Genomic DNA, 57,671 nt, shown 5'->3' with positions numbered 1-57,671 from the left:
GGTGGATACTAAATTTCATAGTCTGATATTTAATGCGACAGGCAATGACTTTTATTTACCCTTCGGGCATATATTAACCACCATGTTTGTTAACTTTATTGTCCACTCATCGGAAGAGGGCTGTACCTGTATTAATGAACACCGCAGAATATATGAAGTGATTATGGCGGGTAATGGAGAAAAAGCGAGAAGTGCATCTGCTGAGTATCTTCAAGAGTCAAAATATCAATTAACACCGGCCAGTTAATATTTTTACCGCCCTGGAAACAGCACGCCGTAAAGCGATAGCTGCCGATGAGTATCTCTTACTCAGCCAAGTACACTTTCATCTAAAATCCCATGCTCAATCAATTGTTTTAACACGCCTTTACTTTGCGTTCTAAATGTATCTCGTAATAAACGCACCGCTGGTGTGATGGACTGCCTGCTTGGACAGATCAGCCACAATTCAGTCGCTTTAGGTTTAAATTCAGGCATGACATTAACGAGTTTTCCTGATAATAAATCTGCAGACATATCAAGGCAGGATTTTACCGCCACTCCCTGCCCGGCAACACACCAGCGCCTTACCAGCTCGGCATCATTAGCAATACGGTTGCTGCTCATTTTGATTTTATAGTCTTTATCTTTATCCGAAAACCGCCAGACATCATGGACGATATCGTGGAGCTGATAAAAAAGTCCGTTATGTGCTGCTAAGTCGTCAGGGTGTACAGGTGTACCGTGTTTCTCTAAATATTCAGGTGACGCACATAATACGCCGGGAACGTTACATATCTTAAACCCATAAACACCTGCATCCGTCGGTGAGCCGTAACGTAACGCAATATCAACAGAGTCGCGGTAAAAATCGACATTACTATCACTAATATTGACTCTTAAACTGACATTAGGATGAGCTTCCATAAAATCATCCAGCCAGGGAATCACTCTGTTTCTTCCCAGGTCTGATGACAGCGAAATACGCAGTTCACCATCAATGATATCCAGGTCATCTTTCATATTTTTCTGCGCATGATCTAACATCAATAATGCCTGCTCACATTGAGGGATGTAGCGCTCTCCTGCACTGGACAGGCGAAGCTGCCGTGTTGTACGGATAAATAACTCGAAGCCTAATGATTTTTCTACACGTTTAACAGCCGCACTGGCTGTTGCTGTTCGCATATCTAAACTTTCAGCTGCGGCCGTAATACTGCGAAATTCAGCCACTTTCAGGATAACCTGCAGGTCTTCTAATAGCATATTGTCTAATTTCTTTTGATAAAGTTTCAAACATTATACTGTTCAAAGGCACCTAATCAACCTCTACTATTAACACCAGTAAATAATTAACTGGAGATAACGATGACACACCCGATTATTACAGACTTACAAAACCGCTATACAGCCAAAAGATATGATCCGTCAAAACGTATATCGGAGCAGGATTTACAGGTGATTTATGAAGCAATGCGCTTGTCAGCTTCTTCAATCAATTCGCAGCCATGGAAGTTTATCGTGATTGAAAGTGAGCAGGCAAAGCAGCGCCTGCATGATACTTTTGCGAATAAATTCCAGTTTAACCAGCCTCATGCTAAAGCCGCTTCGCATATTATTTTGTTTGCGCATAACCCGGAATATAAGCGCGAAGATTATGCTAAAGTAATTGACAGTGATATCGCAGCGCAGCGTACGAAATCACAAGATCGTGAACAGGCGTTCGGCGCTTTTGCTTTTGCGGATTTAAATACCGATAAAACGGGCAGTAATGCCGCCTGGACCAAAGCACAAACCTATTTAGCGCTGGGCAATACATTACATGTGTTAGCGCGCCTTGGTATAGATTCAACGACCATGGAAGGTATAGACAGTGCACTGATCAGTGAGACTTTTGCTGATGAGTTAGGCGGTTATATTTGTGATGTTGCACTGGCGATCGGTTACCATGACAGCGTCGAAGATTATAATGCGCAGCTTCCTAAATCACGTTTAGCCGCCGGGCAGGTGATGCAGGTTTTATAATATCAGCCGGGATCTTACTCAATTAAAACCGCCTGCACTGGAGATTATTCCGTTCAGGCCTTATGCTGGAGAAATCAATCATGTTACTTGATACACCGCTTTGCGATTTTGGCTGGAAAGCCCCGGAATTCACATTAAAAAATGCTGATGGTGAAAGTTTTACCATGAGTGAGCAGTTAGGAGATAAAGGTTTATTAATCATGTTTATCTGCAATCACTGCCCCTATGTGCAGCGTATTGCACAGCGCTTAGCGAAAGATACGCAGCTGTTAACGGCTGAAGGTATTAATGTACTGGCCGTTATGTCCAACGATTATCTGCTTGTTGAGCAGGATTCCCCTGAAAACATGAAGATATTTGCTAAACAATACGGTTTTACCTTCCCTTATCTTGTTGATCAGGAACAAACGGTCGGCAGGCTGTACAATGCGGTCTGCACCCCTGATTTCTTTGGTTTTAACAATAGAGGAGAGCTGCAGTATCGCGGCCGCTTAGATAATATCAATATGGGCGGCGCTGATAACCGGGTTCCTGAATTAGTTAATGCAATGCGCCGGATTGCAGCAACTGGAAATGGGCCGGAAATACAAAATGCAAGTATGGGCTGCTCCATTAAATGGCGCTAAAATGATGCTGTATTGTCGTCGCCGTCATATATCTTGATTATTTTTAATTCATTGCGGGTTAAAAGCAGAGTTAATTGATGGGGAGCAATTTTGTTGTGTGGCACCAACCACAAATCCATATCAGTTTAATCGGCAGCAGAAATGAGCATCAAGTTTTATTACAAACTAGGGGCTGTTTATCTTTAAAAACTGCTTCTGTTAAGCCTGAAAGTTTCTTAATCAAGGCGTGATAATGAGCTGCACAGAATGACCACATCCATCTTGCTGAGCAAAACAGCAGCCAGCAGGGCTGCCCCTCGCGTGAATCAAATAATAAACACGTTAGAGATAAAAGTACCGCTCCAAAAGCCGCTAATATTAAACTTTTTGTTCAATAAGCTGTTAAACTGCGTTCAGAAACAGGTTTTAATACAACTAAATACAATATGATGCTTGAGCATCAGGCAGATGGATAAAAAATGATAATCGTAGAATACCTCAGCAAAAGCTATAACCGTTTTTTACAAGATATGTCTCAGCATACAACTCATCCGAGACGTTTCCTGATCACATTTAACGGTGCTTCTCCTAGTGACCTTAGTGCGGCAACCGATGATATTAGAGGTTACAGCAGTAAAACGGTGCAGTTATCGAGCGCTATTGCAGATAAAGAATCACAAACTCATATTGCAGAGCTGTTCAGCAAAGCTCGAAACAGTAGAGATATAATACAATTTACGGAAGCAGATCTGTTATTCGAGAAAAAAACTGCAGTGCGGAATCCTCATGGACAAGAAAGCAGTTTTGATATCAATAATTTATTTAAGAACATAGCTAAGCACAACGGTATCGTTATTTTAGCGACTGAAAAAGCGCAGACATTAACGGCCTCTATGTCATCAAAAGTAGATGTGGTTATCCGTTTTCCAAGCGCTTAAAAAAGCAATATTAGATATCGGCCGGTTTACCTTGCTACGATTTTTGTTTCAGATAAGCGTTTGCCGTTAACCTGCTCAGATAGATAAGAGAATCGAATATGGCAAATACAATATTGATTGTGGAAGATGAAATCAAACTGGCTAATCTGCTAAGCGATTACTTCAAATTGACTGAGTATGATCCGCACATGATCCATCATGGAGACGAGGTTATCACCTGGATAAAGAGACATCAGCCTAAAGCTGTATTACTCGATATTATGCTTCCGGGTAAAGACGGTATTGAACTATGCAAAGAGATTCGTCAGTTTTCTGATGTGCCGATTCTGATGGTTACCGCAAAGGTTGATGAAATTGACCGGCTGCTGGGGTTAGAGCTGGGGGCTGATGATTATATCTGCAAACCTTTTAGTCCCAGAGAAGTGGTTGCCAGAGTCAAAGCCGTTTTAAGAAGGTCACAGCCTTCAGTAAACGGTAAAACTGTTATTGTTCTTGATGAACAGCGCTTTACTGCCAGTTATCTGAGTAAAGAAGTCTCATTAACGTCAGTAGAATTTCAGTTACTAAAACCTCTGGCCGGCAGACCGGGATGTATATTTACGCGTGAGCAGTTAATGCATAATATGTATTCTGATCATCGAGTTGTTAATAATAGAACCATTGACAGTCATATAAAGAAATTACGTCGAAAGCTGACTGAGATAAGTCAGGGCGAAGATTTGATTCAGTCAGTTTACGGTGCTGGGTATCGACTGGTTCTAGAGTGATGCTAAGCGGATCACAGCATTAGCATCTGCTGTATCAGCTGCAGGTTTTGTTATGGTTGTTCTGATAAGGTGAATAATTTGAATAAATCGCCGGACATTATTTCGCTGTAAAATATTGAGGTATGTGTCTGATCATAGCCCTTGATTTTAAATGCACTGTTTTGAGCCTGCCTGCGTAGCTGGCTGTGTAAAGAGATGACGCCGTCGCTGCTTTCCCTGCTGAATTTTTTACCGGTTTTAAAAGTAAACAGTAAATTATACTGCAGGTTAACCGTTAACGGCTGGTTAAATAGATCAGCCAGGAATTGACTGTCCGGGCTCATATCAATCCACGACGGCATAACTACCGGCGAATATGTTACGCCGGACTGTGCGCCGTGATGACCAAGCCATGGGGTTGAAATCGTCGTGAAGCTGCTCAAATAACTACAGTCTTCTTTTGCTGAGCATTCGTTAATATAAGCCTTCGAAATTAAACCTCCCATGCTGTGTGCAACAATATGCAGTTGTGTAAATCGATATTGATAATGCAGTGATTTCATTAGTGCAGAAAGTCCGCTGGCGGTATTCTGCAGGCGGTAAGCGGTAGGGTAGCTGTATACCCATGCCTGGTATTTTGAGGTATCTAATTTGTTGATCAGAGGTTTAAATCTAAGCGGTCCGTCGCCCATACCGTGAACAAATAAAACAGGTATTTTATCAGGATCGTATTTCTGCAGCATATGGACACCAAAACCGCCGTTTTTTAAAAAGGTAAACGGCTCCCACATCCCTGTTCTCCCATGTTCAATTGTGAACAGGGGGCTGTCTATTGAAGTCACTGTACCAACGTTGATATGCAGACCAAATATTTGCGTAAATTTTGAAAAATGCACGCCGACCAGGAAGTCGGGAACGGGGCCGTTCTCCTGCCCTGAATAGCTTAGTTTCATTGTTGATTGAGACTGCGTATGCTTTTCGGTTAAAGAAGCCGGCTGGATTTTTACTAATGAGAAGGGTTCCGTTTTCTGATAAATAAAATCCTGATTCAGGTCAGCAAAAGCAAAAAATGCATGCAGATTATCACCGGAGTTAAATTCAATTCGGCTTTGCTGATCAATAAAGCGGTAGGTACCAATATTCTGCTCAGCTTTGTCCTGCAGGCTTATTAAGATAACAGGAGATCGTGATGATTGAGCTACGGCTTCATCGAAGGAGATAGTAATCGAATAACTGCGTGCTATCTTGTTAATTGAATCTAAATCGTTCTGTAATTTAAACATATCAGTACACGAAAACTGTAAAACTGCTGATAAGACAACTGCTGTTAAATGTAATTTTGGCATTTTCATATGTAAAAACTTCTGCAGTTAAGCGACTGAATTAATAGTAATAAAATAGTACTATTTATTTTAAAGATAAAGATTTCAGCGTCTGTTTTTATGGCCTGATAACAGGCTGAAGAATTATTTCACTTTTAACTTCTACATTTGAGAACTATATTTTGCCGGCTTTTTATATTTTATTATTTTCATTACTGCTGTTAATGACTGTCTCTATTATCTATAACACCATAAAATTAGGTATATCACCCATGCCTAGTTCAAACACCGCGTTTAAAGCCGTAATTCAGCTGATCGATGAAAGCGGCACTGGTACAGTGGTTGATCTGGGCAGCGGCTGGGGCAATCTGGTTATTCGTTTGGCACGCAGATATCCGCAAAGACAAATAATCGGTTATGAGCTGTCTTTATTACCCTGGTTAACAACGAAAATAATCGGCAAGTGCCTGCGGTTGAAAAACCTAACCTTGTATAAACAGGATTTTTACAAAGCAGATCTTTATAATGCTTCGCTATTAATCTGTTATTTAGATCCGCTGGCTATGCTAAAAATCAAAAACAAGTTAGCGGCCCAGCCTGGGAATATTAACTTTCTGATCAGTAATAATTTTGCGCTTCCAGCATGGCAGCCGGAGAAAGTGATCCGGTTGAATGACTTTTACAAGTCACCTGTGTTTTTATATAGGGTCAGCAGAGTCCCTCAAAAAACGGCGGTTTGAACAAATGAACTGTATTCCACAACCGCTGTTATATTTCACTTGTAAGCAGTGCTTTTAAAATTTTTAACTCTTCCCGTAACAGCCGCTGTTTTCTATTTATTGTCTGTATCGTCTAAAAAGCTTTGAAGTACATCTGCTTTGTGAAAAGTTAATTTGACTAGCAGGGTTAGTTTTTTGTCCTGTACAAAGCTAATACACTGCTGAGACTGGTTATTTTGTGCATTTATCCTAATCTAAAATTTAAAGGAATGGATTGAGTTAACTGCGGCAAAGCAGGTGAAGATAACTCAATAAAAGGATGCAGCTCAAAAGAAGGTAATCTATGAAAATACGTACAAAATTTCAGCTTGCTCTTGTCGCAAGTGTCTTATTTCCAGTGCTGATTTTATCCGGGCTCGTTATTAAGAGTATTCGTGATAATGCGGTTTTATCTTTTCAGCATTCAAGCTCTTCAGAGATTACCCATGTTGATACTGCGTTTACGCTTTATCTGAACGGCCTTGCTGAAGACGCCAGGTTCTTAGCGAATGTGATGCAGATACGCCAGCTGGATAAATCGGTAACCAGCTATGTTGGTCTGTCTTCACAAGATATGACGCCGCTGCAGAACTCTCCTGTTGAAGCGACTGCATTTGAAATGATGGCGGCCTTTGGTGAAGCCCGGCCGGATCTTGCTTACGTTTATCTGGGCATGGATCATGGTGGTTATATTCAATGGCCGACAAGTAAAAGTGCGGATCATTATGATCCTCGTGTGCGTCCCTGGTATACCAGCTCAATTAATTCAACTACGCCTGTTCGTGTACCCGCTTATGCTGATTCAGTAACGGGAACGCCGCTGCTTGATTACCTGCAGCGGTTTGAAGGGCAGGACGGCTCATTTGGTACTGTAGGTGTAGATGTTACATTATCAAAACTGACCGAAATGGTAAAAAATGTTACTTTTGCCGAATCGGGTTATGTCATTCTGATAGAGGATAGCGGTAATGTTTTAGCAGATCCGCGCAATCCGGATCACAATTTTAAACAGCTTAATTCACTCGGCGGCGCTTATGCTGATCTGGCAGATATGTCTCAGGGATTACATCCTGTTGAACTGGACGGCAGCGAGTGGTTTGCGAATGTTTATGTCTCACCGGCTTTAGGCTGGAAATTCATCGGCCTGGTGAATACCGATGAGGTCTATGCACAGGCAAACAGCATGACGACTAAGATGCTGTTTATCAGCGCTATATTACTGATTATATTTATCGCTGCCGGATTCTGGCTGTCGGGGATGATTACTAAACCTATGAGTGCAATCACGGAAGGGCTGCAGGATATTGCATCGGGTGAAGGGGATTTAACCCGCCGGCTTGATATTAGAACTAAAGATGAATCTGGTGAAATGGCCAGCGCATTTAATACTTTTATCAGTAATATTTATCAGATTGTCAGCAAAGTGACCGTTACCAGTAAGGAGATGAACAGTATTTCAACCCAGGCAAGAAATGCCTCAGCGGAAGTGGATGTTGTTTCTCATAATCAGCTTGCCTCAATTGATCAGGTTACCACTGCGTTTCATGAAATGGTCGCAACAGCTAATGAAGTAGCATTAAACTGTACCGAAGCAGCTTCCGCTGCAGATAACGGCGACCAGCAGGTTGATCAGGGCAGGGAGCTGATTCAAGGAACGGTTGATGCGGTAGCATCGCTGGAAAATATTCTTGCAGAATCCAATGATGCAATGGCCGAACTTGCAGAAGAATCTAATAATATCACGGTTATTTTAGATACAATCCGCGGTATTGCCGAGCAGACTAATCTGCTTGCTTTAAATGCTGCTATTGAGGCCGCCAGAGCCGGAGAACAGGGAAGGGGGTTTGCTGTTGTTGCTGATGAAGTGAGAACCCTTGCTGGTCGTACTGCTGAGTCTACGCAGGAGATAGATCAGCGTTTAAGCAGTTTACGTCAGCGTACCGAGGTGGTGGCAAGCAAATTATCAAGCAGCATGGTGCATTCAAAACAAACCGCTGAGCATACGGCATCCACGGAGTCTATTTTTGAGTCTATTCAGCTGTCGGTTAAAACAATTCGCGATATGACTACTCAGATTGCTACCTCAGCAGAGGAGCAGCATCTTGTTGCTGAAGAGATAAACCGTAATGTGGTAGAAATTCAAACAGGTGCTAATGAAGCTAATGCTGCTTCTTCTGAAGCTGGAAAACATGCACAGTCACTTGAAGAGTTATCTGATCAGCTGACCGCACATGTCAGCCAGTTTAAAACCGAATAGTAATAAAAAAACACAGGGCAGGCGCTATTGAAAAATGGCGCCTGTTTTTTTATATGTTGAATTTATTCCTCTTTGAAATGTTCTCCGCCAGCAGCAGATAAACTGTTCAACCATTATTTATTGCTCGGCAGTTGTTTTTCATAATCTTTAAGCTGTTTATGTAATTTTAATATAGTGCGGATTAATTCAGATTTTTCCTGGGCGGCCAGCTCTTTTACATCATAATTTTTAGCCGTTTCGTCTTCAACTTCTTTTCTGGTTTCTTCCTGCCGCTCAATCTCTTTCTGCTCGGCCTTTAACTGCTTCGCTTGTGCGCGTTTAATTTCGTCTGATTGATAAGTGCCGAATATCAGATCTTCCAGTGTGCTGTTGATAGTACGGTTTTTAGCCAGTTTTTTGAGTTGAGTGCCGGCTTTAATATCCAGATTAAAGGTATATAGTTTTTTACCGTTGTCGCTGTCTCGTGATTTTTTACTACGCCAGGCTCGAAACAAACGAGATCTTAATTCACGACCATCTGCTGATTTATCAAGCAGCTCACATAATTCATTAAAGCGCAGTAAATTGAGGTTATGTATATCTATGCCTATACCGCTGCTTATTTGATTGAGCAGGGGAGTTTTCTGAGCCAGGTAACTTTTTAACCACTCAATATTACTTTTATTCCATTTAAATTCTTTAGGTATATAACTTGCGGAAGAGGGCATAACATATCCATAAAATAGGGGTATTTATCGGAAATACTTTTATAGCAAACTAGGTGCTCTTAGCGCAACAGGTTATTAATCATCCATTACAGTTTGTGAGACTTGTCGGCATCCGGATATACCACTGTGTCATGCCGCTAAATGTTGCCGCTATGTAATGCTGCTTAGTGATATTAAGTTGGAGTGAATACTGTCTGTTGCGTGCGGAAAGTCATTGCAGCTAAGTGGTGCTGCTTAATCATATATATATCGTATCTATCTGAATTTAGAGTGTTTAACTTGTTATTTTCTCTGTGATGAGTCTGTGGATTATGACTTTTTATGGTATTTTACAGTGTAGGCAGGAGATTATATTCATTTATTGTTATTGAGGTGAATATAGGTGTAAAAAATCAAGTGCTGATATTAGTTTCGATAGTATATTTGAGAAATATATTCATGTCTATTCGCTTTGCTGATGCAGATTATTCTTAAACTGCATGGACAGTTTAAGAATAAAACGCTGTGTTCGTTTATGCCGTTAACTCTCTATTACCTGTTATAAGTGAGATTGTCTAAAGCGTTCTTTTCTGCGTTTTCATTGAATAGAATCAAATTCAAAAAATAATTTTCCTGTAAAACGCTAATATTATATATAGATATTCATGGACGGCAGTATGTGTAATAAAAGCAGTGCTATAAATAAAGTACGAGGGTTTACCCTTATTGAACTAGTGGTTGTTATTGTCATTCTCGGCATATTAGCAGCAACAGCACTGCCTAAGTTTTTTTCTATGAGTGAGGATGCTGAAGCAGCAGTTGTAAAATCAACCGGCGGCGCTTTTTCCGCTGCTATTAATCTTGCTAATATGAAATGGATCTCGACAGGTGGTTCTGGACCTGTAGATAATTTACAGGTGTACGGCAGCGGTACTGCCGGACAGTTAGATATTAATCAGTGGGGCTGGCCGGCTCAGAGCTGGCCTCCTTTTGAAGTTAGTCCAAGACTGGATAATACCGAGGATTGTATTTCAGTATGGATCACCGTTTTAGAGGAAGGCCCGACAGTATCTTTGTCTTCTGATGAAGCGGACTCTGATTATTTAGTTACTTATATCCATCCGGATCAATGCCGTTTTTTCTACAATCCGTTAGCTTCATTGTCTATATATTACGATTCACGCGACGGCCGCGTTATTACGGACTCTGATCCTGATTAGGAAAAAATAACCAGATTTACAATTGGTTTAATGTAAACGTTTACCTGTTGTCGTGTGAGTGGTTTGATGTAAACGTTTACCTGTCTGAATAAAGTTGAGATATATTAATAATCTTCTTTAACACTGCATCTGACTGATTAAGATTATCAGTTTCATTCTAACTGGTTGTATTTCAGTGTGTTTATTTCCTTGTTTTATAATGTTCTTTCAATCTGATTAATTCTAATTAATATTTGTTGTAACCTGCCGGCTGCTAAAAATATAACCGTCTGCTCATCTTTTTGCTGCTTTGAAATTACGTGTGACTTCAAACAATTTGTGTTTTTTGCGGTGTTTTTGCTAAGAAGATCAACTTAACAGAATAATATCGCTGTACAGCTCTTCATCTTTTTTATTCATATGCTTAAATCTGCGCCGGGATGATAATTACAATTAAAAGGAAAGCAGATGAAATACGCATTTTCAAAAATATCACTGGCACTGTCACTGGCATTAACTTTAAGTGCCTGCAACAGCAGTGACAGTACGGATTCAACCGCTGTAACGCCAAATCCAGCGCCTGGCTCCGGTGGAAACGATATCACCGCAGATGTTGAGCTGTCTAACGATAAATATAACTGTTATCAGGGGCAAGAATCGGTTTCTAAAACCTGCGGACTAGTAACCTATCAGATAATGGTGGAGTCATTTATTGATGGTGACAGTAATATTGGTTACGGTACAGGTTATGGTACCAGCCACCATGAAGGTGATCTGCAGGGGGTAATCGACTCGCTTGATTATATCAAGAGCTTAGGTGTCAATGCGATCTGGTTGACACCGATTTTTCAGTCCACGGCTAAACCGGGGCAGACAGAGTGGGTGGACCGCCTGGATGCAACGGGTTATTTCACTAGTGATTATTTTAAAATAGACAGTAATTTCGGTGATCTGGCTAAAGCAAAAGAGATGGTTGAGGCCGCTCATGCTAAAGGTCTCTATGTCTTTTTTGACGGTGTTTTTGGTCACCATAAAGGTAATGTAGCAGCTTCACCAAATGGGTTAACTCCCACAAACGGCACACCTCAGGGCGATGGTTTTGAAGCGAGTTATCCGTCTGATTTAGCTTTTTATAAAGAGGTGGCTGCATACTGGATCAATGAATTGAAAATTGACGGCTGGCGTTTAGATCAGGCCTATCAGGTGCCGACAGCTCAGTGGATTGAGTTACGTAAAACAGTTGAAGCTGCATCTTCGGCTGTGACCTACAAAAATGCCGCCGGTGAAACGGTTAATCCGCTGGGTTATATGGTTGGAGAAATCTGGAAAGGCCAGGGCGAAATAGCAGAAAAAGCTTACGGCACTACGGCCAGCCCGGCATTAACTTCTGCTTTTGATTTCCCAATGCGCTATAAAGTAGTGCAGACCTTTGCGGTAGAAGAAAGCGGTAACGGCGGCCGTCCTGCTTCTAATCTAAACAGCGGTTTTATGACTCATCTTGCTTATCCTGCGCATGCTATGCCTAACCTTATGCTCGGCAATCATGATCTGGTCCGCTTTGGTGATCTGCTGCAGCGAGGAAAAATCAGCTCACCAAGTGAGGGGGAATACTGGGCTCGTCATAAAGCTGCTTTCAGCTTTATGACGGCTTACTCTGGTCCTATCACTCTTTATTATGGTGAAGAGATAGGTGATGAAGTTCAGGGCTTTGCTGATAAGATAGAGAGCTGCTCTGGAGATTCCGGGCTTTGTGATGACCATGTTGCCCGCAGCAGCGCTAAAATTGAAGGTGTAAATGTTACCTTAAATGCGGAGCAGGCTGATCTGAAAAGTTATGTCAGCTCATTAATGGCAGTGCGCAGTGCCAATCCTGCACTATATAATGGTTCACGTACTCATATTTTATCGAGTGATAATATTTATATTGACCGCAAAGATACAGCTGATAATCACGTACTTTATGCGGTTAATGTCAGTTCGAATACGGTGACAGTTGAATTTAAAGGAACTGAGATCGGCAGTGACGGGGCATTAACCAATCTGCTTTCCAAGGAAAGCCATGCGATTGCCGGTGATGTTTATTCACTAACATTAGCGCCTTTTGAGTCAATGTTTCTCAATATTGAATCTCCTACTGCAGGGGGGCCGCAGGTGGCAGACACCGGATCTCTTGTCGGCAGCGGTTTTATGGCAGCCTGTGATAACCCGGATTCAAGTGAAGCCGATCCGCTAAGTAAAGCAATGTATATTCGCGGCAGTTATGCCGGCGGAGGAAATTTTGCTGAAACGCCGGCTTCTCGTCAGTTCAGTTACAAGGGGCAGAATACCTACCAGGTAGTGGTCAATGAATCTGCAGTGACCTCTTACAGTTTTAAATTTGCAGCTGGTGACTGGTCAACAGAGTTTGCTGTTGCCGACAGCGCTGATGTTATTATTGCTCAGGAGCAGGCTGCCGCAGTGGCTGCTGGAGCCGGAACCGAGTCCTCAATTGTTATTCCAGAGGCAGGAAGTTATGTGTTTAGCTTCAGTGTAACCGGTGCAGGAGATCCGGATAAGATGATGGTCAGTAAATGTGCTGAGTAATAAGCTGCTCTAGGATAATGCTTGTCTCTATCTTTGCCTGAAAATAGAGATAGAGACAAGTTTGTTTAATAAGGGATTAGCTTTCTTGTTTCACTTCGATTTTCGGTACCAGTAAAATCAGCAGCGAAGCGCAGATAATGGATGCTAATACGTCAGAAGGCCAGTGCATGCCGAGCCAGATACGGCTTAATGCAACACCGGTTCCCCAGCTGATAAGCAGTGCCGCCGGCAGATATCTTCTACGCCGTAATAAAAAACCTCCCCAGAATAAAATACACACAGCAGCAAAAATAGTATGGCCGGACGGCAGTGAGTAATTGGTTTCACCATGCCAGTTTTGTACCCGCCACGGGCTGAATTTTTCTTCTGCCTGTTTAATAACCTGCTCTTTCTGCTTTGTTGTTAAGCTGTAGAACTGCTCAGCTGATACTACCAGTTCAACTTTAGCCAGCTCCTGTGTATAGGGGCGCGGCACTTCGGTAATATGTTTTAAGCCGCTTTTAAGCATAAAGCTCAATATTAAAAGTATCCCGAACTGAATGCAGACAATTAAACCTTGTTTTAAATTAACTTTGGCGATAAATACCAGAGAGCAGAGCATAATAGTTGTGATGAGAAAAAAGGGATTGCTCGCTGTAGCGGTCAACAGTGTCAGGGACTGTCCAAATAATGGAGACAGGGGAGCCTGAATATCCGGAGAAGGTAGCAGAACCAGTAATAAAGCGAGGCAGGCTGCAAATAGTGCACTGCATAGAAGCTCCATTTTTTTACTGCGAATATTAAATGTGAATGTCATTAATAAAACCTGATAGCTGTAAAGAGTATTATGAAGGCTGATTTTACATGGCGAAAATCAGCCTTCCAGTCATAACTACATCATTTACATTTACTGCTTGCCAGTCGCTGATTGAAAGCCGTGTTTCTGCCAGATCTGTTCAATTTCACCAGATTTTTTCAGTTCCTGCAGAGTGCTGTTGAAGGATTTATTTAACTGGAAATTACCCGGTGTTTTCTTTGACCATAAAATATGAATTGTCTGCTGTGAAATGATAATGGGCAGGGTGGTCAGTTTTGTTCTATCGCCTGGAAATTGCTCATCTAATATGGCCTGCCCGACCAGTTTATCCGCCGCAACATAATCTACCCGACGTGCAATCAAACGTTCAAAGCAGTGCTTTAAAGTATTTGATTTGATCTTAGATATTAAACTGCTGCTGGTAAATTCGTCACTGTAAAAATATCCGTTGATAACGCAGACGCTGTGTCCGTTAATTGCGCTTAGATCAGATGCTTGTTTATAGTTCTCCGGATAGCTGAATAAAACCACACGGCTGCTGGCAACTGCATCAGAGTGCCAGAAGAAAACTGATCTTTCATTATTGAAATAAGCCCCTAATACCGCGTCATAGTGGCCTTGCTTGGAATGCTCCAGGGCACGCTTCCAGGGAACAAATGTTACTTTTGCCTGATAGCCTAATTTATTCAGTACCCGGCGGCTTATTTCAGTGACAGGCCCTTGATTATACATGTTAGCGCCATAATAGGGGGGCCACTGATCAGTGACCATTTCAATGCTTTTGTCAGCATCCGCATAGCAGAAGCTACTGAATAAGATAAAAAACAAGATATAAGTTAGTTTCATAGATTTATCTCAACGTCTTGATTTTATTTACACATTATAGAGCGTAAGTATTTATTTTGTATAAAACAATAGATTAAATTGATACAAAGAAGAGTTACCTCACTGCCGGCTAGTCAATCATAACTTCTTAGTGATTGATTTAGGAAAGTTTTGTGCTCCATTAGAGGAAATGTACTCATAATAACGACCCGAAATTATTCCATTCAACTTAGAGTAATTGTTCGGTTTAATAACACTTATCAATAATTTTATAAATGCTAATATTAGCTTCTTTTTTTGTAGATAGAAGCCGCTTATGCCTGCAGGTCTGTGTTTATTTATTGCAACTTTATTATGGGGCAGTTCATTTGCCGCATTAAAGTATGCTGTTAATTTTTATGATCCGACTTTTGTCATTTTTTTACGCATGTTAACCACTTTAGTAATTTGTTTATGTTTGTGGCCCTGGGTAAAGCGTTTTAAATATCAGCAGGGGGACTGGAAATATTTGCTGAGCATGTCACTGGCAGAGCCGTGTTTATATTTTCTATTTGAGGGTTATGCACTACAAAATACTTCTGCCTCTCAGGCGGGCATTTTAGTCTCATGCCTGCCGATTATTATCGCACTGCTTGCCTTCTTGATGCTTAAAGAACATATTTCTAAAGCGATTATTATCGGTTTTAGCTTGTGTATAGGCGGCAGTATCCTGTTAACCCATGTTTCTCCAAGCTCTGAGCATGCACCTGATCCTGTATTAGGTAATTTTCTGGAGTTTCTGGCGATGGTTTGTGCCGCATATTATTCTGTTAGTGTAAAGTACCTTGCTGCCCGTTATGCTCCATTGTCACTGATTGCTTTACAGGGGCTCAGCGGTACACTGTTTTTTGGACCCTTTGTACTTTTTACTGGTATTCCTCAAGTCCATGATACTAATGCGCTGCTCAATATTTTATATCTGGGCACCTTCGTAACATTAGGTGCCTATGGCATGTATAACTATGCCTTGAGTAAAGTGTCCGTCTTAACGGCCGCCGCTTTTTCAAATTTAGTGCCGGTTTTTGCTTTGCTGTTATCTTCTCTTTTACTGGGGGAAATACTGAATATTGATCAGTGGATAAGCATTGCTGTTGTATTTACGGGTGTACTGGTGAGTCAAAAACATAAGCCGCAGAGTGCTGAATATGTTCAGGAAAAGAGTGATACTCAGCAGAATATTTGAGCGAGCCGCAGATAATCAGTAAAACAGCTGTTAATTCATATTTTTACAGGTACTCTGATTAGCGGTTCAGCAGTATTGAGCAGATATTTATCTAGACTGCTGTTATATACATTTTTCTTTCAAGCTTTATTTAAGCCGCTTACTTCGATCAGGAGAGTAAATAATGAAAACTAATGAGCAGGTAAAAAGAAGTCGTCGTCTACGTAAAAAATTATATGTAGATGAATATTCGGTGCTAGGGTTTGAGTTTCATTTAGATTTGAAAATATTGATGAAAGTAGTTTTGATGCATTTTTTGACGGTATCTGCAGTTTTACTGAGTCGAGAAATCTCATTATGGGAGGGGCTGGCGGTACTGATACCTTTACTATTTATATCAGTTCATTTGATCGTTACGGCTCTGCAACCGAAGAAGACCGCAGCGCTTTTCAGGCATGGTTGAAAAACAACACATTTATTGTTGACGCCAAAGTCGATGATTTATCAGATGCCTATTACGGGATTTAAAACAACTTCTAACGAGAGCTGATTAAACAGCACAGTTATTGTTGATGCCAAAGTCGATGATTTATCAGACGCCTATTACGGGATTTAAAACAACTTCTAACGAGAGCTGATTAAACAGCACATTTATTGTTGATGCCAAAGTCGATGATTTATCAGGTGTCTATTACGGTATTTAAGCCTCCTGTATGACGCGCGATAATAGCTCTGCTGTTATCGCGTTTGCCGCCTGCTGAGCTCCTGTCAGAACTATAAATATATTTATTTGTTTGCCTGCCCATGTTCATTTCGTACACCATTTGACTATACTTTTAATACAGTCACTGCATATATTATTTTTATCTGAGATGTTTAGTTAACATGTTGTCTGCTGTGAGGTTTATATGAAATACAGAGGGCCGGTTGTAGCTGGGAGCTTTTATCCGGCTGCACCTGAACAGTTAAAAACAGAGCTGCATACATTTATTTCTGTGTCACCGGAGCCGAACATTAACCCGCATGCGCTTATTGTGCCGCACGCCGGTTACTGTTATTCGGGGGCGGTTGCTGGAGAAGCCTATGCTTACCTTAATGCCGCAGCTGAGATTAAACGCGTTATAGTACTGGGCCCCAGTCACCGGGTTCCCTTACAGGGCTGTGCAGTTTCAAATTATGATGTGTTCAGCACGCCGCTGGGTAAAATAGATGTCGCCAGCGACTGCTACAAGAAACTGTTGAAATCTGCTTTGGTAAGCTTTTGTGATTCGGCACATCTCTTTGAACACTCTCTGGAGGTACAGCTCCCGTTTTTACAGACCTGTCTGCAGGATTTTACCATAGTACCGATTGTTGTCGGTCAGTGTCAGCCGCAGCTGGTCAGTGAGCTGTTAAGCGTTTTACAGGCAGATGATCCGTCTACTGTGGTGATTGTCAGTACGGATCTCAGTCATTATCACAGTTACCAGCAGGCACAGATTTTAGACAGTCAAAGCATAGATAAAATTTTAAATTATGAAGCAAATCTGCATGGGCAGGATGCCTGCGGCTGTTATGCTGTTAATGGTTTATTAGATTATGCAGCTAAACAGGGCTGGAAAATTAAATTAACTGCTCAGGCTAATTCAGGTGATACTTTAGGAAATAAACAGCAGGTGGTGGGATATGCCAGTTTTATCCTCTATTGATTTATAAGCAGCAGATGCGGGTTATGCCGGTTTCATTCTCTATTAATTTAAGCCGGTAAAGAATAAGTTCAGGTGGCACTTTAGGAAACAAACAGCAGGTGGTGGGATATGCCAGTTTCATTCTCTATTAATTTTACTACAGCAGAACAAAACGAATTAGTAAATCTGGTAAAACAGGTTCTTGAGACTACCACCAGAGAACATACTCTGGTGCTTCCCGAACCGCCTGTATCGGCTGCTCTTCTGACACGTCGAGCCTGTTTTGTGACCTTGTATATCAATAAGCAGCTGCGGGGCTGCATCGGTACATACGGTGTCGAAAAGCCGCTGTGGCTTAATGTTTGTGAGTACAGTTATTACAGTGCCTGTCAGGATCGGCGCTTTGTGCCTGTGCAGAGCAATGAACTGCCGTATTTATCTTTTGAAATTTCTGTTCTATCGGAACTGGAACCGCTCAAAAACAGTGGTGAGCAGGCTTTATTAAAAGAGCTGAAAGTTGGGAGTGACGGACTGTTATTAAAAGAGGAAGGGGGGCGAAGCGCGATATTTCTGCCGACTGTATGGCATTCTTTACCAACTCCTATTACTTTCGTGCAGGCATTAAAACAGAAAGGGGGCTGGCATAGAAATTACTGGAGTGAGGATCTGAAACTGTATCGCTTTTCTACATTTGTTATTGAAGGCTGAGGTTTTTACCGCGGTCTGAATAAAACCGGGGAAAAAATCCCCCGGTTTTACTGTGTTATCTGGCTTTTCTTTTCTTTGCTTTAGCACGGCGAATTGCTGCCGGGCTATTAGCTTCTTTTCTGCGGGCGAGCATCTGATTGCGCTCCTGAGTTGCTTTATAGCGGCTTTTCTTAAGTGGTTTTGTCTCTGAATCATTATACTGCGAAGATGACTGCGCATCGAATTCGTAACCCGGGTAAACAATACGTTCAAACTTTCGTCCAATCAGCTCTTCGATATTATCTAAGAACTGCTCATCTTTCGGGCTGACTAATGAAACCGCCATACCATTTTTTCCTGCTCGACCGGTACGCCCAATACGGTGGACATAATCTTCGGCTAGAAACGGCAGATGGAAATTTACCACATAGGGCAGATCCGGAATATCTAACCCGCGGGCCGCTACGTCGGTTGCCACTAATACTCTTACGCTGCCATCGACAAATTTTTCAATTGCTTTGTTACGTGCGCCCTGAGCTTTATCACCATGACATAAAGCGGTTTTAATTCCATCTAACTGCAGTTCTTTAGCCAGCAGATTAGCGCTCTCTTTAGTACCGGCAAAGACCAGGACCTGTTTCCAGTTTTTCACCCCGATCAGCTCCGACAGCAGTTCACGTTTACGCTGTTCGGATACCCAGTAGACCTGCTGCTTCACTTTACCCGATGTAGAGTTTTGTGGTGAGATCTCTAGAGTTTTTGGTGTAGTCAGCAGCTTGTTAGCCAGGGTTTTCACTTTGTTAGAGAAAGTAGCGGAGAACATCAGTGTCTGATGTTTCTGTTTGATAACTTCCATTAACCTTTCAATGTCCTGAAGAAAACCCATATCCAGCATGCGGTCGGCTTCATCTAATACCAGGTATTTCACATGGGAAAGATCCACGTTTCTTAGTGTCAGATGTTCAATAAGACGGCCTGGAGTTGCAACTAACAGATCTACACCGTTTTTCAGCATTTTAGTCTGTGCCGGCATATTTGTACCGCCGCTGACTACGCCGCTGGTCAGGGGTAAAAATTCGCTGTAGTCTTTAATGTTTTTAGCGACCTGCAGGGCAAGTTCACGAGTCGGGGTTAATATCAGCGCTTTAATCGTTGTATTGTTAGCCGGCTTGGCACTGCTGTTTTTTGCTAATATATCTAAGATCGGCAGCGTAAAAGCGGCTGTTTTACCTGTGCCTGTCTGTGCGCTTGCCAGCAGATCGGTACCCGTACGGATAAGTGGGATCGCCTGCTGCTGTATAGGAGTCAGATTTTTATAACCACAAGCTTTTACAGCTTTTAATAACTCAGAAGATAAACCTATTGCATCAACACTCATTTACATCACCACTCTATTACACATACAAAATTCAATTATTGGCGCGAGTATAACAGCTCTGGCTTATTGGGCATTAATAAAATGCATGCTGTTATCAAGTTGCTGTTTAAACGTTTATTTATTATACTTTATCTGAATGATAATCATTATTGGCGGGCGTATGTCAGCAAAGAAAAAAATTAAATACAGCAGTAAAAAAGAGCAGAAAAAATCGTCTCTGTATCTGGTCACATCTACGGAATTCAAGACCGCAGTTCAATCAAAAGCTGTGCAGTCTGTTATCTGCAGCACAGAATTTGCTTCACGCCCCATTAAATCAACACCTTGTAAAAACTGTCCGGCTTTAAACTCGGGATTATGCAAGTGTGCCCTGAAAAAATTAAAAAAACGTAAACTGTCTTATCAGTAAACAAGGTAATGCTGATTTATTAAAAGCAGATCACGAAAATACTTTACTACAGACACAACAGCTCAGCGCTGTGTTATTTTACCAGTATTCATAAAAACTCACTCTCTATGTTGATATTGTCTTTTTCGCTTCGCTAGAGCAGGTTTATTAATTTGCCTTCAACTCTCCTTTAACCGGTACCTTATATGGAATTAATCTTTTCACTACTGCAGCAGCTTAGTGTGTATTTAGTGATTGCGTATTTATTAAGTAAAACGCCTTTATTTATGCCCTTAACCACAGTTTCCGGTCATTTTTCGCAGCGTTTAGCCTGTTATGTGGTGTTTAGCCTGTTTTGTGTGCTGGGTACTTATTTTGGTTTAGCTATTGAGAATGCCATCGCTAATACACGGGCAATCGGTGCGGTAATGGGCGGTCTGCTTGGAGGGCCTGTGGTTGGTTTTGCCGTCGGGCTGACCGGCGGCATCCATCGTTATACCATGGGAGGTTTTACTGATACAGCCTGCGCAATATCAACCACTGCCGAAGGGTTATTAGGCGGCTTAATCCACAGTTATTATGTCCGGCGCGGGCTGGTGGACAAAATATTTAAACCGAGTGTTGCTTTTGTGGTTCTTCTGGCTGCAGAAGTGATGCAGATGACGATTATACTGCTGGTTGCGCAGCCCTTTGAGCAGGCGCTGCACCTGGTTAAAGCAATCGCTTTACCTATGATTATCGCCAACAGCATAGGTGCTGCTTTATTTATGAGTATTATCCAGGATCGAAAGGCGATTTATGAAAAGTACTCTGCAGCCTTTTCCAGCAAAGCATTAAAAATTGCCGAACGTTCCGTCGGCATTTTAAGCAGCGGTTTCAATCAGCAGAGCACTAAAAAAATAGCGCAGATAATTTATGAAGAAACGGGAGTGGGGGCGGTTTCCATTACCGACAGAGAAAAAATTATGGCGTTTATTGGTATCGGTGACGACCATCATCTGCCTGGAACGCCTATCTCATCTGAGTGCACCAGACAGGCGATTCAAAATCGTGAATTAATTTACGCTGACGGTTACGAAGTTGCCTACCAGTGTTCACTGCATGAGAAATGTAAATTAGGCTCTGCGCTGGTTATACCGCTAGTCGGCGGGGAAGATGAAGTATTAGGCACTATTAAGCTTTATGAGCCGAAACAGAAGCTGTTCTCAACGCTTAACCGTCATTTAGGAGAAGGGCTGGCAAAGCTGCTGTCCAATCAGATTTTAACCGGCCGCTATATTGAGCAGCAGACATTACTGACACAAGCAGAGCTGCGTCTTCTGCAGGCTCAGGTAAACCCGCATTTTTTATTTAATTCCCTTAACACAATCAGTGCCGTGATCAGGCGCGATCCGGATAAAGCACGACAGCTGATTCAGCATCTTTCACAATTTTTCCGCAGAAATTTAAAGCATAATATTGAATCCGTGACGATTGAAGAAGAGCTGGCGCATATCACTGCATACCTTGAAGTTGAGCTGGCACGTTTTTCTGACCGCTTAGAAGTTGAATTTCAGGTGGATCCCGAGCTGCATAACGTTGTTGTCCCCACCTTTACTCTGCAGCCGCTGGTTGAAAATGCAGTTAAACACGGCACATCAACCTTATTAGAAAACGGCAGAATTCAGGTGAAAGGCTCTATTGTTAGAAACAGTGCTCAGCCCCTGGTGGAACTGCTGGTTATCGATAATGCCGGTAACTATACTGTAAAAGAAAATGAAACAGGTTTAGGCCTGCAGATTGTTGATAAACGTTTAAAAAATGCTTTCGGGCAGTCATACGGGCTGCAGATGTCCTGCGAAAAAGGAGTTTCCTGTACAGCGCAGATTACTTTTCCACTGCTGGAAATAAAAGGAGTTAACAAAAAAAATGCTTAAAGCGATTGTGATAGATGATGAACTGTATGCCAGAGAAGAGTTAATCGAATTATTAAAAGAAACAGCTGAAGTTGAGATTATTGCTTCCTGCAGTAATGCAGTTGAAGGGCTGCAGAAGGTAAACAGTTTAAAACCCGATGTCATATTTCTGGATATTCAGATGCCGCAGATAACCGGTTTAGAGATGCTCAGCATGCTGGATCCGGAGACTATGCCGCACGTTGTTTTTGTTACAGCCTATGATGAATATGCTTTACAGGCATTTGAAGATAATGCTTTTGATTATATATTGAAACCGGTTGAACCCGGCCGTTTAAGTAAAACTGTGAAGCGCTTAAAATCGAGTATCGCAAAACGAGATTACAGTGGTCTGCTGCAGGAGCAGTTAGAGTTAATTCCCTGTGCCGGTTATAACCGTTTTATATTAGTCAAACCCGATGAGATTGAAATGGCATTTTCAGATCAGTCCGGCGTTCATGTTATCACTAATATGCAGTCCAGCACTGAACAGACAGCGGGCTGCTCCCTTAGTTTAAAAGTGCTGGAGGAAAAAACCTGCCTGATCCGCTGCCACCGCCAGTATTTAATTAATCCCACCGCAATCCGTGAAATCAAATTATTAGAAAATTCACTGGCTGAAATCATTACCTGTAATGGTTCAACAGCGCCGGTCAGCCGCCGTTACCTAAAAGCTTTAAAAGACCGCTTTTCATTAAGTTAACTTTTCGGCCGATTCTGCAAAACCACTTAAAAATGCTGTTGACCGTTTAAATCTGAATATGACCGCTTAACTATATATGCCGTGTATCTGTTTATCTATCCGGTAGAGTGCTAGTTATGACAGACGGATTTGGACGGTTTTACAAATTATCAGTCGTTTTGTTATAGCTGTTCAGTAATATTAATAACATCGATATTAGTGAATAGTTTTAACTAAGCGTCTCTAATTTAAACTCTCTAGCTGCTGTTATTGTTATCAACTTAAACAGAGAGAGAATAATATGCTTTGGTTCCTATTTTGTATTGCAGCGCTGCTCGGCGGATATTTTATCTACGGGGCGTTTATCGAAAAAGTGTTCGGCATTAATAAGGCACGTAAAACACCTGCTTATAGTAAGCAGGATGGTGTCGATTATGTACCTATGTCGACTAAAAGAGTTTATCTGGTACAACTGCTGAATATCGCTGGTGTTGGTCCGATATTCGGGCCGATTATGGGGGCTTTATACGGCCCGGCCGCTATGTTGTGGATTGTGCTTGGCTGTATATTTGCCGGCGCAGTTCACGATTATTTCTCCGGTATGTTGTCGATTCGTAACGGCGGTGCCTCCGTACCGGCTATTACCGGCAAATATCTGGGGAAAAATGCCAAACATTTCATGAATATATTTGCTTTAATTCTACTGTTATTAGTCGGTGTGGTTTTTGTATCGGCACCAGCCGGTATGTTAACTAATCTGGTTAATCAGCAGACAGATCTGGCAATGCCGCTGCTTACTATGGTCATTATCATTTTCTCATATTATGTAATCGCAACGATTGTTCCTATCGATAAAATTATCGGACGCTTGTATCCGTTTTTCGGTGCACTGTTAATCTTTATGTCAGTAGGATTAGTTGTAGCGCTTGGTTTCTCCGGCGATCATACCTTATTAGGTGACTATGAGATGAGCCAGATGTTCACCAATATGAACCCCAATGACCTGCCGTTATGGCCGGCACTGTTTATCACTATTGCCTGCGGTGCTATTTCAGGATTCCATGCGACCCAGTCACCATTGATGGCACGCTGTCTAGAAAATGAAAGTAACGGACGTTTTGTGTTTTACGGTGCCATGATCGGCGAAGGTATTATTGCTTTAATCTGGTGTGCACTGGCACTGTCTTTCTTCGGCTCAGTTGGTGCGTTATCTGAAGCGGTCAGTAATGGCGGTCCCGGCAGTGTGGTATATGACACCTCGATTGGTCTGCTAGGTGTATTCGGCGGTATCGTTGCATTTTTAGGTGTGGTTATCTTACCGATAACCTCTGGTGATACAGCTTTCCGTTCTAGCCGTTTAATCCTTGCTGAATACTTCAATCTGGAGCAGAAATCTGTTCGTAACCGTTTATTGATGGCATTACCTCTGTTTGTTATCGGCGCAATTTTGACACAGGTTGATTTCGGCATTATCTGGCGTTATTTTGGTTTTGCTAACCAGACGACAGCTGTAATGATGCTATGGACAGCTTCTGCTTATCTGCTGCGTCATAATAAATTCCATTGGGTAGCAACTGCTCCGGCAATGTTTATGACTACGGTAATTATTACCTTTATCCTTAATAACAGCACATTAGGCTTTGGTTTAGCGATGAGTGCATCAACGGTAACGGGTATTTTAGCAATGCTGATGATTACAGCTTATGTGATAAAACGTTCTAAAGGCAGACATATTGAAGATGAAAGCGTTGACAGCGCGACTGAAAATCTTAAAAATAAAGCGCAGTTAGAATCAATTTAATAATTCTGAACAATATTATATAATTATGACGGTTATTCAGAAATGAATAGCCGTTTTTTTTGAGAAAAATTCAAGAACTGACTTACACTGTTATAGTGTAAAACTTACCGAGAGTAGCTATGATTAAATATATTAATGCGGTTCAAGCCAATGAGTTAATAACTTCTACTAATACCTGTATTGTTAATATAGTTGCTGAATGGTGTTCTGACTGTACACAGCAAGCTGATAATTTCCCTTTATTTGCACAGACTTTTAGCGATAAGGGTATTTCTGTCTATCAAGTTAATGTCCAGAAAGTAAAAAATGAATTCCTGTCCGATGCTCATCAAGAATTAACAACTCTTTTGGGCGGCCCTGGTTATCCGCGTACTGTATTGATTAAAAGAGGAAAGATAATTGATGCAGATAATGTGGAAGTGTTAACTGATGAAGCTTTAGAAAAACTGGCCGCAAAATTTGAACTGGCGATATTAAGCTGATTAAAAAATGAACCCGTAGAGTTAGTAATTTAGCCGCTATTGTACGATAATTACAGTGTACAGGTTTATTTTGAGGAACAGCAAATGGACATTTCAGGAACATCAAGTGCCGCTAGTCAGCAGATAGTACCGCAGCGAAGTGTGCACAATGAATCAACCCTGCAGCGTCAGGAAACAGAAACTCAGAAGCAGACGCAGAGCGTTGATAAAGTAACAACTGAGCAGCCGGTGCAGCAGACTAAAAAACTCAGTGAAGATGTGGTAAATGCAAGGGTTTCTGAGCATCAGGCATTAGCATCCGGGAAACAGGTAACAGCGGATGAAGCTGTCGGCAGTCTGGTAGATGTACGTGTGTAATTAGCTGGTTTTTATGAATATTTCAACCTCTTCACCAGCAGTGCATACTGCCGCATTTTCACCAGTGCAGAGCAGACCTTCGGTTGAGGTTTCAGCCTCGCCTGCAGTACAGGTCAGCGCGCCTCAAGTTGATATTTCTGTCTCGCCTGGAATTAACAGTGCTGATAATATCAGCGAGAACCCAACCTATCAAAGACCAGTCAGCCTTGTCCCTGAACAGGAAAATCCAGCACAGGGCGGGCAGGTCGCGGATGCACAAGAAAAGCAGTCTGAAGACGATCCGCAGGCTGTACAAGGCACTGATAAAAACGCAGGTGAGCCCGAACAGAACCAGGAAAATGAGCAGTATAGTGAAGCAGAGTTGAAGCAGATCAGCAGTCTGCAGGTACTTGATGCGGAAGTAATTGCCCATGAAAGAGCACATGCTTCGGTCGGCGGACAGTATGCCGGCACTCCCCATTATGATTATCAAACCGGGCCTGACGGTGTCAAATATGCGGTGTCCGGAGAGGTATCCATTGATACATCAAGAGTTCCCAATGATCCTCAGGCAACTCTGCGCAAAGCCCAGCAGATAAAAGCCGCCGCATTAGCACCCGCTGAACCTTCCAGTCAGGATCGTCGTGTTGCCGCCAAGGCAGGCCAGATGGCGTCCGATGCCCGCAGTGATATTCAGCAGGAACTGCGCGGAGATGAAAGTAGTACAAATTCAGCCGCGCGCTATGAATCACATGTACCTGAACATTTTACCGGTGAGCAGCATCTTGCAGAAGAAACTAATACACCACAGTTAGTTAACCGCAGTACGCAAATCAGTGATGCTTACCGGGACTCTTCGCTTATTAAAGAGAATTCAACCTTCCAGATGCAGATCTGAATACACCACAGCTAGTTAACCGCAGTACACAAATCAGTGATGTTTATCGGGACTCTTCGCTTATTAAAGATAATTTGACCATGTAGACGCAGAACTAACTCACCGCAGATTAATAAATCATTCCGATTGTTTTGTTTTATTTAAAAAATCATTATAAAATCACGTCATAATTCAGTATCAGAAAAATTGATACCTGTTGGGGTATGATTTGTTATTTAGGAATGAAAAATGAAATATTCGCTCAAACAATTAGCTGTTTTTGATGCTGTGGCTAGTCAGGAAAGTGTCAGCGCAGCCGCACGAAAATTATCAATGACCCAGTCTGCTGTGAGTATGTCTCTTTCGCAGTTTGAGAGTGTTTTAGACCGGCCGTTATTCATCCGCCAGGGGAATCGTTTAACCTTAAGTCACTGGGGACGCTGGCTTCGTCCTAAAGCGAAACGTTTACTTCAGGATGCGCAGCAGATTGAGTTCGGGCTGCATGATCAGCAGATTATCAGTGGTAATTTAGTGCTCTGCTCCAGCCAGACAATTGCCGAGCATATACTGCCGCAGTTAATCAGTAAAATTGATACTGATTTCCCTGAACTGCGTATAGAAGTTAGTATTGAAAATACTGAACATGTTGTGCAGGGGTTAATTAATCATGAATATGATCTAGGTCTGATAGAAGGACGCAATGATGATAGCCGAATATTTCAGCATGATTTGACAGAAGATAATTTGGTTATATTTACCAGCGCACATCATCCTTATGCCAAATATCCGAAGGTCAGTCTGGCACAATTAGAACAGGCAAAATGGATTTTACGGGAAATGGGGGCTGGAACCCGTCACATATTCGATGGTGCGGTGCATGGTTTAATCGAAAATATTGATGTATGGAAAATGTATGACAGTATTCCGATTATCAAAGAGCTGGTTAAAAATGGTTTTTACCTGGGGTGTTTACCCAAACTGGACGTCGCTAAAGAAGTTGCAAACGGTGAGCTGGTTATATTAGAAACACCGGATCTGAATATGAAACGAAATTTATCATTTGCCTGGCGTACCGATGCCGGTGAAAACCCGCTGCGTGACTGCATAATCGCAGAGGCGAAGCGTTTAATTTCTAGTTTAAAACTTTAGATGTGGGCTGAGGAAGGAAAATATCGTGTCCGGCTTTTGAGTGTTGATTTACTTAATTTGAAAATGAATAAAACAAGCCGCGGCTTGTTTTATTCATACCTTGGGAAATAGAGTTAAGCGACCTGCGCTTCTACTTTATCATCGGGCAGGTATTGATTAACAACTAGTGCCGCAATCTGACGTCGGCTTATAACGCCGCACATTAAACCGTTATTTATAACTGGATAGATAGAAGGGCGCTGTGCTGATGCACTTTTAAGCCGCTGTTCGTAACTTTGGTAACTGCGGCTGGTCAGCATGCCGCCGTCATTAACCGGGAACAGTCTTTCTTTATCTACAACCATAAACTCAAGCAGTGTCGCTACAGGCTGTTGTGCGTCGACAGTCAGTATTTCTGTCTGCATTGCATCTTCGATTTTATAGTTTAAATCAGTTGAGTACTCCTCAGACCATAAAAGTCTTAAAATATCCTGTTGTGAAATGAAGCCGATCAGCTGCTGCTTATCATCAATAACAGGGGCTGCATCGATTTCATGCTCAGTTAATAAAGCCAGTGACTGATAAATACATTTGTTTTGTAAAAATACCAGAGGCTCTTTATCCATAATCTGACTTACTGTAAGGCTGTTTAATGTGTTTTTCATAATATGAGTTTCTCCAAATTTAGTTAACTGATTGTTTGTTTCAAATACATTATTGTTATTACTATTGTGTAGATTGTTGTCTTTATTCTTGTTTTTACTGTCACCATCGATTAACCAGTAGCCAAGTCCGATTAATAAACCACCGCCGACTATGTTGCCCAGGGTTACTGGAATTAGGTTATGAAAGATAAAGTTAGACCAGGTTAAGTCCGCAAAATCAGCCGCCGCCAGCCCATGGTTTATATAAAACTGCGGTTCACTGAGTGCATTAACAGCAATGCCCAGCGGTACCATAAACATGTTGGCGATACTGTGTTCAAAACCGCTGCTGACAAACATCGCGACAGGCAGCACAAGCAGCATAGATTTTGCTAAAGCATCCTTACAGCTGAATGTCATCCAGATACCTAAACACACTAAAATGTTACATAGGATCCCTAGAGCAAAGGCCTGCGCCCAGCTGTGATGGAGCTTATGCTGGGCAATCTGCAGGGCGTTAATTCCCCACGCGCCGCCGTCAAGCAGATGCATCTGTGCAGTTACAATCAGGGCCAGCATTAAAGCCGCGCCCGCCAGGTTGCCCAGATAAACACGCAGCCAGCATTTCAGTAACTGCCCGGTTGAAAACAGCCCCTGTGCCCAGGCTACGGTACTTAATACTGTACTGGTAAACAGTTCTCCGCCGCATACGACCACTAATATCAGTCCGACACTAAATGCAAGGCCTCCTGAAAGTCTGACTAGTCCCCAGGGAGCATCATTTGCACCGGTTGTTACTGTGATATAAAAAACAAAGGCAATGGCAATAAAAGCACCGGCAAAAACAGCAAGGGCGAATGACTTCGACACTGATTTCTGTACTTTTTTCAAACCGTACTCTTCTACCTGCGCAATGACACTGTTTGCTGCCGGCGTTTTCTGCTGGTCATTGTTCACCAGCCTGACAGGGTAATGCTGATTAGAGCTCATAATGAACGTCGTGACTGTGCACGCCTCTATTTAGTTGTTTAATAATGGTCTGCGCAATTTTCATAAACTTCTCCTTAATGAATAAATATCGGCGTTAGTCTGTAACGCCCAGTTACAATAGAAGAAATATAACCATAATAATATTTGATAATTTATAAGCTGGGTTTCAATTATAATGATGGCTGGTTTTTTATATTAAATCCGTATAAGCAGGCTTCAGCGGATGCCGCTGCTTTATATGTTTGGGTATATACTCAATCAGTAGAACAACTGACGCTCAGCACAGATAACTGTAATAGAACGTTTTTTATGCGTTTACACAGATTAGTTTGAAACGGCATGTGTTTTTGAGATCATTTTATCGCTTTGTGAAGTCCTGCTGTATTATGCTGTGTGACACTCATGAAGACGGCTATCAGCATAAGGAAAAGCAAATGACGTTTGCCAGCGGCATTCCAGAAAATAGAAAAATGTTTGTTATATTTCGTATGGAGCCGGGATCCTTAGGGCCCGACGGCAGTCAATACATTAATGAATTCTGCGATTTTGCACAAATGCAGCTGCAGGCCTGTGCCAGCCCTTATATCAACTGGTCAATTGTACCGAGGTTCGACAAAAGCTTAGCTGAAATGGAATTTCAAGTTGCTTCTAAAAAGCTGACACGAAGTAAAGCCGGTCAGTATTTGAATGTATTCGGTGAAAACTTAGATCATTTCGAAGAGTTATTAGAAGATAACCTTGAAGAAATTATTAATCAGTATTTTGGGCGCTAGTATTTTTCGCTGAATAACTTTGCCCGGCATTTCAAACTGGTCTCTAAAACTTAAGTAAAAAATTATGTTAAAAAAGATTAAAGTAACCCAGCTCCGTATTGGTATGTATATTAATGATTTACAGTGCGGCTGGATGAATCATCCATTTGCGGTTAACCGCTTTAAGATTAAATCTGATACTGAGATTCGAAAAATTATTGCGGCCGGTGTTAAAGAGATCGAGATAGATATAAAAAAAGGATTAGATATATTTATCGAGAAAAGAAAAGCGGAAAACGGTCAGCTGCGAAAGGTTATTGATCAGCGTTCGCAGGATAAACCTGGAAAAGTCAGCGTGCTGCAGGAATTAGGCCCGGCTAAAATTGCATTTGCAGAAGCGGGTGAATTTATCACCGATATGATGGCTAATGCAAAAATGGGCCAGCATGTAGAATTAGAGCAGGTGAATCCGGTTATCAATAAAATGAGTGCCTCTATTTTACGTAACCCCAATGCTTTATTAGGACTTTCTCGTATTAGAGCTATGGATAAATACACTTTTGAACATTCGGTAAGTTTTTCCGTATTATTGATGTCCTTTGCAAAAAGTATGGGGCTGCCCATCGAAACAATCAATAATGTAGGTATCGGCGGACTGCTGCATGATATAGGCAAAACGTTAACACCGGATGAAATTTTAAATAAACCTGGAAAATTAACCGACCAGGAATTTGTTATTATGAAAAAGCATGTTGTTGACAGCCGCCTGATATTAGAAAAAACCAAGGGACTGTCGCAGGTGTCCATGGATATCGCCGCCCAGCATCATGAGAAATTTGACGGAAATGGTTATCCGCTGGGATTAAAAGGCGATCAAATAAGCACCTATGGACAGATGGCCGCCATTGTGGATGTTTATGATGCGCTGACCGCGGATCGTTGTTACCACGTGGGTAAAGAGCCTTCTGAGGTATTAAAACTATTATTAAAATGGAGCGGTACGCATTTTAATCCTGATTTAGTGCGTAAGTTTATTCAGGCTGTTGGTATTTATCCTGCCGGCAGTTTAGTTTTATTGAGCAATCAGCATTTAGCTACCGTTATTGATATCAGTGACAATATGCTTAAGCCGCAGGTGGAAGTATTTGTTAATACTAAGAAGCGCTGTTATGTACCGCGAAAGCTGATTAATTTAGCTGAGCAGGATGAGATTAAAATTCTAAGCATAGAATCCTATGTAAAATGGAATATAAAACATTAGCCGTAAATATACCCGGCGTTGAACTGCCGGGCTATGTCAATCAGCTATAGCATAGTTCATCTGCTGGAAATTTTACTTTAGTCAAAGCGCGGATTTCGGTGATCACAGCTGCAGTTATTTTAGAGCGTATAACCGCCTGCTCATCCATTCTGCCCCGCTGAATCTGCTCAGCAAAAAAGTCCGCTTCGTAAACCATACTGTTTTCAGGCTGCGGTAAAGTCAGATCGGTTACCTGCTCTTTTTGATGCAGATGGACCTGATCACAGAGTGAAATATGTTTGATAACTAGATTACCCTGCTCTCCTTGTATTTCACTGGGCAGTACCGAGTCACTTATTTTTGAGTGATCAATGCTGACAGTAAATTCTCCGTAGTTGAGCAGAACAGCGCCTGCACCGTCAACACCTGAGTCAAGCAGGGTGGCTGCGGCCTGAATTTCTAACGGTTTACCAAACAGGGCAACGGTGAATGCCACACAGTAATAACCAATATCCATAATCGAACCGTTAGAATATTCGGGGTTAAAGGTATTGGGATTTTCACCGTCTAAATACTTCTGGTAGCGGGAGGAATACTGGCAGTAATGAATATGCGCTTTGCGCAGTTTACCAAGCTTAGAAAGATTATTTTTTATCTGTGCAAAGTTGGGCAGACATGCGGTTTTATAGGCTTCAAATAAAACCACATTGTTATCAACAGCTGCCTGGTAAAGAATTTCAACCTGCTTTGCGTTAGATGCTAAAGGCTTTTCACAAATAACATGTTTGCCATGTTTTAACATCATTAATGCCTGTTCAAAATGCAGCGAGTTCGGACTGCCGATATAAACGGCCTGTATTGTATCGCTCCTGCTTAATAAACTGATATCATCAAAACAGTTTTTAACATTATACTTTTGAGCAAATTTTTCAGCTGTTTGTATATGACGGGAATATACCGCGTTAAGGTGCAGCTGCTTATTAACTAAGGCCGCATTGACAAATTCTTCACTGATCCAGTTGGTGCCGATAACTGCAAAATTAATCATTTTATATAATCCCGGTTATTAAATATTTGAAAGTGATATTAACAATCATCAAGTTCGATTAAAATCATTAGTATGCCCATAACTAAATAAAAATTAAAAGAAAATTATGAATTCAAATGTATCGTCAATTATTTCGCAGCTGGCCGCTGAATCCGCCGTTACAACAGCCCAGGTTAACGCTTTTGTTTCACTTTATGATGACGGCAATACAGTGCCGTTTATCGCGCGTTACCGCAAGGAGGCCACCAACGGGCTCGATGATGTGCAGCTTCGTTTATTAGAAACTCGCCTGACCTATCTGCGCGAATTAGAGATGCGCAGAAATGCAGTTTTAAAAGCGCTCAGTGAGCAGGGGAATTTAACTGATAAATTAAAAGGGCAGATAAATGCAGCGCCCGATAAAACTACGCTTGAAGATTTATACCAGCCTTTTAAAAGTAAACGCATCAGTAAAGGCCAGTTAGCGATAGACGCCGGACTGGAACCGCTTGCGGATAAGTTATGGTTTCACAACGAAACGGATGTAGATTGTCTGGCTAAACGCTATATAAACAGCAGCAAAGGTTTCCCTGATGCGAAAAGTGTATTAACGGGAGCGCAGCTGATAATCGTCGAGCGTATTGCTGCTGATGCTGCACTGCTGGATAAGCTGCGCAAACATTTGTTCAATAATGCAGCCCTGGTTTCTACAGTGGTCAAAGGACAAGAGCAGAATGCATTAAAATTTAAAGATTATTTTGAATTTCAGGAGCCTTTAAAGAAAATATCTTCACACCGTTTATTAGCCATGCTGCGCGGCAAAAGCGAAGGTTTGTTAAAACTAAAGCTTAATGCCGATCCCAGGCAGGATAAGAGTATTAAAGACTCCTACTGTGAAACGCTGATAGCCAGTCATTTAGGTTTTTCATTCGCTAATCTGACACCTGACAGCTGGCGAAAAGCTGCAGTGAAAAAGGCCTGGAAAAGTAAAATATCGACGCTTTTGGAAACCCAGCTAATTTCATCCATGAAAGAAAAATCCTTTGACAGTGCCATTGATATTTTTGCCGGCAATTTAAAAGAGCTGCTGATGGCTGCACCTGCCGGCAGAAAAGTCGTACTCGGCTTAGATCCGGGGCTGCGTACGGGCTGTAAAGCTGCCGTTATCAGTGAAACCGGCAAGCTGCTTGATTATGCAACTATTTATCCGCATGCACCTGCTTTTAAAACAGAGCAGTCAGCGCATGAGATAATCAAACTGATTAACAAATACAAAGTCGATCTGATTGCCATCGGTAATGGTACCGCATCGCGGGAATCAGATAGTTTTGTGCGTGAGCTGCTTAACGAGCAGGGTTTAACAATTCCCTGCTTAATAGTTAGCGAAGCGGGTGCATCTGTTTATTCTGCTTCTGAACTTGCATCACAGGAATTTCCAGATCTTGATGTTTCCATTCGAGGCGCAGTTTCAATTGCCCGGCGTCTGCAGGATCCCTTAGCGGAACTGGTAAAAATTGATGCTAAAGCAATTGGTGTTGGTTTATATCAGCACGATCTTAATCAGACTAAACTGGCAAGACGTCTGCAGACGGTAGTAGAAGACTGTGTAAATGCAGTGGGTGTTGACTTGAATAGTGCTTCAGTGTCTTTATTGAGTTTTATTGCCGGGTTAAACAAAACTATTGCACAGAACATTGTAGATTACCGGGATACTTATGGTGCTTTTAAATCAAGAAATGTGCTCAAAAAAGTTGCCCGCTTAGGCGATAAAGCTTTTCAGCAGTCGGCGGGATTTTTACGCATAAGTGAAGCTGTTAATCCTCTGGATAATTCTGCCGTGCACCCGGAAGCTTACGCGCTGGTAAAAGAAATTGCAGTGCAGCAGGGCAGACAAGTTAAAGAGCTGGTCAATAATCCGTTATTATTAAACAATGTTAATGCACAGCAGTATGTCAATGAACAGTTTGGTCTGCTCAGTATTACAGATATTCTGAGTGAGCTTGCTAAACCTGGACGCGATCCTCGTCCAGAGTTTAAAACCGTTAGTTTTGCAGAAGGTATTAATAAACCGGCAGAGCTGATAAATGATATGGTGCTGCAGGGGGTTGTCTCTAATGTCACCAGTTTTGGTGCTTTTGTTGATATCGGTGTGCATCAGGATGGTTTAGTGCATATTTCACAGCTTGCGGATAAGTTTGTCAGTGATCCCTTCCAGGTTGTTAAAACAGGGCAGATTGTCAAGGTACGGGTTGTAGATGTTGATCTGCAGCGCGGTAGAATTGCATTAAGTATGCGTCTTCAGCATAGTTAAAAAGCGAGTTCAAGGTACGGGTTGTAGATGTGGATCTGCAGCGCGGTAGAATTGCATTAAGTATGCGTCTTCAGCATAGTTAAAAAGCGAGCTCAAGGTACGGGTTGTAGATGTGGATCTGCAGCGGGGCAGAATTACGTTGAGTATGCGTCTTAAATAGATAGAAAGAGAAGTTATAGTGAAACTTAGTTTACGTCTGCAGCAGATAGACAGCATGGTGAGCAGAGAATATGATCATATTTGGGACTGCTGCTGTGACCATGGTTTTTTAGGTTTAAACCTGCTTAAACGACAGGCTGCGCAGACAGTGCATTTTGTGGATATTGTGCCGGATTTATTAAAACAGATCGAAGCTAAGCTCAATAGTGAATTTGCCAGAAAGCTGCAGCTCAATGCATGGCATGTTCACTGTATGGACGCGGCCGATTTACCGGTTGAATTGTACTCAAAGGATGTACTTAAAGATAAACACCTGGTGATAATCGCCGGTGTTGGCGGTGAGCTGCTTATTGAGCTGATACAGTCATTAATAAAGCGCTTTGCTGCTTACCAGGTAGAGTTTCTATTATGCCCGGTTCATCATAATTATAAGGTCCGGCAGTTTTTAATAGAGCAGAAACTGGGTTTAATTAATGAGTCACTTATCTGTGAAAACAATCGCTATTATGAAGTGCTGCATGTCGCGGCTGGTGCGCCGCAGTCTGTCTCTAATGTCGGTTCAATTATGTGGGATTTTAACAATAAAAAACATATTAACTATCTGGATAAAACTATCAAACATTACCAGCGTATTGCTAAAAGCCCTGCACACAGCAATACGGCTGCGGTTATCGAGCAGTATCAGAGCTTATACCAGAGTTAACGCTAAATAGTGTCTTTTTGCTGCGGGCAAGGTATACTCTGCGCCCGTTTTGCCAGATATGAGTTATTAATGCGCCTGCTTAAATCCACTGTTCATCCTGATATCACTTCTTTAGATCAAAGTACTTTCACCCGCATCGCCGCCCGTGCAATTATCCTTAAAGGTGAAAAGATTTTAATGCTTTATACTGAGCGTTATCATGACTACACGCTTCCCGGCGGCGGTGTGGATGCGGGGGAGAATCTGGAGCAGGGATTAATTCGCGAGCTTCAGGAAGAAACCGGCGCACAGAATATCCGCAATATCGAAGAGTTCGGCTTATATGAAGAGTATCGTCCCTGGTATAAAGACGATTTCGAGATTATGCATATGAAATCCTACTGTTATGTGTGCGACATCGACAGCCGCCTCGGCAAAACCAAGCTGGAAGATTACGAGATCAAAAACGGCATGAAAGCGGTCTGGTTAGATGTAAATGATGCAGTCAAACATAACGAACATACTATTAAAAACAGTGCCAAGAAGGGCATGTCCATAGAGCGGGAAACGTTTATATTAAAACTTATTGTCGAGGAACTGCTTCCGCAGGTCAGAGAGCAGAAAGCGGGGTGATTATTCGATATAGGTTTGCTTATCGAGTACAAACTCGATTCCGTACATAGACATTGCGTCTTTAGTTGTCTGATTCTGGTGCAGTGTCGCGCATAAGCTGACTTCCTGTTTTTTCGCCTGATCGATAAAACCCAGTAATTCATCAGATGGGCTGCCAAGCAGCTGGTGGCTTAATTTCTCAGACAGAATCAAATCTGAAACGGGGAAGTTATTAAGCACATCGATGGAAAGCTGAGTTTCATCATGTACCAGCCAGTAAATTCGAATTGAAGAAAGGCGCGCCATTACTAAGGAAGCAAAAAATACCGAGCTTGTCTGTATTTTTTCCGGGTATTCGATGCACAGGTCTATCTCTTCTAATGAAGTATTCAATCCAGACGCCAGCTCATTTTTCAGATCCCGTTTAATGCCCTGCGGAAACCAGTCCTGTAGACTGCGTGCACTGATTATTTTGCGAGAATCTTTTTTCTCCGGCAGTGCCGCAATCTGCTTTTTACTCATGCCAAACAGACAAAAATAACTGTTCAGAGTCTGCTTCTCAAGGTTATACAGGCCGTAGGCCCCGGTTTTAAGCGGCTCTTCATTAATCCAAAGCTTAAGATAAACCTTAGAAAACAGGGACTGTAATAACTGCGACCACTGTTTTTGATCCGGAACGCAGGTCAGACTGGCTAAAATAGTAAAGCCGTAATTTTTGGCCAGCTGGTAAGCCGCCCGGCATACATTAGCCGGCAGCTTGCCGAATAGAAGTACAATAGGAAACTCTTTACGCGCGGATAACTGCGTAAGAATATCAATAAGATGCAGTTCATTGACAGTTAAATCGATAATTAATAACTGTTGATTTTTTATGTTCTGCTGTGCGTCTTTATTATTAAAATACTGCACGTGCTGCAGGCCGATTTCGTTAAATGCCGCCTGATGTTGTTTTTTCTGAAGCGGATTATCGGCAATAAAAGCAACCCGGTACTGCTCCAGCCACTGCTTGAAGATATGTGCAACATGCATCTGCCAGCGATCCAGATTAACTGTAAGCTGTTTAAGGCTGCTGCAGTATTCAAAGGTAGACAGATCAATATCCATGTCCGGCATTTTTCCCACCCAGAAGATGTGAATATCTGCACGGATCTTTAATAATTTAAGCAGTTTATCTAACAGGGGCTCAAATTCTATATGTTCAGGTAAAACCAGGGCGATGCCGCGCGGGCTGGCACTGATCATTAAGATCAGCTCTTCAAGATTATCCGACTGAATTACCGAATAATTATCGAATTCCAGTGCTAGTTGAAATGAATAAACAGCAACGTTATTATTTTTTTGTCGAGCGGACTGCGATGCCAGAAACTGTAGTTCCTGATCAGTCAGAATTGAACCTTGCTGTTTAATGATCGGCATATAATACCTGCTGTTATTCCTGTTCGCTCGAATCGATCGGGAATTCCGGTAAAGCTGTTCCGTCGTTATTCGGGTAAACAATAAATTCACCGTGATATTTAACTTTAGATTTGTAGTCTGTAATTTTATATAACAACAGATCCTGTGCAAATGCTAAGTCAATGATTTCCTGCTGCGCACCGCGAACATATAAAGAAATTGGTTTTATCAGTGTGCCCTGTGCATCAAAACAGCTGCTTATCTGCTCAGCACAGACAATTAATGATTGTCTGCCGCCGCTGTGACGATTAAGTTTTTCACCGACCTGCATATCAGTTGTCACCATCCAGTCATCATCTGTTAATTGTGCATAAAGAGTATTCAGCTGCTCAACATTTACTGCCTGCACTTGTTTATCGGCATTTAAAACCTGGCTGTAGCACTTTTCTAAGTAGATAAACTGCTTTTTTAAACCGGCATTTTTACCCAGACTGCGGGCCTGACGCTGCCATCCTTTCAGAGTTTCTAAAACAACACTGTCAAAACGCTTTTGTTTCATCGCAGTGGTTACCCATGCCCCAAAATAATGTGCTTCACTGAGCGGGTTTTGTGGTGTTCTTCCCGAGACCTGAGAAGCAGATAATTCAGTTAGCGCGGTAGTGATTAGTTTGTATATTTCTTGAGAGAAGAGAACCATGTAATTCCTATTTTTCTTCGTAAAATGAAGACCTGTTAAAATAACCATAATAAAACGGTGCAGGTGAAAATTATGACAGGCAATAAACACACTCACAAGTAGATAAATGCAACTAAACGCAATGTTTTTGTAAAGGTATTTGCACTGCATCATTAAAATGCGATGTCAGGTTAAATTAAAGTCAATTTTTGTATTTATAATGATTATCTACTTTGAAAAACTGAGGTGAGTATGCACAGTCTTAAAAAAACAACTGTTTCGCTGGTATTAGGCAGCGGCGGTGCCCGCGGACTTGCACATATCGGAATTATTAAATGGTTAGTCGAAAATGACTATGAAATACGCTCAATTTCAGGATGTTCAATAGGCGCCCTTATCGGCGGGGTGTATGCCGCTGGAAAGTTAGAGATTTTTGAAAAATGGATTTGTGAAATCGACAAGCTGGATATTATTTCCCTGCTGGATATTTCCTGGAAATCCAGCGGCCTAGTACGCGGTGATAAAGTTATCAATACCTTAGTAGAATTATTAGGTGATCAGAAAATTGAAGAGCTTGCTGTTAGTTATACAGCCGTTGCCGCTGATATCAAAAATGAGAAAGAGGTGTGGATAAATTCAGGCTCTCTTTTTGAAGCGATCCGGGCTTCAATATCCCTGCCGCTGTTTTTTACTCCTGTTACACGCAATGGAGTTGAACTGATCGACGGGGGCGTACTTAATCCGGTACCTATCGCGCCTACTTTCAGTGACCATACGGATCTGACTATTGCTGTAAATCTTGGCGGGACAGTCGCGGAAGCACCAATTGAGGAGTTAAAACCGGTGCCGTCCAAAAGCAGCCCGCAGGGGCTGAAGATTCATGAAAATATATACAAATTTATCAGTCGTTTCCGAAGTGAGAAAAAAGAACAGAAAGCGCAGGACTGGGGGGCCTATGATATTGCTAACCAGGCATTTGATGCCATGCAGAGTACCATAGCGCGTCAGAAGTTAGCCGCTTATCCGGCGGATTATAATATTGAAATTGCCAGAAACGCCTGCGGTACATTGGAATTTGACCGAGCCTGCGAAATGATCGCATTAGGTTATAAAAAAGCGCAGCATTATCTGCCTGAAAAAGTTTGAAACGCTTTGTTTACCTAAACTTGACGGATGTATAAAAAATATCAATCTTAATGGACTAAACTGTATTCATTTATAACAGGGTAATTAAGCATCATGGATATGATCAGGAAAAATAAAGCGCAAGAGACTGCAGTTTCATCTTATCTTGAACATCATTCGGATCTGCAGGGAAAAATTCACGAAATTCGTAAGGATTTAAGTAAGTCATTTCCCTTTATCAACCGGGTTGCTATTGCACTTTATGATGTAGAGAGAGATGTGATTAAAACCCATGCTTATGATGAAGACCAGCCGTCAGATCTGCATAATTATGAAGCGATCCTGTCTGAGTGCAACTCTCTGCAGCACTTAGCTTCCTGTGCACAGGAGCGGGTAGTTAATGATATTTCAATATTTGATCAAAGTACCCATGTCCATACAGCATTAGTCCGTCAAGCTGGATATCTTTCAAGTATCACCATTCCTTTATTAATGGAAGGTCAGCTGCTTGGTTTTCTATTTGTAAATTCGCGAGCAAAAGATGTATTTACGGAAGAGGTTGTAGAAAGACTGCGGCTGCTGTCTATGGTGATAACTCTGCTGCTGCATCAGGATACAGCGCGGATTAATGTACTCAAATCAACGATTGAATCAATGAAAATCATCAGCTCTCACCGCGATCCGGAAACGGGAGAGCACCTGCAGAGGATGGCCAGTTATTCATTATTGATTGCACGGGAAATTGCTGATATTTACGAGCTTTCGGATCTGTTTATCAGTTATATATATCTTTATGCGCCGATGCACGATTTAGGCAAGTTAACCGTACCTGATCATATCCTGTTAAAAAACGGCCCATTGACTGATAAAGAGTTTTCAATTATGCAGGGTCATACAGTCAGCGGTGATGACTTGATCCAAAAGCTTATTGAAGTGTATAAACTTTCTGATCTGCCGTTTATCACTTCACTTATAAACATTGTCCGTTCCCACCATGAGAAAATAGACGGTACAGGCTACCCTGACAATTTAACTGCCCACCAGATTGAAATAGAAGCGCGCATCGTTGCGGTGGCAGATATATTTGATGCATTAACCAGTGATCGGCCCTATAAAAAGGCCTGGTCGATAGATGATGCCTTTGCAGAGTTAACACGTTTATCGGGTATTAAACTAGACAGTGACTGTGTTAACGCGCTGCTTAATAACAGATCTAAAGTGCAGAAAATTATGGATTCATTTAAAGATGCTTGTGATTGATCATGATCAGGCTTACTGTCCTTAATACCCGAGTATAATGCTCGGGATTTATTGAATTCTTATAGGGATAGTTATGGATAGTGTTAATACTTATATTTTTGCACGTGCACTGCATATTTTTGCTGTTGTACTATGGATTGGAGGCGTGGCGTTTGTTACCACGGTTTTAATTCCTTCTCTGAAACAGATCCCCGATATCAATAACCGTCTTGAGCTGTTTGAAAAGCTGGAAGGGAAATTCTCCATTCAGGCCCGAATTACCACAGTATTGACGTTTGTATCCGGTGTTTACCTTATAGAAACAATGCAGATCTGGGACCGTTTCCTGCAGGTTGAATTCTGGTGGATGCATCTTATGGTGCTGGTGTGGCTGATCTTCACTCTGGTATTGTTTGTATTTGAACCGTGGTTTTTACATGACTGGTTTAGGAAACAGGCACTTATTGACAGTGATAAAACTTTCCGCAGAGTGCAGGTTATGCATATAGTGCTGCTGAGCATCAGCTTAGTGACGGTTGCCGGTGCTATGTTTGGTGCACACGGTTATCGCTTTTAATTTTAACTGCTCTAGTACTGGGCTTGTATTAATACCAAATCCACTAATTTTCTATTCATTTATGCTGGTTAAAATGAATGCTAACTAAATACAAATAAGATTTGTATTTTGGTTATTTATTTTGTAATTAGAACAACTAGTTACTGCAATCAATGCCTTGCTTTCATTCATTTTTCCTAGACCTAAATAGATCACCTAATTAATGGAATTGGTATAACAAGCCTTTATCTTCGCTTTTCCCGTCAAAACTCTTTTATAACAGACTGCTAATAATGACATCTGCCTCATTTTCAAGATAAAAACCGTTAAAAGTGTGTTGAGAATAAAACATGCGCTTTTTCTTATGATATATTCGCACCTCGAATAAAGTGACAGCAAGCCTGCTGCTGATTGACAGTTTATTTGCTTATACAAGAGATTATATAACTATTGCTAAAAGGAAATTTTATGTTGTACGGGTTTGATGTTGGCGGTACTAAAATTGCGTTTTCAGTTTATGACCAGGCTTTGAACTGTTTGTTCGAAGATCAGAGACCGACACCTGATGATTATGATTCATTTCTGCAGATTGTCTGCGCTATGGTGAAAAATGCAGATCAGCAGTTTGACTGCCGCGGTGCTGTCGGAATGGGATTTCCCGGGGCCGTCAATCAACAGGCTCAGACGGTATATTGTGCTAATGTACCTGCCGTGAAAGGGCGTAATTTATCCGTTGATTTGTCAGCTCTCCTGGATCGTCCGGTTAAATTAGAAAATGATGCCAACTGTTTTCTGCTTTCAGAATGTTACGGCGGCAGTGCAGACGGGTGCTCAACGGCTATTGGAATCACACTGGGTACCGGTGTCGGCGGGGCAATTTTTGTTAACGGGGCGATTCATAGCGGATTTAACTCTTTTGCCGGTGAAGTCGGCCACTATCCGCTGCCTGCAACGCTGTTTCTGCAGCATCCTGATTTACCGAACATCACCTGCGGCTGCGGCCGGCAGATGTGTTTAGAAACTTATATGTCGGGAACCGGGTTAGGCAACTTATATTTACACTATGCCGAGGAGCCTTTAAAAGGACCTGAAATTATCGAAAAATACCGTGCCGGTGACAAGCTCGCCTGTAAAGTAGTGGATATTTATTTTGATATTTTAGCGGCCGGTTTAGGTACGGCAATTTTAGTCTTAGATCCCGACGTAATTGTGTTCGGCGGCGGATTATCCAATTTTGAAGTACTACATGAGGAACTGCCGAAACGCCTGCCGGAACATCTGCTGCCGAATGTTGTATTACCTAAAATTACTACTGCTGAATTCGGCGGTAGCGGCGGTGTGCGCGGCGCGGCAATTTTAAATTATAAACCTTAGGCCTTGTTTATCTTTTCCTTACTTTAAAGGTAAACTGCACAATAATGAAGCGGGTTGCAGTCAACCCGCAGCTGTACTCATGGCAGATTGGGTATAAACCCGGCTAACCTGCATTTAAAAGCACAATCTTCATTAAAAATCATCGACAAATCCGCTCTATCCTTATAAATTAGCGCAAAATATTCAAATCAATAACAGATTGTACAAAAACCGTTCACAAGGATTCTCTATGGCTCAGCAAGCCTATCAATTACTGCGCATTATCATCATCGACAGTTTCTGGAAAGGCCAGGTTAATGAACTTGATTTAACTGGTCATACTCAGCTTGAAGGCACAAACGGAGCGGGTAAAACATCTTTGATGCGTTTATTACCGCTATTTTACGGTATGCGTCCCAGTGATATTGTCAGCAAGGTAGATCAGGCGCGAAATTTTGCTGATTATTATCTGCCGCGTGACTCAAGCATGCTGGTTTATGAGTATCAGCGTCCCTATGGTCAAACCTGCATGATGCTGGCTAAAAGTGACGGACGCGGTGTGCATTTTAAACTGATAGACGGAGCTTATAACAGTGAACACTTTATCGGCAGCGATAAGCAGCCTTTATCGGTTAATGAAGTGGAACGTATTTACCGCAGTGCCGGCAGTGTCTGCTCTAGTTATCTAGGTATAGATAAATACCGTCAGGTGATTCAGAACCTGCGCGGCGGACGTAAGCTTAAAGATATCCGTCAGCTGCAGAGCCGCTTTGCATTCAGTGAACAGCCTACCTCACATATCGACAAGGTAGTTAACGGTACGATTGAAAAGAATCTCGATTTTGATGCTGTAAAACGTATGCTGGTGGCGATTGCCAGCGATCACCTTGCCCGCAGCAGCATCGAAGAAAAAGAGCAGATCAGCCTTAATAAAGAAGATATCAGCCACTGGCTTGCCGATATACAGGCCAGCCGTGCTATTCAGAAAGTTGCCGACAAAATAACTGTCTGGCAGAGCGATTTTAATAATCTCGACAGTTTGTTAGTTAAACTGCAGCATCTGCATTTTGAAATTATTAACCATCAGCAGCAGCTTGAAGCTGTGCAGCAGCAGCGTAAAGAAACTAAAGAGAAAACCCGCAGTGAGCTCGAGCAGCTTGAGGCGCAGCTGAAAAGCGGCAGTGCGACGCTGAGACAGGATATAGCTAAATTAACCGCGGAAATAGAAGCGGATCAAAGCCGTATTGATCTGCTGGATCAGGACAAGCTGAATTATGATGATCAGGATGCCGCCAGTTTTCAGCTGCAGGCAGATCAAGGTCCGCGCCTGCAGATACAGCTTAATGAAATCAATGCCGTTATTGAAGCCTTTGAAGGCAATATCAGTAAGGTTCATAACAAGTTTGAAAAACTAATACAGGAACTGCAGTTACAGAAAGTCAAAGATACAGCTGCCAATAAAGAGCAGTCTGCCGCCATTAAAGAGTCGGCAAATGTACAGTTAACAGTGATTAACGAGACCTATCAGGCGCAGCTTGCACAGCTAAATGAGCAGTTAAATGAAACATTTCTGAAACTTAATATGCAGCAGCAGACCGTTGATAATAAACTGCATCAGGCGGATCTGCAGCAGCAGAATCCGCTTATTGATAAAGAACTGTTAACTGCGATTGAAGTTAATCAAAACAGCCTTACTCAGACTAATGAAGCTCAGATGCTGATCCTGCAGAAAAGCAATGAGGAAAATCAGCACTTATCTGTGCTGGAAAAACAGCGTGAAAAATTACTCGAGCAGCATAAACAGGATAACCGTTACCTGGAACAGCTTAAACAGCAGTGTTTTGCGGTTGAGCAGCAGCTTCTGCCTGAAGCCGGCTCTGTGCAGCACTATTTATGCAATGAACCTGCCGCTGCCGGATGGAAGGATAATATCGGCCGTCTTTTATCTGCAGAGCAGCTTAACCGCAAAGACTTAGATCCAAAATGGCTTGGAAATTCCGACAGTTTTTACGGTCTGCAGTTAGATCTGCAGCTGCTTCAGGACAATGATCTGCAGCTTAATGAGAATGAGCTGCGTGAAAAAGCCGCTGCTTTAGATGTTAAACGCGAGCAGCTGGCGCAGAAAATTGAAACACTGGATCAGCAGCTTACTGCAGTTCATAAACAGATTGAGCAGCAGAAAATCTCGATCAGCGAAGTAAAGCAGAAACTTAATCAGAATGAATTAAAACTTGAGCAGCTTAAAGTGCAGCAGCAGAGTCTGCTTGAGAAAAAGGATCGTGCTGTAAAAGAGGCTAACTCTGCCGTTGAAACGTTAATTAAAGAGTTAAGCGGTGAGAAAAAACAGATCAGCAGAAAAATTAACGAGTTCAAAGAGTCTCAGCAGGAGCAGAGATTTGAACTGAGCAATATTATGCTGGATCAGCGCATGGTGGTGGAATCAGATCGCGACAGTCAGCTGGATCAACTATCCCAGCAGCTTGAACTGATTGAAACAAGTGCTAAAACCCGTTTGTCTGATTATAAAAAACAGAAAAACAGTGATTTAGCTAAACTTGATCCCGACGGTGAAGTGGATAAACGCAGTAAGCAGCGCAAAGAACTGCAGAATGAACTGGATCAGTGTGCTGTCTGGGCACGTAAAGCACGTGAATACAGCCAGTTTATGAACGAGCGGTATGTAAACCGCGACAGACTGGTTGAGCAGAATCAAAATCGCGAAATTCAAAAACGCGGCTTTGAAAACAGCCTTGAAGATCTGCATACAGAGAAAACGGCTTTAATTGACAGCTGCCATAAACTGTTAAAGAAACTCAATATTCAACTGCGTGACAGCGGCGATCTGCTGACTCAGCTTAGTGAAAGTCAGCGCTCCTGTGAGTTAAGCGGCATTGAAGTATTAGAAAGTGATTCGGAACCAAAAAATGAGGCAGATCTTGCCGTCAGTTTCTGTTTCGACTGGCTTAAACAGTTTAAAACCATTGAGAAACGTTTAACGGAGCAGCTTAACCGCTTTAATGAGTCCTTTAGAAAAAATCATGCCGGCAGTGAACTGTTTGAAAACTGGCTGAAGTTAGTAGCCGATAATGACAATTATCAGGGGGCAAAAGGTTTATTTAAATACCGTAACCCGATTGCCGATCTGCTAAGCAGTGCTGAGCAGAAACAGAAAAACACTTATCAGCTGGTGACCGTTAACGCCAATATGATTAATGAGTTTTATCAGCATATCGAAAACTTCGGCCGCCGTATTAAAATTATCGGTAAGCAGCTGTCGCAGAATGTGACTGCTTTAGCGAAGTTCGATGCCTTAGCTGATATCAATGTTTATACGGTAATGAAGCAGGAAGAGCTTGAATACTGGGGACCGCTGCAGCAGTTTGCCAAACTGTTTGAGCAGTATCGCGATGATCTGCGTGAAGGCCTTGGTGATATTCCTGACGATCTTATTTATGCGATGCAGAAACTTTCCACTTATCTTCCCAGTGAAGGATTTGTGCTGGCACATAACAATCTCTTCGATATTGAGTTTACTATTACTGAAAAAGGGCAGTTAAAGCATGCTCGAAATGCACGGCAGCTGAAAAAAATCAGTTCAACCGGACTTTCTTATCTGGCGATGTTATCCCTGTTTGCCGGCATTCTAGGAATGCTCAGAGGCAGCGGCGAAAGCCCGTCACAGATTATTTTACCGGTTGATGAATTAGGTGAACTGGCTGCCGAAAATATCGATCTGCTTCTGAAAATGTTTAACGACAATAATATTTCTATGCTGTCGGCATCACCTTCGACGGACCGCCATATTCTGTCGTTGTACGATCGCCATTATAAATTAAAAGATAACAAAATATTCCATGCAGAAATTCCAGTTTCTCGTCTGGATGAATTATTAGCGTTACGTCAACAGGCTGCTGTGCCTGAAGAGTCCGATGAAAGCGCAACACAGGAAACCGTGCCTCAAACACAAGCTGCTGAAATATCTGCGGAGATTGAATAATGTTTAAACAAACCGTACAACAGCTGCTGACCGGTGCTGTTATTTGTGAAACCGCTTTTGCTGATGAATTTGAGTATTTAAAAGCAGCGGAGAACAGTCTTCGCGTAGAGGATTTCTTAGACAATTTAGACCGGAATTTAACCTACCTGGACAGCGCCGATGCTTATTACTGCACCTTTCAGCAGGTAGATCAGGATAACAGCGCTGAACTGACCACTCTTTTCAGCGAGATACGCAGCTCATTCCGTCCAATGGTCGAGTTTTTAGAGCTGCTGTTAACTGCTAGTCAGACGGATCTGCCGTTACGCGCAAAGTCGGTGGTTAATATTAATGAGCTGTTTGATCCCTTTGAGCATGATCAGACGCTGCGTGAACAGCTTCGCCGTTTAACTTCGATTAAACCTTTTAAGACCAATAAAGTAGAAACTCGTGAGCAGCTGGTTTTGATTTTTCAGAAACTGGAAGAGACGGGCTATTTAGTACGCAAAAATGCCGGCAGCAGCCGTTATTATGCTACCGCACGTTTCGATTTAATCTACCTGCTGATCGAATTTTTAAATGATTCAGAGCGTGTTGAACTGCCGCAGAATGAACAGCAGCAGCAAGAGGAGTTACTGTTTTAATGGCGGGTTATGATGCTGGACAAGTTGCAGAGTTATTAAGACAGATCGGCTGTCACGATCAGCTGCTTGCCGACGCTTATGTTTACGGCTCAATTGCCTCCGACGAACACGACAACCGGCAGCTGAATATTCTCCATAAAAAAGGGCTGCTGCGTCCCGATGACGAGCCCGGCGAGTATCGTGTTACCGCCGAGCTGAAACGAATGCTTAATCGTTTGATGCGTAAACAGAGCAGTTACCGTCAGTTAAGCGATATGGGTAAAGTCATTGATGTGTTAGACGATACGGTGAAAGACTACCAGTTGTCTATTATAAACAGTCAGTACGATGATGCCGAATATTACCTGGATCAGCTCGACGATCTGCTTTATGAAGCAAAAGATAACCTTAATGTCAGCTTAGATAATATGCATTATGCCATCTCCAGCCAGTTTGGTTTTGTCAGCACCTTAAGCGCTAAAGTACGCGAAAATGAACGCGCTTTGGTTTATGCGCAGAAACTGTTAACTGAACTGCAGCAGATTGATCCGGAAGCCTGTTATGAATGGACAAACTGGGCATGTCCTATTGAGTTTGCACGTAAAATAAGCGGTTTTGTTTACTGGTTTAATCAGACCCTGCCGCGTCTGCGTTTTATTATCGATAATATGCGCTTGAGTTTATTCCGTCTGCGTCGCGATGAAAAACAAGCCAGCTTACTGCGTAATATGGCGCGCTATCTGCACAAACATCCTGAATTTGAAATTAGTGAAACACTTTTTGAAGATCAAAGCCTTGATAAGAGACTTAAGTTTGCCGCGCCGCTTAAACTAAAATCCTACCCTGATACGAAAAACAGTGCACTGGAGGAGCCGTTAGCTGCTATCGTGCAGGCGCTGCGTAAACAGGCAAGCCCGATAGAGCTTAAAGAGCGGGAAAGCGGCTCGGTTGAACTAACTGAAATTGAGCAGGTCGCCGCCAGCCACGATTATTTTGAGGAGCAGACGGAACGCCTGTTTGAACAGGCAATCACCAGCGGCAAAGCTGTTTCGGCAATAAATTACTGGCAGAGTGAGTGCCTGTTGTGGTCTGAAAACGAGCAGAGTATAGAGCCGAAAGCCTGGATTGAGCTGGTATTCAGCTGTTATTGTAAATTAACTAACGAGCAGCAGGCCGCCCTTGATATCAATATGAAAGGGGTCAAACTGTCCGGAACCAGTCATAACTATAGTTATAGTGATGTGGTTATCGTACTCAAAGATAATTTGTAAAGCCTATGAATAAAGGCCTGTATCAGTTTTGCCAGAAGAAGTTTAGAACTCTGTACTGCGGTGAACTTAAACTTTCTAGTTTATTAATCCGCTTAAACAGTGAATATAACTTTGGTAAGATTAAAGACGGTTATCTTGTCTTTACTGAAAATGATCGTCAGGCTCTGATTGAAATTGTGTTTCAGGAAAACCAGTTACAGCTGTTTCGCGAGCCTTTTTTAGATAAGCAAAGCCGTGCAGAAGCCGCTGCAGCATTTCGTAATGAAAAAAACAATGCTTATCCGGTCAGCCGTGATTATGTACTGGTTAACAGCCTGCATACTATCAGGATGAATCAGAAGGTGCACACAGTCAGTCCTTTTACTGCATTCGGCCTGACTATTAATGCAGAGCAAATCACTTCCATCGAGCACCAGAAAATTGTCTTTGTTGAAAACCTTGAAATTATGGCGGTGCTTAACAAATTAAATATGCCTGCAGAATTACAAGATGCACTATGGCTGTACCGCGGAGATGTGAAGAAAGACAGCCATAGCAGTAAGGCTTATCAATTTTTTCGGCGCTTTGCAGACAGTCACCAATTAGTTTGTTTTTCCGACTTAGATCCTGCCGGCATTGAAATAGCTTTGACCTGCTGCGCACATTACTGGTTAACGCCGCAAGACAGCTCGGTAATTAATATGAAATTACTCGGTGCTGAAAATGAGTGGTTTAATCAGAATAAAAGCATAACTTACCTTAAACAAAAGCCGGACTTAGCCGAGAAATGTCAGCTGGCCTTTGATGAAATGTGCCGCCAGCGTAAGACACTTAAACAGGAACATATGCTCAGACATTCTGTAAAACTTGCTTTGTACCCATTATAATTTTTGCAGAGATTCATTGTATTAAAAGGAATTAATTATGAAATTTAAACCGCTGTTATTAACGGTTAGTCTGGCTCTGCCTTTTATGTCGCCGGCCGTTCAGGCTGATTCCGGTTCATCAAATCCGCCTAAGGATTTTTTCTCTCTTAGTGAAATTAAAGGAGCTGCGAAAAAGCAGCTGCAGGCGCTTGAATATATTCAGGCTAGTGACGGTATCTCTTTAGCTTATCGTGCTTATCTTCCGGCCCAGCCGAAAGCCGTGCTGGTTTTCTACCATGGCGCAGGAGCGCATAGCGGACTTACCTATAACCATATCGGAGTCGGCTTACGTGATGATTTTGACATAGCGGTTTATATGCCGGATATCCGCGGCCATGGTGCATCGGGAGGCGACAGGGGAGATACTCCTGAAGTTGAGCAGGTATGGTTAGATATTAACAGCATAATTAAACAGGCGCGCAGTAAATATCCAGATCTTCCTGTTTTTGTCGGAGGTCATTCGGGCGGAGCCGGGCTGGCACTTAATTATTCAAGCTGGGAGAGCAGGGCTGATACTGCCGGTTATGTTTTTCTTTCTCCCTATTTTGGTTTCAGATCTGAAACTAATTACGATGACGATGATGACAGCCGGTTTGAATTTTCAACGGTTAATACGTCAGATTTTATTTTTAACTCTATCAGCGGCGGTCTGCTTTTCGGCCATGCTAAAGCGATTAATTTTAATTTTCCGGAGCGGGTATTAAAAAACAATCCGGAAATAGTGACCTTTAATACAGTAAATATGTCCAATGCTGTTACACCTCACTCTCCAGATGAGCAGATAGCTGAATTAGCAAAATTCGGGCTGTGGATCGGTAGACAGGATGAAGCCTTTGATCCGTTAAAAGTGACGCGGTTTGCCTCTGACAACAGCAAAACCGATAATAAAGAGATTAAGATGGTTGAAAAAGAGAATCATTTTTCGTTAATTATTTCCGCTTCTAATTACATCGGTCCCTGGATAACAGAGGCAGTTAAATAAACGGTTTTGAAGAGATATGCATGAATAAACAAATAGTTAAAATAGCCCGGCTGCATATTGATAAAAGCCGGCTGCTGACAGCACGCTCTAAGGGAAAATAGTGTTTGTCGGCTAAATTTTAAAAAACTGAGCTGTAGAGAAATACAGCTCAGTTTACTCTGTTCACGACTAGTACAGTAAGCTGTACAGTTTACGCCGGTATTCACTTACCAGAGCTGGATCATCTACTGACGCTAAAAGCTCTAACATAGTCTTTTTCGCTTCACCGTTTTCATAACCGACATCAGTTAACAGTATTTTATACAATAAAGTTAGTGCTTCGCTGTTTCTGCTGGCCTGTTTATATTCAAGTGCCAGTTTATATTCGACCGGTGTTTTATCCTCAGCCGACTGCAGTACCGCTTCTAAGGCGGTAATTTCCGGGGTTTGTGCTGACTGCATCGCTGCATCTAACTGTGAAATCAGGCTGTGGTAGATCATGCTCTGATCTTCTGCCGGAATCTGCGCTAATATCGGCTGTGCATTTTCATGCTCACCAAGTCCCAGGTAGATCTGCGCTAAAGCCAGTTTAATATCGTTATTATCAGGTGCTAATTTTACCGCCTGCAGTACTGCGCTTCTGGCTTCTGTTAACTGTCCCTGAGCATATAATGTCTGTCCCTGATTAAGCAGGGTTAAGGCCTGATCCGGTGTATGTTTTTTTATAAACAGACGGACAAATTCTTCACTCTGCTCACCGGCAAAGCCGTCCACTCCCTGGCCGTCAACAAACATAAATACACTCGGTACGCTCTGCACCCCGAAATGAGATACTATCTGCTGCTCTACATCGCAGTTAATACGTGCCAGTGTAAAAGCTTGATTATCTTCATTGTGTATTTTATCTAATAACGGCAGCAGGGTGTGACAGACAGAGCACTGCTGTGACCAGAAAACCACCAGTACAGGTTTTTCTTTTGAGCCTTCAATAATTATCTGCGGAAAAGTCGAGACGCTAACGTCGTAATTATTAACTTGCATTTTATTCTCAGCCTTATCTTATTTTTATTGTTAATAGCAGGATTATCCTCTAAAAAAGAGAAGCTAACCACCAATAATGAATTTTTGATCTAAGAAGCTAAATCTATTGGCTTTATTGCTTGTTTTTAACAGCCTGCAAAAGTACCATTGAAAAACCATAAATAGGAGCTTTTAACATGTTAACAGGTAGTATTGTCGCACTCGTGACACCAATGGATCAAAACGGTGAAATAAATTTTCCTGCATTAAAAGAACTTGTTGAATTTCATATTAAGTCAGGGACCTCTGCCATTGTTGCAGTGGGTACAACAGGTGAGTCTGCAACTTTAGTTGTTGAAGATCATGTTAAAGTTGTAATGAAAACCCTGGAGTTTGCTGCCGGACGTATTCCGGTTATTGCAGGTAACGGTGCAAATTCAACTGCCGAAGCAATTTTCTTAAGTAAATTATTTGCTAACAGCGGCGTAGTTGCCGGTTTAAATGTAACCCCGTATTACAATAAACCAACACAAGAAGGCCTTTTCCAGCATTTTAAAGCGATTGCTGAGTCTTGTGATTTGCCGCAGATTCTCTATAACGTACCAGGACGCACGGCTGTGGATATGCTTCCTGAAACGGTTGCCCGTTTAGCAGAAATTAAAAATGTTATCGGTATTAAAGAAGCAACTGGTGATTTAAAACGCCTTGCAGAAATTAAGGCACTGGTTGCTGATGATTTTGTTTTATACAGCGGTGACGATGAAACGGGCTGTGATTTTATGCTTCAGGGCGGACATGGTGTTATTTCGGTAACTAGTAATGTTGCTCCTGTGCAGATGGCTGAAATGTGTGAAAAAGCGTTAAGCGCTCAGACCGACGCCGCGCATACAATTAATGCTTTGTTAATGCCGGTTCATCAGAAGCTGTTTGTTGAAGCTAATCCTATCCCGGTTAAATGGGCCTGTGCTGAGCTTGGGCTTATCCCGTCTGCAGACTGCCGTTTACCTTTAACCATTCTTTCTGAGCAATATCAGTCTGTTGTTCGCGACGCCTTAACAAAAGCTAAATTATATTCATGATTAAATTATTTAAACAAAGCCGCTGCGCAGCGGCTGTTATTATTACCTTATCACTAAGTGGTTGTATTCGGTTTGATACACGCATGCAGGCTAATGGTTCATTTGAATATGACCAGGCTAAGTCTATTGAGAAATACCAGACCGGCTCTTTAACGAATGACGAAGCTAGAAACCAGTTTGATATTCCTGAATTAAGTGAAAAGCAGAAAGAGGTCGGAAATTTAGTTAAAAACGTCGATATTCGTCCTCCTGTGCAGCTGATTCCAGTAATTGAAGGGGTAATGCTCGAAGCAAATGATCAGTATCAGACTAAGGTCTGGTTCAACGCATTTAATCAAGATGAATATATGAGCATTAAAGTCTGGGATATGCTTCAATCTTACCTTGCCGCCAATAACGTTGAAATAGTTTCGCAGGACGAAACAAAGCAGGAGCTGCAGACTGGTAATATCCGTCAGGAAACCGTCTACGGCAGTGCGCTTAATAAAAACCGCGTGATCAAAAATTCCAGCTATCGTTTTAATATTGAAAAAACCACAGACAGCCATAGTGTTGCTTTATATGTTGATGCGCTGACTTATTCAGAAGTCAATGACGGCAAAAAATTAAAAATAAAATTAATTGATAAAAACAAACAAAACATTGAAATTCGTTTTGTTAATGATCTGTTAGAGTATGCCTATGAAGTTAAAGAGTCTGAGCAGTTAAAAGATGCAGATTCTCAGCCGCTGCCGATAAAACTCGGCTTTGATGATAACCATCAGACGGCCTGGGTTGTGGATGCTGACTTTTTACAGACTTGGCACAAACTGCCTGAGCTGTTTACCTTGTTAAGTTTCAAAAAAGTTGATGCTGATAGGAACCTTGGTTATTACTTAGTTAAGTTCAGCCAGCCGGATGACGAATACTGGACGGAAAATAATCTCAATTCGTTCGAGCTTGATGAAGAAGAGTATTTTATTCAGTTAGGTGAACTAGCCGACGGCAGCACTTCGCTTACCTGGCTCGATGCGGATAAGAAATCGTTGAGCAACCAGCAGGTTAGTGATATTTACTTGAGTATCACAGATAAAGTGCGTCATGTTCTGCTGTTAAATGACAAGCAGACTAAAGAGTTCTAATTAAATAAATTTTTTAGTGTAATAAAACCAGCCGGCTGTTAGTCCGCTGGTTTTTTTCATCTGTAGGAAAATAGTTACAAGTTACTTATCGAATTCCTTATCACTCACTTCCTACGCAAAGAGTTAGAATAACCTCTACAATAAATAAAGTTGGGAAGGTAGAATTTATAGAGGGTTCCGGCTATCGATTATTGTAATAGGGAACTAAACGGACCATCGACTAATCTATTTATTGGTGATTCCATTGTTTCAATCTGTGAATATGAAGAATATATTTATCATGTTATGAAACCTGGAGCTCGGAGCTTTACAGGCGCCCTTAAACTTATCATTTCATTTTTGTTGTACTCTTTTGCTCTCATCTCCCATGCTCAGGGGATAAATGCTGTTAACCTGACATACATGGCTGAAGATTACCCGCCGGCTAATTATATTGAAAATGGCGAAATAAAAGGAGCATCGGTAGATATCCTGAAACTTGTTTGGAAAAAGCTGGGGGTTCCGGAGCAGCCGATAAAAATAGTGCCCTGGGCACGAGGCTATCTGCTTGTACAGAAAAAAAAGAATACCGTGTTATTCAGTATGTCTAGGACCAAGGAGAGAGAGCATCTTTTCAAATGGGTGGGCCCCATCTTTAGATCCCGGCAAGTAATTGTCGGACTGACAGACAGTCCTATCAAAATAGACTCCCTTGAAGATGCGGAAAAATACACCATCGGCACCATTAGGGATGATGTTTGTGAAAATACTCTTATAAGTGCCGGATTTGACCGTAAAAAACTTCATAGTGTGACCAGCCTTGAGCAGAATATTAGTAAACTGCTCCTAAAACGGGTTGATTTGATCTGTCATTCTGAAGCGTCTATCAGAGACGTTATAAAAATGAAAAATCAAAATGCGCCGCAATTTAAAACCATTTTTGTGGTGACTGAAAAAGGTAATTATTACGCCTTTCACAAAGACAGTCAGAATGATTTGATCCGGTCATTTCAGCTTGCCCTCGATGAGCTTGAACCGGAGCGCCGGGAAATCCTAAAACGCAGCAATATGACACCATGAAAATCATCAATTAGCGGCTGCTTACTGAGGACGTTATGGAGCACAAATCGAGATAGATTATGTACTCTAATATCGTTCTACAATTTAACTTATGCATCGCAACTATTTTAATACCCTCAAATTAAACCTACTAATTTAGAGCTGTTTTTTATGTGCAGTTTTTTCTCTTAGTTAAATCCAAAAAGCAGGAAGTTAATTCTGCTTAGCTACTGCTATATAACCTGCTATATAACCTGTTATATAGCAGTTATATAGCAGTTATCATTCAAGATGTAAAAATCAGCAAGTCGTGAGATAAACAGACCTGCCATTTTAAATCATTTTGAAACGACAATAGCTGCTATCTGTTTTATTGATTCTTGAGCCGCTTGACTAACGCCTGAAAGCTGGAAAAAGCCATGTATAACACCCAAATATCTTCTGCATTGAGTATTTACTCCTGCACTAATTAAATTGCGGTGCAGCTGCTCTCCTTCATCTAATAAAGGATCAAACTCAGCTGTTAATATATGCGTTTCAGGCAGGCCAGCTAGATCTTTTCGATGAACAGGGCTTGCCTCTGGATGCATACGTGGTAATTCACCCAAATACATATCAAATCCTGTAAGCAGAGCATCACGAGTAATTATGTACTGCTCACCATTTGTGATATAGCTCTGACTCGCCGCCGTGGCATCTAACATAGGATAAATAAGCACTTGTTTTGCAGGAAGCCAGTCAGCGGTGTCTCTAAGGCGTAAGGCCGTGATTAAACAGATATGGCCGCCGGCACTGTCACCAGCCAGGACTATATTATCGGGATCGCCTCCCCAGTCTTTACAACTATTGTGAATAATCTGGGATGCATTGAAGGCATCATCATGTGCGGCTGGAAATTTATGCTCAGGGGCGAGCCGGTATTTCACTGCAACAATTATTGCACCTGAGAGGTTCGCTAATTTCCTTAATTGCTGTTCATGAGTTTCAAAGCCACCGCTTATAAAACAACCACCATGAAAATAGATCACAACCGCTAAACTGCAGTTATCAGATGGTTTGAAAATTCTTAAGGATATCCCGTCAATTTCTTTGTCAGTGATTTGGTAAACTGCTTCTTTCTTTCCAGCAAGCTGAATGCTGTCTCGATAACCTTGGCGGTGTTCTTCTATCGTTTGTTCTTTAACAGAAGGGCAGCCGGCTTCGATAAAGGAACTTACAAGTTCGCTGATGCCATTCTCTAAATATAATTGACTCATTTCACGACTCCATATGGTGCAATTTAGCATTGGTCAATGCTCGTATGCTGCATATGATACAAAATATCACAACGGGTGTGTATACATACAGTTGCGTGAGAGGCGTAAAATGTCTTAGAAATTTAGCATTACTTATCTGTTGATACGATCTCATTGTAGCTCGCTTTTGTAGTGATCGCGGCACAAGACTTATTGTTTTCTTATTTCGGGTTCGTTTTTGATGAAAAGCGTGTGTAACAGGATCTACTTATTATATTCAAGAAAACAACTGACTGCATATACAGTTTGTATTGCGTTCCGTGTTTCCACCGTAAATACGGAACTTTTCCGCCTTTCGACAATAGATAAATCCTATTAAAAAATATAAGTGTTTGATAAAAAGAGCAAAGAAATGTAAGCTTTGTTTTTATTATAAATTTTTGATGGGCGCCTTTCTTGTGGAAACACGGAAGTTTTCCGTCTAATAAGATGTTATGTTTCTATGGAGTGCATTAGCCTCGCACATTCAGTCGGCAAGTATTAAAAGAGAGTATGATGAAAGTACTAAAATGTTTAGGCATTAGCTTTGGTGTAATTATTGGGGGGATATTTGTTGCTTTGGCTATATTGGGCAGCTTTGTACCAGAAACAAGTGTGTATTTGGGGCGTCAAGTACCCTCCAAATACATGGAAGAGATTAATACCCTTGGCCTTGTAGCTGATGATGAACAGATTAAGTATTTTTATACTGATGCATTATTTGATATTAAAGAAGGGATGTATTTTATTACAGATAAGAATCTAGTTCTGTATAGCAATATGTGGGAAGAGCCAAAAACAATTATTAGCTTCTCAGATATTTCTAGTATAGAGGTCGATTATGATGATTCTTTCTTAAATGACAGTATGGTTTTGGTAGGTGTTCTAGATTATGAAATTGAGTTCCCTCTGTCTAGCGAACATGCAAGAGATAGAAAGTTTATAGAATACCTTTTGACTAAAACACAAATTGAATGAGTTACCAGCTGTTCCTAAACATAACAAGCTGTTCAACAGGACTAAAACAGCGGGCAATTTTCGCTCCGCTCAAGCTTAGCCCACAATTTTAGCCTGTTAACAAGGGCGTTATACAAACCTCTAATTTACATTAGTCATCTATATTTTTGGGAGTTTAATGAGTATTGAATTTTTAACTGATAATGCCGAAAAGGTAAATTACTTGTGTGCATTATTGAAAGCTAGAGCAACTGGAAAGGACTCATCTAACAGTGAATTTCAGGCATTAAGACTCGAATTGTTAAGTAATAATGCGCTGTCGCCATATTTACCAAGTTGGCTAAAGCTCACTCGTGATTTAGATTCATTCTGGGATTTTATTCAGCCTAAGTACGATACTTATAAAGAGCGTCGAGTTTTTCTAGATCAAGAGTTTGTAGATCTTCTAAATCACTTAGAGTTTGGTTCTCAACCAGTAATGAAGCAAGCACCAAGCTTTCAACAAAATAACGTGGCAAGTACTACACAGCCACCAAATAATTCTATATTCCCTACACAAACAGTTAATAAGAAAAATAAAGTGTTTATTGTTCATGGGCGAGATAATGAAGCCAAGCAAGAAGCTGCGAGATACATCGAAAATGTTGGCTTAGAATCAATAATCCTTCATGAGCAAGCTAGTAGTGGCATGACAATAATTGAAAAAATTGAGCATTATGCAGGTGAAGCTGATTTCGCTATCGTTATTTATACCCCGTGTGATAAAGGGCGCGGTGCATTTGAAACTAAAGTTCCAGCAAGAGACAGAGCAAGACAAAATGTAGTCTTTGAGCATGGTTATTTGATGGCTAAACTCGGACGAAAAAATGTTTGCGCTTTGGTTAAGGGGCAAATTGAGACACCTAACGATATTAGTGGCGTGGTATATGTCTCTATGGATCAAGCTGGCGCTTGGAAAAATGACGTAAATAAAGAGCTGAAGGCTTGTGGTTACAACTTATAGCTCAACGTAAGTTTGTATAACAAGCGCTTTAAACGGAACAAAAACAGTTGGCTACGTTTCGCTTCGCTACACATTATAGCCAACAATTTTTGTCCGCTTAAGCGGGCGTTGAGGCTGTAGAATTTCTCTAAAAAGAGCGTTTTTCGCTCTTTTTCTAATTTTATTGAATTGTATAAAAAACGTACTTGATTGTGCTGAACGTCTGTGATCTAATGGTTATTATTCGCCTAGAGTGAAATGTAATGGCCAATTACAAACCCGATTTATCTTGCCAAAGTAAATTTATCCCGATTGATTTCTCACAGCAAATCATCCCAGGCACATTTGAATATGCGCTTTCGCATATTATCGATAACCACCTTGATTTAACCCTCTTTGATGACTGGTACAATAATGATAATG

At 41.7% G+C, this 57,671-nt stretch carries 51 protein-coding genes and 2 pseudogenes (1 of these 53 running past the window's edge); 41 read left to right on the top strand and 12 right to left on the bottom strand.

Going from position 1 to position 57,671, the window contains the following annotated elements; genetic code table 11:
* Positions 1-247 carry the 3' portion of a FadR/GntR family transcriptional regulator gene (locus G337_RS25930; protein ID WP_211235792.1) on the top strand. 191 nt of this gene lie to the left of the window's left edge, so the window shows 247 of its 438 coding nt (coding positions 192-438); the start codon falls outside the window, past its left edge; its stop codon occupies positions 245-247.
* 62 nt (positions 248-309) lie between these two features.
* Here G337_RS25930 and G337_RS0109115 read toward each other — a convergent pair whose 3' ends face one another.
* Positions 310-1,245 (bottom strand): LysR family transcriptional regulator, encoded by a 936-nt coding sequence (locus tag G337_RS0109115; RefSeq protein ID WP_028863614.1) that lies wholly within the window; start codon positions 1,243-1,245, stop codon positions 310-312.
* Positions 1,246-1,347: 102 nt separating this feature from the next.
* Here G337_RS0109115 and G337_RS0109110 point away from each other — a divergent pair, with 102 nt between their 5' ends.
* From G337_RS0109110 to G337_RS0109090, 4 genes are all read left to right on the top strand, one after another.
* On the top strand, positions 1,348-2,004 hold the full coding sequence (locus tag G337_RS0109110) for an NAD(P)H-dependent oxidoreductase (RefSeq protein WP_028863613.1): 657 nt from the start codon (positions 1,348-1,350) through the stop codon (positions 2,002-2,004).
* A gap of 80 nt (positions 2,005-2,084) precedes the next feature.
* Positions 2,085-2,630 (top strand): thioredoxin family protein, encoded by a 546-nt coding sequence (locus tag G337_RS0109105; RefSeq protein WP_028863612.1) that lies wholly within the window; start codon positions 2,085-2,087, stop codon positions 2,628-2,630.
* Between the two features lie 458 nt (positions 2,631-3,088).
* Positions 3,089-3,547, top strand: coding sequence for an AAA family ATPase (locus tag G337_RS0109095; protein WP_028863611.1), 459 nt, complete (start codon positions 3,089-3,091; stop codon positions 3,545-3,547).
* 98 nt (positions 3,548-3,645) lie between these two features.
* A complete protein-coding gene (locus G337_RS0109090) occupies positions 3,646-4,314 on the top strand; it encodes a response regulator (RefSeq protein WP_028863610.1) in 669 nt (222 codons plus the stop codon).
* Positions 4,315-4,364: 50 nt separating this feature from the next.
* On the opposite strand, the gene G337_RS27650 is transcribed toward G337_RS0109090, so the two are convergent.
* Positions 4,365-5,576 (bottom strand): alpha/beta hydrolase, encoded by a 1,212-nt coding sequence (locus tag G337_RS27650; protein WP_169719620.1) that lies wholly within the window; start codon positions 5,574-5,576, stop codon positions 4,365-4,367.
* A gap of 311 nt (positions 5,577-5,887) precedes the next feature.
* On the opposite strand from G337_RS27650, the gene G337_RS0109080 reads away from it, so the two are divergent.
* Both G337_RS0109080 and G337_RS0109075 read left to right on the top strand, forming a co-directional pair.
* Positions 5,888-6,355 carry a class I SAM-dependent methyltransferase gene (locus G337_RS0109080; protein WP_051303105.1) on the top strand — a complete coding sequence of 156 codons (468 nt, stop codon included), beginning with the start codon at positions 5,888-5,890 and terminating at the stop codon, positions 6,353-6,355.
* A gap of 322 nt (positions 6,356-6,677) precedes the next feature.
* Entirely contained in the window at positions 6,678-8,630 is a 1,953-nt protein-coding gene (locus G337_RS0109075; protein WP_028863607.1) for a methyl-accepting chemotaxis protein, read from the top strand.
* A gap of 113 nt (positions 8,631-8,743) precedes the next feature.
* Here G337_RS0109075 and G337_RS0109070 read toward each other — a convergent pair whose 3' ends face one another.
* Positions 8,744-9,337, bottom strand: coding sequence for a hypothetical protein (locus G337_RS0109070; RefSeq protein WP_028863606.1), 594 nt, complete (start codon positions 9,335-9,337; stop codon positions 8,744-8,746).
* A gap of 656 nt (positions 9,338-9,993) precedes the next feature.
* Here G337_RS0109070 and G337_RS0109065 point away from each other — a divergent pair.
* Positions 9,994-10,536, top strand: coding sequence for a type II secretion system protein (locus tag G337_RS0109065; protein ID WP_037027278.1), 543 nt, complete (start codon positions 9,994-9,996; stop codon positions 10,534-10,536).
* A gap of 447 nt (positions 10,537-10,983) precedes the next feature.
* Positions 10,984-13,098, top strand: a complete 2,115-nt coding sequence (locus G337_RS0109060) for an alpha-amylase family glycosyl hydrolase (RefSeq protein WP_028863604.1) — start codon at positions 10,984-10,986, stop codon at positions 13,096-13,098.
* Between the two features lie 76 nt (positions 13,099-13,174).
* Here G337_RS0109060 and G337_RS0109055 read toward each other — a convergent pair whose 3' ends face one another.
* Both G337_RS0109055 and G337_RS0109050 read right to left on the bottom strand, forming a co-directional pair.
* A complete protein-coding gene (locus G337_RS0109055) occupies positions 13,175-13,894 on the bottom strand; it encodes a phosphatase PAP2 family protein (protein WP_084605319.1) in 720 nt (239 codons plus the stop codon).
* Positions 13,895-13,984: 90 nt separating this feature from the next.
* Complete coding sequence (locus tag G337_RS0109050; RefSeq protein WP_028863602.1) at positions 13,985-14,740, bottom strand: substrate-binding periplasmic protein; 756 nt, start codon at positions 14,738-14,740, stop codon at positions 13,985-13,987.
* A gap of 295 nt (positions 14,741-15,035) precedes the next feature.
* Between G337_RS0109050 and G337_RS25925 the strand changes: the two genes are divergently transcribed.
* From G337_RS25925 to amrA, 4 genes and pseudogenes are all read left to right on the top strand, one after another.
* Positions 15,036-15,941, top strand: coding sequence for a DMT family transporter (locus G337_RS25925; RefSeq protein WP_037027274.1), 906 nt, complete (start codon positions 15,036-15,038; stop codon positions 15,939-15,941).
* 163 nt (positions 15,942-16,104) lie between these two features.
* Positions 16,105-16,448, top strand: a pseudogene (locus G337_RS29160) (50S ribosome-binding protein YggL).
* Between the two features lie 380 nt (positions 16,449-16,828).
* Entirely contained in the window at positions 16,829-17,608 is a 780-nt protein-coding gene (gene amrB, locus G337_RS0109030; protein ID WP_028863601.1) for an AmmeMemoRadiSam system protein B, read from the top strand.
* 108 nt (positions 17,609-17,716) lie between these two features.
* Positions 17,717-18,295 (top strand): AmmeMemoRadiSam system protein A, encoded by a 579-nt coding sequence (amrA, locus tag G337_RS0109025; RefSeq protein ID WP_028863600.1) that lies wholly within the window; start codon positions 17,717-17,719, stop codon positions 18,293-18,295.
* A gap of 55 nt (positions 18,296-18,350) precedes the next feature.
* On the opposite strand, the gene G337_RS0109020 is transcribed toward amrA, so the two are convergent.
* A complete protein-coding gene (locus tag G337_RS0109020) occupies positions 18,351-19,652 on the bottom strand; it encodes a DEAD/DEAH box helicase (protein WP_028863599.1) in 1,302 nt (433 codons plus the stop codon).
* A gap of 160 nt (positions 19,653-19,812) precedes the next feature.
* Here G337_RS0109020 and G337_RS0109015 point away from each other — a divergent pair, with 160 nt between their 5' ends.
* The 8 genes from G337_RS0109015 (at position 19,813) to G337_RS0108980 (ending at position 27,301) form a co-directional block, all read left to right on the top strand.
* Positions 19,813-20,061: a hypothetical protein gene (locus tag G337_RS0109015; protein ID WP_028863598.1), complete on the top strand. Its 249-nt coding sequence runs from the start codon at positions 19,813-19,815 to the stop codon at positions 20,059-20,061.
* A 185-nt stretch (positions 20,062-20,246) separates the two neighbouring features.
* On the top strand, positions 20,247-21,956 hold the full coding sequence (locus G337_RS0109010; protein ID WP_028863597.1) for a sensor histidine kinase: 1,710 nt from the start codon (positions 20,247-20,249) through the stop codon (positions 21,954-21,956).
* Positions 21,949-22,677 carry a two-component system response regulator BtsR gene (gene btsR / locus G337_RS0109005; RefSeq protein WP_028863596.1) on the top strand — a complete coding sequence of 243 codons (729 nt, stop codon included), beginning with the start codon at positions 21,949-21,951 and terminating at the stop codon, positions 22,675-22,677. The genes G337_RS0109010 and btsR overlap by 8 nt, the downstream gene beginning before the upstream one ends.
* A 280-nt stretch (positions 22,678-22,957) precedes the next feature.
* Positions 22,958-24,457 carry a carbon starvation CstA family protein gene (locus G337_RS0109000; RefSeq protein ID WP_028863595.1) on the top strand — a complete coding sequence of 500 codons (1,500 nt, stop codon included), beginning with the start codon at positions 22,958-22,960 and terminating at the stop codon, positions 24,455-24,457.
* Between the two features lie 119 nt (positions 24,458-24,576).
* The gene (locus tag G337_RS25915; RefSeq protein WP_037027273.1) at positions 24,577-24,939 is read left to right on the top strand and encodes a peroxiredoxin family protein; all 363 of its coding nucleotides are present in this window, start codon (positions 24,577-24,579) and stop codon (positions 24,937-24,939) included.
* A gap of 84 nt (positions 24,940-25,023) precedes the next feature.
* Entirely contained in the window at positions 25,024-25,296 is a 273-nt protein-coding gene (locus G337_RS0108990) for a hypothetical protein (RefSeq protein ID WP_028863594.1), read from the top strand.
* Positions 25,297-25,309: 13 nt separating this feature from the next.
* Positions 25,310-26,173: a putative metalloprotease CJM1_0395 family protein gene (locus G337_RS25910; protein WP_051303092.1), complete on the top strand. Its 864-nt coding sequence runs from the start codon at positions 25,310-25,312 to the stop codon at positions 26,171-26,173.
* A 228-nt stretch (positions 26,174-26,401) separates the two neighbouring features.
* Entirely contained in the window at positions 26,402-27,301 is a 900-nt protein-coding gene (locus G337_RS0108980; RefSeq protein WP_028863593.1) for a LysR substrate-binding domain-containing protein, read from the top strand.
* 113 nt (positions 27,302-27,414) lie between these two features.
* On the opposite strand, the gene focA is transcribed toward G337_RS0108980, so the two are convergent.
* Positions 27,415-28,914, bottom strand: coding sequence for a formate transporter FocA (focA, locus tag G337_RS25905; RefSeq protein WP_037027272.1), 1,500 nt, complete (start codon positions 28,912-28,914; stop codon positions 27,415-27,417).
* 434 nt (positions 28,915-29,348) lie between these two features.
* On the opposite strand from focA, the gene G337_RS0108970 reads away from it, so the two are divergent.
* Together G337_RS0108970 and G337_RS0108965 are read left to right on the top strand one after the other, a co-directional pair.
* Positions 29,349-29,687, top strand: coding sequence for a hypothetical protein (locus G337_RS0108970; RefSeq protein ID WP_028863592.1), 339 nt, complete (start codon positions 29,349-29,351; stop codon positions 29,685-29,687).
* Between the two features lie 64 nt (positions 29,688-29,751).
* Positions 29,752-30,927, top strand: a complete 1,176-nt coding sequence (locus G337_RS0108965) for an HD-GYP domain-containing protein (protein WP_028863591.1) — start codon at positions 29,752-29,754, stop codon at positions 30,925-30,927.
* Between the two features lie 40 nt (positions 30,928-30,967).
* Here the strand turns inward: G337_RS0108965 and G337_RS0108960 are convergent, their stop codons facing one another.
* Positions 30,968-31,954, bottom strand: coding sequence for a Gfo/Idh/MocA family protein (locus G337_RS0108960; protein ID WP_028863590.1), 987 nt, complete (start codon positions 31,952-31,954; stop codon positions 30,968-30,970).
* Positions 31,955-32,060: 106 nt separating this feature from the next.
* Here G337_RS0108960 and G337_RS0108955 point away from each other — a divergent pair, with 106 nt between their 5' ends.
* The 3 genes from G337_RS0108955 to G337_RS0108945 all read left to right on the top strand — a co-directional run bounded on the left by G337_RS0108955 (position 32,061) and on the right by G337_RS0108945 (position 35,718).
* Positions 32,061-34,244: a Tex family protein gene (locus G337_RS0108955; protein ID WP_028863589.1), complete on the top strand. Its 2,184-nt coding sequence runs from the start codon at positions 32,061-32,063 to the stop codon at positions 34,242-34,244.
* 178 nt (positions 34,245-34,422) lie between these two features.
* Positions 34,423-35,106 carry a tRNA (adenine(22)-N(1))-methyltransferase gene (locus G337_RS25900; protein ID WP_037027271.1) on the top strand — a complete coding sequence of 228 codons (684 nt, stop codon included), beginning with the start codon at positions 34,423-34,425 and terminating at the stop codon, positions 35,104-35,106.
* 69 nt (positions 35,107-35,175) lie between these two features.
* The gene (locus tag G337_RS0108945; protein WP_028863588.1) at positions 35,176-35,718 is read left to right on the top strand and encodes an NUDIX hydrolase; all 543 of its coding nucleotides are present in this window, start codon (positions 35,176-35,178) and stop codon (positions 35,716-35,718) included.
* On the opposite strand, the gene G337_RS0108940 is transcribed toward G337_RS0108945, so the two are convergent.
* Entirely contained in the window at positions 35,719-37,113 is a 1,395-nt protein-coding gene (locus G337_RS0108940; RefSeq protein WP_028863587.1) for a hypothetical protein, read from the bottom strand.
* Between the two features lie 13 nt (positions 37,114-37,126).
* Positions 37,127-37,789 carry a DUF2913 family protein gene (locus G337_RS0108935; protein ID WP_028863586.1) on the bottom strand — a complete coding sequence of 221 codons (663 nt, stop codon included), beginning with the start codon at positions 37,787-37,789 and terminating at the stop codon, positions 37,127-37,129.
* Between the two features lie 231 nt (positions 37,790-38,020).
* Between G337_RS0108935 and G337_RS0108930 the strand changes: the two genes are divergently transcribed.
* The 9 genes from G337_RS0108930 (at position 38,021) to G337_RS0108890 (ending at position 49,798) form a co-directional block, all read left to right on the top strand.
* Complete coding sequence (locus G337_RS0108930; RefSeq protein ID WP_028863585.1) at positions 38,021-38,914, top strand: patatin-like phospholipase family protein; 894 nt, start codon at positions 38,021-38,023, stop codon at positions 38,912-38,914.
* Between the two features lie 99 nt (positions 38,915-39,013).
* Positions 39,014-40,153 (top strand): HD-GYP domain-containing protein, encoded by a 1,140-nt coding sequence (locus tag G337_RS25895; RefSeq protein WP_169719619.1) that lies wholly within the window; start codon positions 39,014-39,016, stop codon positions 40,151-40,153.
* A 73-nt stretch (positions 40,154-40,226) separates the two neighbouring features.
* Positions 40,227-40,709 carry a membrane protein gene (locus G337_RS0108920; protein WP_028863584.1) on the top strand — a complete coding sequence of 161 codons (483 nt, stop codon included), beginning with the start codon at positions 40,227-40,229 and terminating at the stop codon, positions 40,707-40,709.
* A 447-nt stretch (positions 40,710-41,156) separates the two neighbouring features.
* Positions 41,157-42,062 (top strand): ROK family protein, encoded by a 906-nt coding sequence (locus G337_RS0108915; RefSeq protein ID WP_028863583.1) that lies wholly within the window; start codon positions 41,157-41,159, stop codon positions 42,060-42,062.
* 229 nt (positions 42,063-42,291) lie between these two features.
* Entirely contained in the window at positions 42,292-46,038 is a 3,747-nt protein-coding gene (locus tag G337_RS0108910) for an ATP-binding protein (RefSeq protein WP_028863582.1), read from the top strand.
* Positions 46,038-46,661 (top strand): hypothetical protein, encoded by a 624-nt coding sequence (locus G337_RS0108905; protein WP_028863581.1) that lies wholly within the window; start codon positions 46,038-46,040, stop codon positions 46,659-46,661. Before G337_RS0108910 ends, G337_RS0108905 begins: the two co-directional genes overlap by 1 nt.
* Positions 46,661-47,911: a hypothetical protein gene (locus tag G337_RS0108900; RefSeq protein WP_028863580.1), complete on the top strand. Its 1,251-nt coding sequence runs from the start codon at positions 46,661-46,663 to the stop codon at positions 47,909-47,911. Before G337_RS0108905 ends, G337_RS0108900 begins: the two co-directional genes overlap by 1 nt.
* 5 nt (positions 47,912-47,916) lie before the next feature.
* A complete protein-coding gene (locus G337_RS0108895) occupies positions 47,917-48,777 on the top strand; it encodes a DUF7281 domain-containing protein (protein ID WP_028863579.1) in 861 nt (286 codons plus the stop codon).
* A gap of 37 nt (positions 48,778-48,814) precedes the next feature.
* The gene (locus G337_RS0108890; RefSeq protein ID WP_028863578.1) at positions 48,815-49,798 is read left to right on the top strand and encodes an alpha/beta hydrolase; all 984 of its coding nucleotides are present in this window, start codon (positions 48,815-48,817) and stop codon (positions 49,796-49,798) included.
* Between the two features lie 168 nt (positions 49,799-49,966).
* Here G337_RS0108890 and G337_RS0108880 read toward each other — a convergent pair whose 3' ends face one another.
* Complete coding sequence (locus G337_RS0108880; RefSeq protein ID WP_028863577.1) at positions 49,967-50,818, bottom strand: tetratricopeptide repeat protein; 852 nt, start codon at positions 50,816-50,818, stop codon at positions 49,967-49,969.
* Positions 50,819-50,994: 176 nt separating this feature from the next.
* On the opposite strand from G337_RS0108880, the gene dapA reads away from it, so the two are divergent.
* From dapA to G337_RS25890, 3 genes are all read left to right on the top strand, one after another.
* On the top strand, positions 50,995-51,876 hold the full coding sequence (dapA, locus tag G337_RS0108875) for a 4-hydroxy-tetrahydrodipicolinate synthase (protein WP_028863576.1): 882 nt from the start codon (positions 50,995-50,997) through the stop codon (positions 51,874-51,876).
* Positions 51,873-52,997 carry an outer membrane protein assembly factor BamC gene (gene bamC / locus G337_RS0108870; RefSeq protein ID WP_028863575.1) on the top strand — a complete coding sequence of 375 codons (1,125 nt, stop codon included), beginning with the start codon at positions 51,873-51,875 and terminating at the stop codon, positions 52,995-52,997. Before dapA ends, bamC begins: the two co-directional genes overlap by 4 nt.
* Positions 52,998-53,399: 402 nt before the next feature.
* Positions 53,400-54,056, top strand: coding sequence for a substrate-binding periplasmic protein (locus G337_RS25890; RefSeq protein WP_051303088.1), 657 nt, complete (start codon positions 53,400-53,402; stop codon positions 54,054-54,056).
* Between the two features lie 317 nt (positions 54,057-54,373).
* Here G337_RS25890 and G337_RS0108860 read toward each other — a convergent pair whose 3' ends face one another.
* Positions 54,374-55,291 carry an alpha/beta hydrolase gene (locus tag G337_RS0108860; RefSeq protein ID WP_028863574.1) on the bottom strand — a complete coding sequence of 306 codons (918 nt, stop codon included), beginning with the start codon at positions 55,289-55,291 and terminating at the stop codon, positions 54,374-54,376.
* 534 nt (positions 55,292-55,825) lie between these two features.
* Here G337_RS0108860 and G337_RS0108855 point away from each other — a divergent pair.
* The 3 genes and pseudogenes from G337_RS0108855 to G337_RS29530 all read left to right on the top strand — a co-directional run.
* The gene (locus G337_RS0108855) at positions 55,826-56,287 is read left to right on the top strand and encodes a hypothetical protein (RefSeq protein WP_028863573.1); all 462 of its coding nucleotides are present in this window, start codon (positions 55,826-55,828) and stop codon (positions 56,285-56,287) included.
* A 157-nt stretch (positions 56,288-56,444) separates the two neighbouring features.
* Positions 56,445-57,269 (top strand): TIR domain-containing protein, encoded by an 825-nt coding sequence (locus G337_RS0108850; protein ID WP_028863572.1) that lies wholly within the window; start codon positions 56,445-56,447, stop codon positions 57,267-57,269.
* A 242-nt stretch (positions 57,270-57,511) separates the two neighbouring features.
* Positions 57,512-57,671, top strand: a pseudogene (locus tag G337_RS29530) (transposase); the annotation flags it as partial.

The sequence above is a fragment of the Psychromonas aquimarina ATCC BAA-1526 genome (assembly GCF_000428725.1).
Classification (GTDB): Bacteria; Pseudomonadota; Gammaproteobacteria; order Enterobacterales; family Psychromonadaceae; genus Psychromonas; species Psychromonas aquimarina.
Note: the sequence above shows the minus strand (reverse complement) of the source record. Positions and strands in the feature narration are given on the sequence as shown.

What these genes read in the sequence shown, in the direction of transcription:
- G337_RS0109065 (WP_037027278.1), top strand. Translation starts at nt 9,994, where the DNA reads ATGTGTAATAAAAGCAGTGCTATAAATAAAGTACGAGGGTTTACCCTT.
- G337_RS0108900 (WP_028863580.1), top strand. Translation starts at nt 46,661, where the DNA reads ATGGCGGGTTATGATGCTGGACAAGTTGCAGAGTTATTAAGACAGATC.
- amrA (WP_028863600.1), top strand. Translation starts at nt 17,717, where the DNA reads ATGCCAGTTTCATTCTCTATTAATTTTACTACAGCAGAACAAAACGAA.
- G337_RS0109020 (WP_028863599.1), bottom strand. Translation starts at nt 19,652, where the DNA reads ATGAGTGTTGATGCAATAGGTTTATCTTCTGAGTTATTAAAAGCTGTA.
- G337_RS0109115 (WP_028863614.1), bottom strand. Translation starts at nt 1,245, where the DNA reads ATGCTATTAGAAGACCTGCAGGTTATCCTGAAAGTGGCTGAATTTCGC.
- G337_RS0108915 (WP_028863583.1), top strand. Translation starts at nt 41,157, where the DNA reads ATGTTGTACGGGTTTGATGTTGGCGGTACTAAAATTGCGTTTTCAGTT.
- G337_RS25910 (WP_051303092.1), top strand. Translation starts at nt 25,310, where the DNA reads ATGAATATTTCAACCTCTTCACCAGCAGTGCATACTGCCGCATTTTCA.
- G337_RS0108905 (WP_028863581.1), top strand. Translation starts at nt 46,038, where the DNA reads ATGTTTAAACAAACCGTACAACAGCTGCTGACCGGTGCTGTTATTTGT.
- dapA (WP_028863576.1), top strand. Translation starts at nt 50,995, where the DNA reads ATGTTAACAGGTAGTATTGTCGCACTCGTGACACCAATGGATCAAAAC.
- G337_RS0109010 (WP_028863597.1), top strand. Translation starts at nt 20,247, where the DNA reads ATGGAATTAATCTTTTCACTACTGCAGCAGCTTAGTGTGTATTTAGTG.
- G337_RS0108970 (WP_028863592.1), top strand. Translation starts at nt 29,349, where the DNA reads ATGACGTTTGCCAGCGGCATTCCAGAAAATAGAAAAATGTTTGTTATA.
- G337_RS0108910 (WP_028863582.1), top strand. Translation starts at nt 42,292, where the DNA reads ATGGCTCAGCAAGCCTATCAATTACTGCGCATTATCATCATCGACAGT.
- G337_RS0109075 (WP_028863607.1), top strand. Translation starts at nt 6,678, where the DNA reads ATGAAAATACGTACAAAATTTCAGCTTGCTCTTGTCGCAAGTGTCTTA.
- G337_RS0109060 (WP_028863604.1), top strand. Translation starts at nt 10,984, where the DNA reads ATGAAATACGCATTTTCAAAAATATCACTGGCACTGTCACTGGCATTA.
- G337_RS0109055 (WP_084605319.1), bottom strand. Translation starts at nt 13,894, where the DNA reads ATGACATTCACATTTAATATTCGCAGTAAAAAAATGGAGCTTCTATGC.
- G337_RS0109105 (WP_028863612.1), top strand. Translation starts at nt 2,085, where the DNA reads ATGTTACTTGATACACCGCTTTGCGATTTTGGCTGGAAAGCCCCGGAA.
- G337_RS25925 (WP_037027274.1), top strand. Translation starts at nt 15,036, where the DNA reads ATGCCTGCAGGTCTGTGTTTATTTATTGCAACTTTATTATGGGGCAGT.
- G337_RS25890 (WP_051303088.1), top strand. Translation starts at nt 53,400, where the DNA reads ATGGCTGAAGATTACCCGCCGGCTAATTATATTGAAAATGGCGAAATA.
- G337_RS0108850 (WP_028863572.1), top strand. Translation starts at nt 56,445, where the DNA reads ATGAGTATTGAATTTTTAACTGATAATGCCGAAAAGGTAAATTACTTG.
- G337_RS0109095 (WP_028863611.1), top strand. Translation starts at nt 3,089, where the DNA reads ATGATAATCGTAGAATACCTCAGCAAAAGCTATAACCGTTTTTTACAA.
- G337_RS0108965 (WP_028863591.1), top strand. Translation starts at nt 29,752, where the DNA reads ATGTTAAAAAAGATTAAAGTAACCCAGCTCCGTATTGGTATGTATATT.
- G337_RS0108990 (WP_028863594.1), top strand. Translation starts at nt 25,024, where the DNA reads ATGGACATTTCAGGAACATCAAGTGCCGCTAGTCAGCAGATAGTACCG.
- G337_RS0108935 (WP_028863586.1), bottom strand. Translation starts at nt 37,789, where the DNA reads ATGGTTCTCTTCTCTCAAGAAATATACAAACTAATCACTACCGCGCTA.
- bamC (WP_028863575.1), top strand. Translation starts at nt 51,873, where the DNA reads ATGATTAAATTATTTAAACAAAGCCGCTGCGCAGCGGCTGTTATTATT.
- G337_RS0108960 (WP_028863590.1), bottom strand. Translation starts at nt 31,954, where the DNA reads ATGATTAATTTTGCAGTTATCGGCACCAACTGGATCAGTGAAGAATTT.
- G337_RS0108860 (WP_028863574.1), bottom strand. Translation starts at nt 55,291, where the DNA reads ATGAGTCAATTATATTTAGAGAATGGCATCAGCGAACTTGTAAGTTCC.
- G337_RS0109000 (WP_028863595.1), top strand. Translation starts at nt 22,958, where the DNA reads ATGCTTTGGTTCCTATTTTGTATTGCAGCGCTGCTCGGCGGATATTTT.
- focA (WP_037027272.1), bottom strand. Translation starts at nt 28,914, where the DNA reads ATGAGCTCTAATCAGCATTACCCTGTCAGGCTGGTGAACAATGACCAG.
- G337_RS0108940 (WP_028863587.1), bottom strand. Translation starts at nt 37,113, where the DNA reads ATGCCGATCATTAAACAGCAAGGTTCAATTCTGACTGATCAGGAACTA.
- G337_RS25915 (WP_037027273.1), top strand. Translation starts at nt 24,577, where the DNA reads ATGATTAAATATATTAATGCGGTTCAAGCCAATGAGTTAATAACTTCT.
- G337_RS0108920 (WP_028863584.1), top strand. Translation starts at nt 40,227, where the DNA reads ATGGATAGTGTTAATACTTATATTTTTGCACGTGCACTGCATATTTTT.
- G337_RS0109050 (WP_028863602.1), bottom strand. Translation starts at nt 14,740, where the DNA reads ATGAAACTAACTTATATCTTGTTTTTTATCTTATTCAGTAGCTTCTGC.
- G337_RS0108890 (WP_028863578.1), top strand. Translation starts at nt 48,815, where the DNA reads ATGAAATTTAAACCGCTGTTATTAACGGTTAGTCTGGCTCTGCCTTTT.
- G337_RS0108980 (WP_028863593.1), top strand. Translation starts at nt 26,402, where the DNA reads ATGAAATATTCGCTCAAACAATTAGCTGTTTTTGATGCTGTGGCTAGT.
- G337_RS25895 (WP_169719619.1), top strand. Translation starts at nt 39,014, where the DNA reads ATGATCAGGAAAAATAAAGCGCAAGAGACTGCAGTTTCATCTTATCTT.
- G337_RS0109080 (WP_051303105.1), top strand. Translation starts at nt 5,888, where the DNA reads ATGCCTAGTTCAAACACCGCGTTTAAAGCCGTAATTCAGCTGATCGAT.
- G337_RS0109090 (WP_028863610.1), top strand. Translation starts at nt 3,646, where the DNA reads ATGGCAAATACAATATTGATTGTGGAAGATGAAATCAAACTGGCTAAT.
- G337_RS0109015 (WP_028863598.1), top strand. Translation starts at nt 19,813, where the DNA reads ATGTCAGCAAAGAAAAAAATTAAATACAGCAGTAAAAAAGAGCAGAAA.
- G337_RS0108880 (WP_028863577.1), bottom strand. Translation starts at nt 50,818, where the DNA reads ATGCAAGTTAATAATTACGACGTTAGCGTCTCGACTTTTCCGCAGATA.
- G337_RS0108855 (WP_028863573.1), top strand. Translation starts at nt 55,826, where the DNA reads ATGAAAGTACTAAAATGTTTAGGCATTAGCTTTGGTGTAATTATTGGG.
- G337_RS0108945 (WP_028863588.1), top strand. Translation starts at nt 35,176, where the DNA reads ATGCGCCTGCTTAAATCCACTGTTCATCCTGATATCACTTCTTTAGAT.
- G337_RS0109110 (WP_028863613.1), top strand. Translation starts at nt 1,348, where the DNA reads ATGACACACCCGATTATTACAGACTTACAAAACCGCTATACAGCCAAA.
- G337_RS0108895 (WP_028863579.1), top strand. Translation starts at nt 47,917, where the DNA reads ATGAATAAAGGCCTGTATCAGTTTTGCCAGAAGAAGTTTAGAACTCTG.
- G337_RS0108930 (WP_028863585.1), top strand. Translation starts at nt 38,021, where the DNA reads ATGCACAGTCTTAAAAAAACAACTGTTTCGCTGGTATTAGGCAGCGGC.
- btsR (WP_028863596.1), top strand. Translation starts at nt 21,949, where the DNA reads ATGCTTAAAGCGATTGTGATAGATGATGAACTGTATGCCAGAGAAGAG.
- amrB (WP_028863601.1), top strand. Translation starts at nt 16,829, where the DNA reads ATGAAATACAGAGGGCCGGTTGTAGCTGGGAGCTTTTATCCGGCTGCA.
- G337_RS0109070 (WP_028863606.1), bottom strand. Translation starts at nt 9,337, where the DNA reads ATGCCCTCTTCCGCAAGTTATATACCTAAAGAATTTAAATGGAATAAA.
- G337_RS27650 (WP_169719620.1), bottom strand. Translation starts at nt 5,576, where the DNA reads ATGTTTAAATTACAGAACGATTTAGATTCAATTAACAAGATAGCACGC.
- G337_RS0108955 (WP_028863589.1), top strand. Translation starts at nt 32,061, where the DNA reads ATGAATTCAAATGTATCGTCAATTATTTCGCAGCTGGCCGCTGAATCC.